Source organism: Dyella sp. SYSU CM1112 (assembly GCF_058216415.1).
This window is the reverse complement of the sequence record NZ_JBZEGI010000019.1, coordinates 1-57671: the sequence shown is the minus strand read 5'-3', so window position 1 is coordinate 57671 and position 57671 is coordinate 1. Positions and strand designations below refer to the sequence as shown.

Annotated in this window: 47 protein-coding genes (1 of these 47 running past the window's edge); 27 read left to right on the top strand and 20 right to left on the bottom strand. The window is 59.1% G+C overall.

The features are described from left to right. From AC4HNJ_RS19785 to AC4HNJ_RS19765, 5 genes are all read left to right on the top strand, one after another. Nucleotides 1-180, top strand: the 3' end of a protein-coding gene (locus tag AC4HNJ_RS19785) for a polysaccharide biosynthesis protein (protein ID WP_490481333.1). The gene continues 1716 nt to the left of window position 1, outside the view; the window shows 180 of its 1896 coding nt (coding positions 1717-1896); its start codon lies beyond the left edge, outside the window; the stop codon is at nt 178-180. Further along, nucleotides 181-1053, top strand: coding sequence for a UTP--glucose-1-phosphate uridylyltransferase GalU (galU, locus tag AC4HNJ_RS19780; protein WP_490481332.1), 873 nt, complete (start codon nt 181-183; stop codon nt 1051-1053). Nucleotides 1054-1172: 119 nt separating this feature from the next. After that, nucleotides 1173-2462 carry an NAD(P)/FAD-dependent oxidoreductase gene (locus AC4HNJ_RS19775; protein WP_490481331.1) on the top strand — a complete coding sequence of 430 codons (1290 nt, stop codon included), beginning with the start codon at nt 1173-1175 and terminating at the stop codon, nt 2460-2462. Then, nucleotides 2459-2812: a tRNA-binding protein gene (locus AC4HNJ_RS19770; RefSeq protein WP_490481330.1), complete on the top strand. Its 354-nt coding sequence runs from the start codon at nt 2459-2461 to the stop codon at nt 2810-2812. Before AC4HNJ_RS19775 ends, AC4HNJ_RS19770 begins: the two co-directional genes overlap by 4 nt. A 13-nt stretch (nt 2813-2825) precedes the next feature. Continuing rightward, nucleotides 2826-3266, top strand: coding sequence for a GNAT family N-acetyltransferase (locus AC4HNJ_RS19765; RefSeq protein ID WP_490481329.1), 441 nt, complete (start codon nt 2826-2828; stop codon nt 3264-3266). Here the strand turns inward: AC4HNJ_RS19765 and AC4HNJ_RS19760 are convergent. After that, the gene (locus AC4HNJ_RS19760) at nt 3263-4192 is read right to left on the bottom strand and encodes an MBL fold metallo-hydrolase (RefSeq protein ID WP_490481328.1); all 930 of its coding nucleotides are present in this window, start codon (nt 4190-4192) and stop codon (nt 3263-3265) included. The two genes, AC4HNJ_RS19765 and AC4HNJ_RS19760, sit on opposite strands and share 4 nt — an antisense overlap. Before the next feature lie 265 nt (nt 4193-4457). On the opposite strand from AC4HNJ_RS19760, the gene AC4HNJ_RS19755 reads away from it, so the two are divergent. From AC4HNJ_RS19755 to AC4HNJ_RS19730, 6 genes are all read left to right on the top strand, one after another. Further along, a complete protein-coding gene (locus tag AC4HNJ_RS19755; protein ID WP_490481327.1) occupies nt 4458-4814 on the top strand; it encodes a hypothetical protein in 357 nt (118 codons plus the stop codon). A 519-nt stretch (nt 4815-5333) separates the two neighbouring features. Continuing rightward, on the top strand, nt 5334-7067 hold the full coding sequence (locus tag AC4HNJ_RS19750; protein ID WP_490481326.1) for a copper resistance system multicopper oxidase: 1734 nt from the start codon (nt 5334-5336) through the stop codon (nt 7065-7067). Between the two features lie 62 nt (nt 7068-7129). Then, a complete protein-coding gene (locus AC4HNJ_RS19745; protein ID WP_490481325.1) occupies nt 7130-7834 on the top strand; it encodes a copper resistance protein B in 705 nt (234 codons plus the stop codon). Between the two features lie 15 nt (nt 7835-7849). Then, nucleotides 7850-8377 carry a c-type cytochrome gene (locus tag AC4HNJ_RS19740; RefSeq protein WP_490481324.1) on the top strand — a complete coding sequence of 176 codons (528 nt, stop codon included), beginning with the start codon at nt 7850-7852 and terminating at the stop codon, nt 8375-8377. Between the two features lie 424 nt (nt 8378-8801). After that, nucleotides 8802-9572, top strand: coding sequence for a sulfite exporter TauE/SafE family protein (locus AC4HNJ_RS19735; RefSeq protein WP_490481323.1), 771 nt, complete (start codon nt 8802-8804; stop codon nt 9570-9572). A gap of 141 nt (nt 9573-9713) precedes the next feature. Then, nucleotides 9714-10085, top strand: a complete 372-nt coding sequence (locus AC4HNJ_RS19730) for an HU family DNA-binding protein (protein WP_490481322.1) — start codon at nt 9714-9716, stop codon at nt 10083-10085. A 99-nt stretch (nt 10086-10184) separates the two neighbouring features. Here the strand turns inward: AC4HNJ_RS19730 and AC4HNJ_RS19725 are convergent, their stop codons facing one another. Further along, a complete protein-coding gene (locus AC4HNJ_RS19725; RefSeq protein ID WP_490481321.1) occupies nt 10185-10856 on the bottom strand; it encodes a class I SAM-dependent methyltransferase in 672 nt (223 codons plus the stop codon). Between the two features lie 246 nt (nt 10857-11102). On the opposite strand from AC4HNJ_RS19725, the gene aqpZ reads away from it, so the two are divergent. The 13 genes from aqpZ to AC4HNJ_RS19660 all read left to right on the top strand — a co-directional run bounded on the left by aqpZ (nt 11103) and on the right by AC4HNJ_RS19660 (nt 34402). After that, on the top strand, nt 11103-11843 hold the full coding sequence (gene aqpZ, locus AC4HNJ_RS19720; RefSeq protein ID WP_490481320.1) for an aquaporin Z: 741 nt from the start codon (nt 11103-11105) through the stop codon (nt 11841-11843). A gap of 130 nt (nt 11844-11973) precedes the next feature. After that, on the top strand, nt 11974-12966 hold the full coding sequence (locus AC4HNJ_RS19715) for a DedA family protein/thiosulfate sulfurtransferase GlpE (protein WP_490481319.1): 993 nt from the start codon (nt 11974-11976) through the stop codon (nt 12964-12966). Nucleotides 12967-13065: 99 nt separating this feature from the next. Next, a complete protein-coding gene (locus AC4HNJ_RS19710; RefSeq protein WP_490481318.1) occupies nt 13066-15150 on the top strand; it encodes a S46 family peptidase in 2085 nt (694 codons plus the stop codon). A 323-nt stretch (nt 15151-15473) separates the two neighbouring features. Then, the gene (locus tag AC4HNJ_RS19705) at nt 15474-24089 is read left to right on the top strand and encodes a glycoside hydrolase family 94 protein (RefSeq protein ID WP_490481317.1); all 8616 of its coding nucleotides are present in this window, start codon (nt 15474-15476) and stop codon (nt 24087-24089) included. Further along, on the top strand, nt 24086-24772 hold the full coding sequence (locus AC4HNJ_RS19700) for an HAD family hydrolase (protein WP_490481316.1): 687 nt from the start codon (nt 24086-24088) through the stop codon (nt 24770-24772). The genes AC4HNJ_RS19705 and AC4HNJ_RS19700 overlap by 4 nt, the downstream gene beginning before the upstream one ends. 142 nt (nt 24773-24914) lie before the next feature. After that, nucleotides 24915-26564: a phosphoglucomutase (alpha-D-glucose-1,6-bisphosphate-dependent) gene (gene pgm / locus AC4HNJ_RS19695; protein ID WP_490481315.1), complete on the top strand. Its 1650-nt coding sequence runs from the start codon at nt 24915-24917 to the stop codon at nt 26562-26564. Nucleotides 26565-26745: 181 nt separating this feature from the next. Continuing rightward, the gene (locus AC4HNJ_RS19690; protein WP_490481314.1) at nt 26746-27768 is read left to right on the top strand and encodes a cupin-like domain-containing protein; all 1023 of its coding nucleotides are present in this window, start codon (nt 26746-26748) and stop codon (nt 27766-27768) included. 176 nt (nt 27769-27944) lie between these two features. Beyond that, nucleotides 27945-28943, top strand: coding sequence for an LLM class flavin-dependent oxidoreductase (locus AC4HNJ_RS19685; RefSeq protein WP_490481313.1), 999 nt, complete (start codon nt 27945-27947; stop codon nt 28941-28943). 113 nt (nt 28944-29056) lie between these two features. Then, a complete protein-coding gene (locus AC4HNJ_RS19680) occupies nt 29057-29548 on the top strand; it encodes a MarR family transcriptional regulator (RefSeq protein ID WP_490481312.1) in 492 nt (163 codons plus the stop codon). A gap of 13 nt (nt 29549-29561) precedes the next feature. Next, nucleotides 29562-31685 (top strand): FUSC family protein, encoded by a 2124-nt coding sequence (locus tag AC4HNJ_RS19675; RefSeq protein ID WP_490481311.1) that lies wholly within the window; start codon nt 29562-29564, stop codon nt 31683-31685. Further along, complete coding sequence (locus AC4HNJ_RS19670) at nt 31675-31872, top strand: DUF1656 domain-containing protein (RefSeq protein ID WP_490481310.1); 198 nt, start codon at nt 31675-31677, stop codon at nt 31870-31872. The genes AC4HNJ_RS19675 and AC4HNJ_RS19670 overlap by 11 nt, the downstream gene beginning before the upstream one ends. A 30-nt stretch (nt 31873-31902) precedes the next feature. Beyond that, nucleotides 31903-32922 (top strand): HlyD family secretion protein, encoded by a 1020-nt coding sequence (locus tag AC4HNJ_RS19665; RefSeq protein WP_490481309.1) that lies wholly within the window; start codon nt 31903-31905, stop codon nt 32920-32922. Between the two features lie 7 nt (nt 32923-32929). After that, nucleotides 32930-34402: an efflux transporter outer membrane subunit gene (locus tag AC4HNJ_RS19660; protein ID WP_490481308.1), complete on the top strand. Its 1473-nt coding sequence runs from the start codon at nt 32930-32932 to the stop codon at nt 34400-34402. Nucleotides 34403-34538: 136 nt separating this feature from the next. On the opposite strand, the gene AC4HNJ_RS19655 is transcribed toward AC4HNJ_RS19660, so the two are convergent. From AC4HNJ_RS19655 to AC4HNJ_RS19575, 17 genes are all read right to left on the bottom strand, one after another. Continuing rightward, the gene (locus AC4HNJ_RS19655) at nt 34539-35975 is read right to left on the bottom strand and encodes a hypothetical protein (RefSeq protein ID WP_490481307.1); all 1437 of its coding nucleotides are present in this window, start codon (nt 35973-35975) and stop codon (nt 34539-34541) included. 51 nt (nt 35976-36026) lie between these two features. Then, complete coding sequence (locus tag AC4HNJ_RS19650) at nt 36027-36608, bottom strand: acetate uptake transporter (RefSeq protein WP_490481306.1); 582 nt, start codon at nt 36606-36608, stop codon at nt 36027-36029. Between the two features lie 524 nt (nt 36609-37132). Then, the gene (locus AC4HNJ_RS19645; RefSeq protein ID WP_490481305.1) at nt 37133-37843 is read right to left on the bottom strand and encodes a DUF2968 domain-containing protein; all 711 of its coding nucleotides are present in this window, start codon (nt 37841-37843) and stop codon (nt 37133-37135) included. Nucleotides 37844-37872: 29 nt separating this feature from the next. Further along, nucleotides 37873-39927: a TadG family pilus assembly protein gene (locus AC4HNJ_RS19640; protein WP_490481304.1), complete on the bottom strand. Its 2055-nt coding sequence runs from the start codon at nt 39925-39927 to the stop codon at nt 37873-37875. Nucleotides 39928-39996: 69 nt separating this feature from the next. Further along, on the bottom strand, nt 39997-40320 hold the full coding sequence (locus tag AC4HNJ_RS19635) for a DUF3613 domain-containing protein (RefSeq protein WP_490481303.1): 324 nt from the start codon (nt 40318-40320) through the stop codon (nt 39997-39999). After that, entirely contained in the window at nt 40317-41138 is an 822-nt protein-coding gene (locus AC4HNJ_RS19630; protein WP_490481302.1) for a tetratricopeptide repeat protein, read from the bottom strand. The genes AC4HNJ_RS19635 and AC4HNJ_RS19630 overlap by 4 nt, the downstream gene beginning before the upstream one ends. A 2-nt stretch (nt 41139-41140) precedes the next feature. Continuing rightward, on the bottom strand, nt 41141-42094 hold the full coding sequence (locus AC4HNJ_RS19625) for a type II secretion system F family protein (protein WP_490481301.1): 954 nt from the start codon (nt 42092-42094) through the stop codon (nt 41141-41143). Next, nucleotides 42091-43017, bottom strand: a complete 927-nt coding sequence (locus AC4HNJ_RS19620) for a type II secretion system F family protein (RefSeq protein ID WP_490481300.1) — start codon at nt 43015-43017, stop codon at nt 42091-42093. Before AC4HNJ_RS19620 ends, AC4HNJ_RS19625 begins: the two co-directional genes overlap by 4 nt. Continuing rightward, a complete protein-coding gene (locus tag AC4HNJ_RS19615) occupies nt 43014-44360 on the bottom strand; it encodes a TadA family conjugal transfer-associated ATPase (RefSeq protein ID WP_490481299.1) in 1347 nt (448 codons plus the stop codon). Before AC4HNJ_RS19615 ends, AC4HNJ_RS19620 begins: the two co-directional genes overlap by 4 nt. Then, the gene (locus tag AC4HNJ_RS19610; RefSeq protein WP_490481298.1) at nt 44345-45619 is read right to left on the bottom strand and encodes a P-loop NTPase family protein; all 1275 of its coding nucleotides are present in this window, start codon (nt 45617-45619) and stop codon (nt 44345-44347) included. The genes AC4HNJ_RS19615 and AC4HNJ_RS19610 overlap by 16 nt, the downstream gene beginning before the upstream one ends. 10 nt (nt 45620-45629) lie before the next feature. Beyond that, the gene (locus tag AC4HNJ_RS19605; RefSeq protein WP_490481297.1) at nt 45630-46997 is read right to left on the bottom strand and encodes a type II and III secretion system protein family protein; all 1368 of its coding nucleotides are present in this window, start codon (nt 46995-46997) and stop codon (nt 45630-45632) included. Continuing rightward, nucleotides 46994-48010, bottom strand: a complete 1017-nt coding sequence (cpaB, locus tag AC4HNJ_RS19600; protein WP_490481296.1) for a Flp pilus assembly protein CpaB — start codon at nt 48008-48010, stop codon at nt 46994-46996. Before cpaB ends, AC4HNJ_RS19605 begins: the two co-directional genes overlap by 4 nt. A gap of 34 nt (nt 48011-48044) precedes the next feature. Continuing rightward, nucleotides 48045-48566 (bottom strand): TadE/TadG family type IV pilus assembly protein, encoded by a 522-nt coding sequence (locus AC4HNJ_RS19595; RefSeq protein ID WP_490481295.1) that lies wholly within the window; start codon nt 48564-48566, stop codon nt 48045-48047. A gap of 10 nt (nt 48567-48576) precedes the next feature. After that, a complete protein-coding gene (locus tag AC4HNJ_RS19590; protein WP_490481294.1) occupies nt 48577-49086 on the bottom strand; it encodes an A24 family peptidase in 510 nt (169 codons plus the stop codon). A 149-nt stretch (nt 49087-49235) separates the two neighbouring features. Further along, nucleotides 49236-49421 carry a Flp family type IVb pilin gene (locus tag AC4HNJ_RS19585; RefSeq protein WP_490481293.1) on the bottom strand — a complete coding sequence of 62 codons (186 nt, stop codon included), beginning with the start codon at nt 49419-49421 and terminating at the stop codon, nt 49236-49238. Nucleotides 49422-49831: 410 nt separating this feature from the next. Beyond that, nucleotides 49832-50458 (bottom strand): nucleotidyltransferase family protein, encoded by a 627-nt coding sequence (locus AC4HNJ_RS19580; RefSeq protein WP_490481292.1) that lies wholly within the window; start codon nt 50456-50458, stop codon nt 49832-49834. A 3-nt stretch (nt 50459-50461) separates the two neighbouring features. Next, nucleotides 50462-51556 (bottom strand): XdhC family protein, encoded by a 1095-nt coding sequence (locus AC4HNJ_RS19575; RefSeq protein WP_490481291.1) that lies wholly within the window; start codon nt 51554-51556, stop codon nt 50462-50464. Between the two features lie 277 nt (nt 51557-51833). Here AC4HNJ_RS19575 and AC4HNJ_RS19570 point away from each other — a divergent pair, with 277 nt between their 5' ends. Genes AC4HNJ_RS19570 through AC4HNJ_RS19560 form a run of 3 tightly spaced genes read left to right on the top strand, consistent with a single transcriptional unit; the run spans nt 51834 to nt 55923 of the window. Then, nucleotides 51834-52337 (top strand): (2Fe-2S)-binding protein, encoded by a 504-nt coding sequence (locus AC4HNJ_RS19570; protein WP_490481290.1) that lies wholly within the window; start codon nt 51834-51836, stop codon nt 52335-52337. After that, the gene (locus AC4HNJ_RS19565) at nt 52334-54622 is read left to right on the top strand and encodes a xanthine dehydrogenase family protein molybdopterin-binding subunit (RefSeq protein ID WP_490481289.1); all 2289 of its coding nucleotides are present in this window, start codon (nt 52334-52336) and stop codon (nt 54620-54622) included. Before AC4HNJ_RS19570 ends, AC4HNJ_RS19565 begins: the two co-directional genes overlap by 4 nt. Beyond that, nucleotides 54619-55923 carry a c-type cytochrome gene (locus AC4HNJ_RS19560; RefSeq protein WP_490481288.1) on the top strand — a complete coding sequence of 435 codons (1305 nt, stop codon included), beginning with the start codon at nt 54619-54621 and terminating at the stop codon, nt 55921-55923. The genes AC4HNJ_RS19565 and AC4HNJ_RS19560 overlap by 4 nt, the downstream gene beginning before the upstream one ends. Before the next feature lie 462 nt (nt 55924-56385). Here AC4HNJ_RS19560 and AC4HNJ_RS19555 read toward each other — a convergent pair whose 3' ends face one another. Continuing rightward, complete coding sequence (locus AC4HNJ_RS19555; RefSeq protein ID WP_490481287.1) at nt 56386-57372, bottom strand: YncE family protein; 987 nt, start codon at nt 57370-57372, stop codon at nt 56386-56388. Nucleotides 57373-57671: the final 299 nt, after the last annotated feature.

The window sequence follows — 57671 nt, the reverse complement described above, 5'->3', positions numbered from 1 at the left end:
CCGGTTTCCTGGGATCTGCTGCAGGCGCAGATGGCTAGGGCCGCCGACGCCGTACGGCAGTACGACGAGGAAGAACTGCGGCAGTGCGTGTCAAACCTGCTTCCGTCATTCTCCTGGAACGATGTTGCCCAACCAAACAATGTCGTACCGCTCCGCCGTAACGAAATTGGAGAGAAGTGAGTGAGTAAACCATTGCGCAAGGTGGTGTTTCCCGTAGCAGGCCTTGGAACGCGCTTCCTTCCGGCGACCAAGGTTGTTGCCAAGGAAATGCTTCCTGTTCTGGACAGGCCCCTGATTCAGTACGCAGTCGATGAAGCTGTCGACGCGGGGGCCGATACGCTGGTGTTCGTCACCAATCGCTACAAGCACGCGATCGCTGACTATTTCGACAAAGCCTATGAGCTGGAAGCCAAGCTTCAGGAAAAGGGCAAGGACGAGCTGTTGGCGCTGGTGCAAGGTACGCTTCCCCGCAATGTACGCGCCATCTTCGTGACCCAGCCCGAAGCGCTGGGACTGGGGCATGCCGTGTTGTGTGCCAAACCCGTCGTGGGCGACGAACCGTTTGGCGTGATTCTTCCGGACGACCTGATCTGGAACCGCGGCAAAGGTGCTTTGCGCCAGATGGCCGAGTTGTCCGAGGAAGAGCGAGCCGGTGTCATCGCGGTCGAAGAAGTGCCTCATGATCAAACGGACAAGTACGGCATTGTCGACGCCGAACCGATCAACGAACGTAGCGCCCGCATTCGCTTCATGGTCGAAAAACCCAAGCCGGCCGATGCACCTTCGAATCTGGCCGTCGTCGGCCGTTATGTACTGCCAGGACGCATCTTTCAATTGCTTGAGCAGACCAAACCCGGGGCAGGCGGAGAAATCCAGTTGACTGACGCAATCGAAGCCTTGCTGACCGAACAGGGCAAGGTGCTTGCCTATCGGTTTGAGGGTACCCGTTTCGATTGCGGCAACAAGGCAGGTCTGGTGCGTGCGACCATCCACATGGCCATGCAGGATCCGGCGTTGGCCCAAACCGTTCGCGACATCGCGAGCAAGCTTTGATGATGTAACCCTCGCGCCGGTCGAAGACGGTGTGAGGGCGTCGCCTCAAGACACCCAAGCGCCTGCGTCCCGTACGCGCTATGCTCGGCCGTCCGCCCTGCAACTTGCGCATCACAGGCATGAAGCAATCCCAGGTTCCTTCCTATTACCGCGCCACGGCAACTCCGTACGAGCGTTACGCGCCGTTGCAGGGGAGCCAGGAAACTCGCGTTGCGATCATCGGCGGCGGATTTGCGGGACTGAATACGGCCCTCGGGCTTGCGGAACGCGGAATGCGCGACGTCATCGTGCTGGAGCGGCAGCAGGTCGGTTTTGGTGCGTCTGGACGCAATGGAGGGTTTGTATTCGGCGGCTATTCGCTGGGTGAAGAGGCCTTGCTTCGTCAGTTGGGGCCACAGCGGGCGAAGCAGTTATTCGATCTCACTACCAGCGGCGTGCAGCGCATACGCGAACGTGTCACGCGCTATGCGATTGACTGCTGCATGATCGACAAGGGTGTGATATGGGCTAATTGGTTTCGTGATCCCGCTGTGCTGCGCAAACGGCAGCGCTTGCTCGCCGAGTATTACGGCGTGCATTGGGATTGGCTGCCGCAGGAAGAATTGCGTGAACGTGTGCACACCGAACGGTATTTCGACGGTCTATACGAACGCAATGCGCTGCATCTTCACCCATTGAATTACGCTATTGGATTAGCCGCTGCCGCCACAGAGCAGGGGGTACGCATCCATGAAGACAGCGACGTGTGGCGTCTGCGGCGTGAAGGGGCTCACTGGCGAATCAGCACACCGCAAGGTGAGTTGCAGGCCGAACAGGTTGTACTCGCCTGCGGAGGCTATCTGGCTGGGCTGCATAAGCAGATCGACCGCGCCGTATTGCCGATAGCCACGTATGTCATGGTGACCGAGCCGCTTGGCGAACGTCTCGATGCATGCCTGCAGACCCAGGCCGCCATTTACGACACACGATTTGCTTTCGATTATTACCGGCCCTTACCCGATAAACGTTTGTTGTGGGGCGGGCGTATTTCGATTCGTGACCGCTCCACATTAGCTGTGCGCAACGTATTGCTGCGCGATTTGCTGAGAGTCTTCCCGATGCTAAAGGGTGTGCGCATCGATTATGCATGGTCAGGTTTGATGAGCTATGCGCGCCACCAAATGCCGCAAATCGGTACCGATGGTGACGGATTATGGTGGGCTCAAGCATTCGGAGGTCATGGTCTTGCTCCGACTTGCGCCGCCGGCGAGCTTCTTGCCACCGCAATTGCGGAGGGAAACGAGACATGGAAGCAATTTGCCGATTACGGTCTTGCCAGTGCCTACAAACCCTTTGGATTTCTGGCAGCACAGGCAAGCTATTGGTGGCAGGAATTCAATGACTGGTTCAAGACGAGTCTGGAAGGATGAGCGAGCAAGCAACGGTTTCAGCGGAAATTACCTGGACCGATTTCGAAAAGGTCGTGATGGTGGCGGGCACGATAACGCGGGTCGAAACCTTTCCCGAGGCGCGTAAGCCCGCATGGAAAATCTGGGCGGATTTTGGTCCTTACGGCGAGCGTAAAACCAGCGCTCAGATTACCGCGCTATACACGCCGGAATCGTTGGTGGGGCGACAAATTGTCGGAGTCATCAATTTTCCCGAAAAGCAGGTCGGGCCTTTCCGATCCCAATTTTTGCTTACGGGCTTTCATACCGATCGGGGAGTAGTCATCACCACGGTGGAACGCCCGGTGCCGAACGGCGCAAGACTGGCTTGAGCGTTTGTTCGTGATGAGCGATGAACGCCAATTACGCCTGGCACGCGTCGACGACGCGTCCGAGATAGCACGGCTCGCTGGAGAGCTGGGTTATGCGGCTTCCGCTGAAACCGTGCGCCAACGACTGTTTATACTGTTGCCGCATCCCGATCATCGTATGGCTGTCGTTGCGGGACACGGTGGTTTACACGGGTGTATCGCCGTCGAACGACGCCATACTCTCGAATCAGGCGAGCGTATCGAGATCGTCGGTCTAGTGGTGGACTCACGTTCTCGCGGCGGCGGAGTAGGGCGTTTGCTTGTGTCAGAAGCGGAGCAATGGGCGCAGCAACGTGGTTTTCATACAGTGTCAGTACGCTCCAATATCGTCCGCGAGGCTTCGCATCCCTTCTATGAACAGTTGGGCTATGTACGGCGCAAGACACAGCATTTTTATGCTAAGGATTTGCCCTAGCGCCGGTCCCGGTCCAGCCAGTCGCCAAGGCCTTGTGCATTGAGTTCGATATCCGTCCCCAGCCAATGCAAGAGCGCTTCCCGGTCGCCACGCCATCCATGTGCAGCGGTACGAGCCGCATAGAGTGCGGTGAGCGCGTTCACCAATCGCTGGTGCCGATCCTCCGAGCCAACCATTTCTTGTGCAATGGCCACCATGTCGTCGATCAGCGCATGTAGCTTGACGGCGAGTTGCTGCACGCCATCAACGCGTCCGTAATGGGTGAGATACATCGCAGCCGGCTTCAACCCCACCAGATGATCAATCGAGGCATGCAGCGCTTGTGGATCAAACTGCACCGGCGTGGTGGTCGGAAGGATAAAAGGGCCTTGTTCAGTGTCGAACTCGCGGTAAGAGAGACCAAACGTGTCGCCGGTAAAACATACATTGGCATGCGCGTCGTAGACGGCCAGATGATGTCGCGCATGGCCGGGTGTATCGATGCAGCGTAACAACCGTCCCTGCAGGTCAACCACGTGACCGTCCGGCGCCTCCACAACACGTTCGGCAGGAACCGGTCGAAGGCGGCCATAGGACTGTTCCATCACCGTTTCGCCATATACGGCGGTCGCACCGGCCCAGAGCTGCGACGGATCGATCATATGCTTGGCGCCGCGCGGATGTACGACCAGGCGCGCATTGGGTAATCGCGCCATCAATTCACCGGCACCGCCTGCATGATCAAGATGAACATGCGTGAGTATCAGCCATTCGATCTGTGACGTATCCATGCCGGCATCGGCAAGTGCGGCCAGCAGGCGAGGCACCGAATGGTTGGTACCGCAATCAATGAACGCACCGCGTCCACCGTGTACAACCAGATAGGCTGCATCGAACTGCGGTCGTACAAAACCGGTGTCAATGGTATGGATGCCGTGAGAGTTCATATTGATCATTGCAGAAGAGTTGCGAACAAGATTTTTGCGATGAGGCGTACGATTTCGGGGCTTTTCGTGAGCACCGACGGTGGGGCCATTTTCACCTCTGCTTGAGCACAAAGCGAGGGCAGGCAGTGTGTTTCGCGATAACGCTTCATGGTTCGCCCATGTGCCCGAGTCATGAGCCATGCTCGCCGTTTTATAGTCATTTTCAGATCGCGTGAACGTTGCGGCTTCCATACTTTTGCGACAACGCAGGGTGAGGGAGCAAATCATGCGCGTCGTTTTTGCAAGTTCTGCATTGGTTTTGCTGGCAGCCTTGATGGCAAGTTCGACCAGCGTTGGCGCTTTCGCACAGGATGAAGCCCCACCAGGGATGATGCCGAAAGCGGTCGGTCAGACACCTGGTATGCAGCACAGTTCCACATCCCAAGCCATGGCCAACATGCATGGCATGCACACAATGCCTGCGACCGTGACGCAGGCAGACCCCAAGACCGGCATCGTGGATGTGATGGCAGAGGGCATGGCACTGAGAGTGCATTTTCCACCTTCCTCCATGGTAAACCTGAAGACTGGCGACAAAATTGGGCTGTATATGGCTTACAGCCAGGCCAACGTGGTGAAGTGATGCCTGAAGCGGTTGAGGATGCAGCGCAGTGATAATAAGCTTGCCTCCTCATGTTCTTCTCGTCCTCCCTCAAGCGTTCTGCTGTGCAGCCTTATACGTGCATGTTTGCCATGCTCGCCTGGTTGCTGATGGCGGTGACCATGCCTATCGCTTCGGTAGGTATGGCGTTGCATGGTGGCGGCATGGCGAAAACAGTCGCTGTGGAGATGTCGCAACATCCTATGACCGTCGCGCCTCACGCTCATGCAAGTCACTGCTGCGGCAAGGTCTCGTGCGGAGCTTGTCATTGCGATGCGATGTGCGGCGGTATGATGCTTCCCTCAGTGCCCGCTTTATTCGCGCTCGCATGGGGGCCTGAGCATTACGTCCCCATGCGGAGCATGGATACGCCTGGTCTTGATCCTATTCCTCCGTTGCGGCCGCCGGCGGCCTGATCGCTCCACTACTCACCTTGCTTGACTTGCCGCGCGCTTTTTAAGCACGCGATGCGAGCTATTCCGCTTTGCATGGAGTGATCTCATGAATACGTTTTATTCGCCGTACGCGACAGATCTGTCGCGGCGACGATTCATCCAGGGCGTCGCTCTGGGCGGCGCAGCCGCTGCGCTGGGTGTATGGCGTCCGGCCAACGCGTCTAACGCGATAAGCCACCGGGCGCCTGCCTTGTTATCCGGTACGGACTTTGCGCTTGAAATCGGTCAGACGCCGGTCAATTACACCGGTGTGTCCGGCATCGCCACCACTGTCAACGGCAGCTTGCCTGGGCCTATTTTGCGTTGGAAGGAAGGGACGGAAGTGCGGCTCAGCGTCACCAATAGACTACGCGCTCCCACATCCATCCATTGGCACGGCATCATCGTGCCGTTTCGCATGGATGGGGTGCCGGGTGTCAGTTTTGACGGCATAGCTCCCGGCGACACGTTTGTCTATCGATTCAAGGTGAGGCAATCAGGAACCTATTGGTACCACTCGCATTCGGCTTTCCAGGAACAAACCGGTGTCTATGGCGCATTGATCATCGATCCAGCCAACGCGCCACGCGTGGTCGCCGACCGCGATTATGTGGTCATGCTCAATGATTGGACGGATGACAACCCGGCAAGCATCTTTGCGCGCCTGAAAAAGCAAAGCGACTACTACAACACCGCCATGCCGACCGTGACGGACTTCATCCGGGATGCGCAAAAGGAGGGGCTGCGCGAAGCATTTGCCAAGCGGAAGATGTGGAATGCCATGCGCATGAATCCCACCGATTTCAGCGATGTCTCTGCATATACCTACACCTATCTGTTCAATGGCCATGCTCCGGCGTCGAACTGGACAGGCCTGTTTCATCCTGGTGAAAAGATCCGGCTACGCATCATCAATGGCTCGTCGATGACTATCTTCGATGTGCGTATACCCGGCTTGAAGATGACCGTGGTGAGCGCTGATGGCCAGGACGTAGAACCTGTTTCTGTCGATGAGTTCCGCATTGCGGTTGCGGAAACCTATGACGTGATCGTGGAACCCCAGGAAGATCGCGCGTATACGGTATTCGCACAGTCGATTGACCGCGGCGGTTTTGCACGCGGCACGCTCGCCCCTCGTTATGGAATGGAAGCCGAGATACCCGCTATGGATCCGCGTGTGTGGCTTGGTATGCAGGACATGATGGGCGCCATGTCGGATCACGGCATGACGCATACACCAGACATGCCAAACATGGCCGGCATGTCGATGCAGGCGGAAAATCATACAGCTGTCCCTCCACTCAAAACGGGGCCGGGCGTGGATATGCACGTCGCACATCCACGCACGAATCTGGACGATCCCGGAGCAGGTTTACGAAACAATGGGCGTCGCGTATTGACCTATGCTGATCTGCATACTGTCGGCGGTTCCATCGATCACCGCGCGCCGGGCAGAGACATCACTCTGCATCTCACCGGCAACATGGAGCGTTACATCTGGTCATTCAACGGTGTGAAATTCTCCCAGTCCGAACCGCTCCGCTTCCACAACGGAGAACGTTTGCGCATCGTGTTGATCAACGACACCATGATGAATCACCCGATTCACCTGCACGGCATGTGGAGCGAACTGGAAAGCACGGATGGCAGGTTCCTGGTTCGCAAACACACCATCAACGTACAACCGGCGCAACGCATCAGCTACGCCGTAACCGTGAATAATCCGGGGCGTTGGGCTTATCACTGCCACATGCTTTATCACATGGAGGCGGGCATGTTCCGCGAGGTGGTCGTGGCATGAGCGGATATTTGTGCATATCCGGCAACGGGTGCCGCAGTGTGCTGGCATGTTTGATTGGATTCATGCCTGCCTTGGGCGTGGCGCAGACTCAGGCCGTGGCTGATGGGCAGCCTATGCTAAACGTGGGCATGAACGACAATGCTTCGCATGCGATGTTGCTGATCGATCAGTTGGAATTTTTCAACGGCTATGATGGCCATGGCGGTGCCTGGGAGGCGGAGGCTTGGTACGGTAATGACGACAACAAACTATGGCTGCGCAGTGAGGGTGAAAGCAGCCGCGGCCACATTGAAGACGGCGATGTGGAGGCGCTTTGGAATCATCCTGTTTCGGCCTTCTGGAATACGCAACTCGGCGTGCGGCACGATCTCGGCATAGGACCACACCGCGATTGGGCCGCATTCGGCATCGAGGGTCTTGCTCCCTATTGGCTTGAGCTGGAGGCGACCGCCTACGTGGGCCATTCAGGCCGGTTGGCTGCACGCGGGCGCGTCGAATACACCCTGCGCTTTACCCAGCGCCTCATGTTGCAGCCGGAATTTGAGGTCAATCTCTACGGTAAGCGCGATCCGGCGCAAGGTGTCGGAAGCGGCCTATCGGACGCGAATCTTGGTCTGAGACTTCGCTATGAGGTCACACGTCAATGGGCACCCTACGTAGGCTTGGCATGGGTACGTCGCTTTGGCGCAACGGCAGGGTTTGCGCGTGATGAACGTCAGCCTGTGTTCGATCGTCAGATTGTTGTCGGCATCCGCTTTTGGATGTAATCGAGGATTTAAATGATGAAACGTTGCAAGGGTCTTGTGGGTTTTCTGGCAGCAGCGGTGTTGTTGGTTGTCTTTGTTTATGGCTTCGCTTGGTCGGGTCTCTACAACGTTGGTGCGGATTCGCCGCACTGGCCGCTGACCTATCGCTTCCTGTCACTGGTTCGAAACCGGTCAGTGCAGCGGCATGCTGCTGCGATAAAAGTTCCCAACCTGGACGATCCGGCGTTGATTCTGAAGGGCGCCGGGCAATACGCCGCCATGTGTACGGCGTGCCATCTTGCGCCGGGCATGCGCAAATCTGAACTGCGCGCAGGTCTTTATCCGCAACCTCCGGATCTGGCAAAGGAGCGGATCGATCCGGACAAGGCATTCTGGATCATCAAACATGGCATCAAGATGAGCGCTATGCCGGCCTGGGGCGTCACCCACGACGACAATACGCTTTGGAGCATCGTCGCATTTGTGCATAGCCTTCCCGGCATGACACCGGCGCAATACAAAGACATCGTCGCCAAAGCGCCGCCTGACGACGATATGAAGTAAGACAGCAATGCGATGCCCTGGGGAATGCATAAGACTAACTGGCCTCACGAACAGCGCCTGCGCCGCAGGCGTTCGCGACGACGCACGAAGCACCAGAACACAGCAATCATGGCTGCTGGCGCCAAGACAAGCACCATTAACTCAGCGATCCATACTTGACGCGGCGTGCGCTGCCCAGATCAACTTGTGTATCGCCGTTGATCAAGCGGCCGGCCATGAGAAAGTCGTCAGAAAAGAAAAGGAGCAGGCCTGTACGGTGATCGTCATAGGCAAGACGCGAAGACCGGTGCCTGGATGCAGGTAATACACCGATAGTGCGGTTTCGTCGCCCTTTCATCGACGATCTCGGCGATGGCGCTAGGATGCAGAGTCCGGCCGGGCTCGGTTTAATGCTCATGCTCCCTGATGCTACAGAGGTACGAGCTTGATTCCCTCGCACGATCTCCTTGCTGTCCTGTGCGGATCGCTCGTCGGTTTTTCGCTTTCTTTGATCGGCGGAGGCGGGTCGATTCTGGCGATGCCTTTGCTTCTCTATATCGTGGGCCTGCATGACCCGCACAGGGCGATCGGGACCAGTGCGTTGGCCGTGGCCGTGAATGCCTTCGCCAACCTGATACCGCACGCCAGGATGCGGCATGTGCGCTGGCGCGCTGCTTTCATGTTTGCTGCGACCGGCGTGTTGGGCGCCTATCTCGGGTCGAGCCTGGGCAAGGTGATCGATGGGCGCCGCCTGCTGATCTTGTTTGCATTGCTCATGTTGGTCATTGCAGCGCTGATGTTGCGTGGTAAACGCGCGCATGACGGCACGGGTTATCCTCATGCACATGCCTTTCCGCGGCTTGCCGTAGTAGGACTCGGGGCCGGTAGCCTTGCCGGCTTCTTCGGCATCGGTGGTGGTTTTTTGATCGTGCCGGGCCTGGTATTTGCCAGCGGCATGGCCATGATCGAAGCGATCGGCACATCGCTATTTTGCGTGGGAGCCTTCGGTTTGACGGCGGCGCTCAATTACGCCGTGTCCGGTCTGGTCGTGTGGCCATTCGCGTGCGAGTTCGTTGTCGGTGGCATTGCAGGCGGCTGGTGCGGCATGTTGGCAGCACAAAAATTGTCCCATACACGTGGTGCGCTTACGGTCCTTTTTGCCGTCGTGATCGTGGCGGTGGCCCTGTTCATGCTGGCAAAAAGCTTGCTTCATTAGGGCTGCGGGGGCGGTTTGAACCTTTTTTACGCATCTTTTGGGCTTTTTTTTGCATTTGCCAGTTGGCGAAACCGCAAATTTCCCCTACATTTCTGCTCGCCGAAAGGCATTTCAACAATCCAAATAACGATGGGGTAGTCCATGGCAAAGACGAAGGCAGCAAAAGGCAAAACGGCTTCTAAAGCCGCCGCAGCTCCCAAGCCGATCAAGGAAGCACTGAGCAAGTCCGGTCTGGTTGCACACCTGGCCGAAACGACGGGTCTCGCATCCAAGGATGTGCGTAGCGTACTTTCCGCGCTGGAAGGCGTTGCGCATGCCTCGATCCATAAAAAGGGCGCCGGCATGTTCACCCTGCCTGGCCTGCTGAAGATCACAGCCGTCAATGTGCCTGCCAAGCCGAAGCGCAAGGGCATCAACCCCTTCACGAAGGAAGAGCAGTGGTTCGCCGCCAAGCCTGCCACCGTGAAGGTGAAGATCCGTCCGCTCAAGAAGCTCAAGGACGCAGCACTCTGATCTTCGCTTCGAGCCGGTTTTTGACCGGTTCGGGGACAACCACGGGATGCGTTGCCGATGGCGACGCATCCCGTTTTCATGCGGCGTTGAAGGTCTTGCTCAAGCTCGCTTGGCGATGAAAATAATCGAAGCCGGTCGACCTGTGGCGGGATGAAGTGGTTCACGTATCTCGCAGAGGTTCCATCCCGATGCGTGAAGCAACGCGATCCAGCTAGCCAGCGTTCTGAAGTACCAAGGGGAGGGCGCGGGAAAGGCGGTGCCGAATCCCGACCAGTGCTCCTCTCTCCAGCCGTCAGCATACGCCTGCTCGCCGCACCCTATGACGGGATGCACGGTTTGCACGATCAGCCAGCCGTTTTGAGGCATCTGCATCGCAAGCGACGCGATAAGGCGCTGGACCGAGTGCTCGCCTAGCAGCGAAAAATTGCAGACTACGGCATCGTTGTGGCAGACGATTTGCCCGGTACCGATGTCTTCGTACGAAGCAACGCGAAACGTTCCACCTGCTTCGCGTGCATGCGTCACCAGTTCCGGCACGGCATCCACGCCTTCTGCTTCCACACCCTGCGCAGACAGCGCGCGAACCAGCCAGCCTTCACCGCATCCCACATCAAGCACTGATCGCGGACGAACTTCCAGCACCGCCTGGATAATCGCCTGATCCGTCACCATGCGCCGGCTTTCGATCAGACCGTCGCGTACTGCGCGCGTCCAAGCGCCGGCATTGTCGTACCAGCTGTGCACGATGTCGGTATCGCAGTGCTTTTGCATAAAGCTTCTGGAGGACACTTGCAGTGGCTAAAGCCATAACGTGCCACAGATGATCTGCCGTGCATATCGTTGCTCATCAGGCCCTGGCAATGGGCCATGCCCCCTTCCGGTTCTTCGAAAGCCGTGTTATTACCGTCCGGCCATTCATGGTCGGGAAAGCCATGGTGGTGCCAGGGGGACGTAAGACGTCGCACGAACGACATACACAGCGATTCGCTCATCATTTCGTTGATTGGAGAGACGATTATGTTCAAACGACTCTGTGCTGAATTTTTTGGGACCTTCTGGTTGGTGCTTGGTGGTTGCGGTAGCGCTGTGCTGGCCGCCGCTTTTCCGGCATTGGGGATCGGTTTTCTCGGCGTGGCGCTGGCTTTCGGCCTTACCGTGGTCACCATGGCCTATGCGTGCGTCGGCATATCCGGTGCACACTTCAATCCCGCTGTGACGGTCGGTCTTTACGCCGGTGGACGGTTCAGTGGAAAAGACGTTATTCCCTACATCGTGTCGCAAGTGGTGGGTGCCATCGTGGCAGCGGCCGTGATCTATGTGATAGCCAGCGGCAAGCCGGGCTTCGATGCAACGGCCAGCGGATTTGCATCGAACGGTTATGGCGCACACTCGCCCGGAGGCTATTCGTTGCAGGCGTGCATGATGTCGGAGTTCGTTCTCACTGCGATGTTCGTGATCGTCATTCATGGCGCAACAGATCATCGTGCACCGGCCGGTTTCGGCCCGCTAGCCATCGGCCTTACGCTGACGGTGATCCACCTGATCAGCATTCCGGTCACTAACACTTCGGTGAACCCGGCCCGCAGTACCGGTGTTGCCTTGTTCCAGGGAACCTGGGCGCTTCAACAGCTGTGGATGTTCTGGCTGGTGCCGCTGGTTGGCGGTGCGGTAGGCGGCCTGATCTTCCGGCACCTGCTTGATGCGGATACCAAGCCGAGCGTCACCACTGCCGTTGAGCCGGAGCTAGGGCGCGCCTGAAAGCCTTTTGGCCGTACTTGGACCCATCAGACCGGGGATAGCGGATTTCATCTGGCATGTCCCCGGTCTGCCGCTTGCAATAGACTATGGCTACCCCAACGATGCAGACGTTCTGATCGAGGGTCATCCAGTGACGCACGCGATCGTCGCTTTGATTGCCGAATACGGTTTGGTGCTGGTCTTCATCAATGTTCTGGTGGAGCAGGCGGGCATGCCGTTGCCTGCTGTGCCGACGCTGGTCGTCGCGGGTGCGCTGTCTTCCGTCGGCAAGCTGCCGCTGGGGGCGGTGATCCTGGTGGCACTGGTGGCTTGCCTGATCAGCGATCTGGCCTGGTATTGGGCGGGGCGTCGTTTCGGGGCGACCGTAATGCGTACCTTGTGCCGTATTTCGCTATCGCCGGACTCCTGCGTAAAACAGTCCGAATTGCGATTCCAGCGTTGGCGCGGGCAGATCTTGCTGATCGCCAAATTCGTGCCCGGCCTTTCCACCATCGCGCCGCCGCTGATGGGGGCGATGAAGCTCAGGCCGCAGATTTTCTTGCTGTTCGACGCCCTCGGCTCGTTGATCTGGATCGGGCTGGTCGTGGGGCTGGGCTATGCATTCTCCCAACAAATCGACCATGTGTTGTTTGTGCTGGCCAGCGCAGGCACGGTGGCGATCGAATTCCTGCTGGCGTTGCTGCTGGCCTATGTATTGGTGAAATGGTGGCAGCGCAAACGCTTGCTGCTTTCGCTGCGTCTTGCGCGCATCACCGTCGACGAGTTGCATGACCTGATCGAGGACGGCAAGGCCCCGGTTGTGGTGGATGTGCGTTCCCAGGCTACGCGTCTCGTCGATAACCGCATCATTCCCGGCGCTGTCATGGTGGATTTGCGAGGGATCGAACGCGATCTCGATCACGTATCCATCGATCAGGAAGTGATCATCTATTGCAGCTGCCCAAATGAGGTATCCGCGGCAAAAGCGGCAAAAGGGCTGGTGCTGCAGGGCTACCGGAAAGTGCGTCCGCTGCTGGGAGGGCTCGACGCATGGGCTGACGCAGGTTACGACATCGACCGGCTTGTCGTGCCTCAGCCACAACCCATGGATGGTGCGGCCATGGCGTCAGGGCACGCCCGCTAGGTTCGGCAGGCTCCACGACCCTGTGCCAAGGGTCACGTTGTTATGTTGTAACGTTCCTCTCATACTGGTTGTATCGTGCACTGCAGAGGGGATATCGCTATGAGGCAGGTGTTCGGTTTTGTATTGGCTGGCATGCTTGTCGTCGCAGCAGGAACCGCGATGGCCGATGAAGGCATGTGGACCTTGGACCATCTGCCGATCAAGCAGATGCAGCAGCGCTACGGTTTCACCCCCAGTCCGCAGTGGATCGATCTGGTCCAGCATGCGGCACTGCGTCTGGCTGAAGGCTGTTCGGGCTCTTTCGTATCCGCCAATGGCCTGGTGATGACCAACCACCATTGTGCCAACTCCTGTCTTTCGCAGCTTTCGAAAGGCCATGAGGATTACATGTCCAACGGTTACGTCGCGCTCAAGCAGGAGGACGAACCGAAATGCCCTGACGTCGAACTCAACCAACTGGAGTCGATCACCGATGTCACTGCGCAAGTCAATGCAGCTATCACCGGTAAAGTGGGTGCAGAACGTGTAAAAGCGGAGCGCGAAATCGATAGCAAGCTGGAACAATCCTGCGTGCACGGCGACGCCAAGACCTGGCGATGCGACGTGATCACGCTCTACAACGGCGGACGCTATGCCCTATACAAGTACCGTCGTTATCAGGACGTACGACTGGTGTTTGCGCCTGAGCAGAGCATTGCGTTCTTTGGCGGCGATCCAGACAACTTCAATTTTCCGCGCTATGACCTGGACGTAACGTTCTTCCGCGCTTACGTCAATGGCAAGCCGGCAAACACCCCGCAATTCTTCAAGTTCGATACCCAGGGGCCCAAGGCCAACGAAATGACCTTCGTGGTGGGTAATCCCGGTTCGACACAACGCGGCATCCCGTGGATCCAGTTGGCCGGCATGCGCGATTACCGGCTCGTGCCGTTCTACGGTTTGTTGTCGGAGTTGCGTGGCGTGTTGTGGCAGTACGGCCGGTTCGGTAGCGAACAGGCCAAGGAAGCGCAGGAAGTGCGTTTCCTGGTGGAGAATTCCATCAAGGTGTTCAATGGCTGGCTGCAGACGCTGGCCGACGAAAATTTCATCGAGCACAAGCAGCAACAGGATGCCTCGTTGCGCGCGTGGATGGCTGCGACACCGGAACGTCGCGCTAAATACGGCGACCCCTGGGCCAACCTTGCGCGCGCGCAGCAGCGCAGCAAGGAGCTGGAGGCACGTTATGACATGATCGAGCGCGGCATGGGTTTCGGTAGCCGTTTTGCGCAACTGTTCGATGACGCGCGAACCTTGGTGCGGGCCGCTGCCGAACGCAGCAAGCCGGATGGTGAACGGTTACCCGAATTCCGTGAAGCCAATCTCCCGGCCGTGCAGCAAGCGCTGGAGTCGGATGTCCCCGTCTATCCGCAATATGAGCAGACCATGCTTTCCTGGTCGTTGGAAAAACTGCGCCAGGTACTAGGGGCGGACGATCCTCTTGTGCATCAAGTGCTCGGCAAGCAATCACCTGACGAGCTTGCACAGCGTCTGGTCAGTGGCACGCATTTGGGCAATGTCGCCGCGCGCAAGCAATTGTGGGAGGGCGGCGAAAAGGCCATCGAAGCATCCAGCGATCCGATGATCGTGCTGGCACGCCAGATCGACCCAGAGGCACGCAAGATCCGCAAAGCCTACGAAGATGAAGTCAAGGCGCCCACCGACAAGGCCGATGAAACCATCGCCAAGGCGCGTTTCGACCGTGACGGCACCTCAAGTTATCCGGATGCCACCTTCACGCTGCGTCTTTCCTACGGCAAGGTCGTGGGCTGGAATGAAAACGGTACGCCGGTGCCGCCCTTCACTTATTTCAGCGGCTTGTATAAGCGCGCTACCGGTGCCGATCCGTTCAAGTTGCCGGAGAGTTGGGTAAAAGCGCAGGGCCAGCTTGATATGAATACGCCGATGGACTTCGTGACCGACAACGACATCATCGGCGGTAACTCCGGCAGTCCGGTGATCGATCGTGAGGGACATGCCGTCGGTCTGATCTTCGACGGCAATATCCATTCGCTCGGCGGTGATTTCGTTTACGACGGAAGCAATAACCGCGCCGTAGCGGTGGATACGGCTGCATTGGTCGAAGCCGTGCGCAAGGTCTACAACCTGCCGCGGCTGGCTGATGAGCTCACGCAGGGACATCTATAAAAAATCACCTCATTGCATCGCGTAAGGCGTATCATCGGGTTGCTATCTTCAGCAACCCGATGATGCGTCTCCACCCGAGATGCCGAAAATAGAATAGTCTGCTGGCGACCCTTCTGGTCGATAGCACTCCGCTCTCCTCAGTAGAAAAGAAGCTTTGTGCGCCGACGGTTTGACGGTGCAATGCCTGCACGTACGTCAATTTCACGCTTCGACAGCTATTTTTTTTACATTACAGCGCACCGTGACGCATACCTTGTGGCATGCGAAGAACGTTGGAGCCCCGAGGCTCTGGCGGAAGGTGGTATGACGGCCGGATCGGAGCGATGCTGAGGATCGACAAATCAGTGCTTCTGCAAGCAGCCCTGCACACTCGTGCGGCGGCGGACTCGGCGGGCGGCGAGGGATCGATGGAGCCGGCACTGCGCGCCGAGCTGTTCAGTGCCGAGCAGATGGAGCAGCACGGCATCGCCTTGGCGAAACGGCACCAGCTCAGCCCGCGATCCTCTTCGGACCGCTTGCTCAAGCGCCTGGACGACAACGCAACGCTCTTGTTGCAAGCCTGCGAAGCGCTGACCGCCGCTGCCAAGAACAATCGACGCATTTCCCCGGCAGGTGAGTGGTTGCTGGACAATTACTACCTGATCGAAGAGCAGGTTCGTATTGCACGCAAGCATTTGCCCAGGCAGTACAACCGCGAATTGCCGCGTTTGGCAGAAGGCGAGTCCGACGGCTTTCCACGCGTGTACGTCCTTGCACTTGAGACGATTTCGCATGGCGATGGCCGGGTCGACGATGAAAGCCTGAGCCGCTTCATTTCCGCCTATCAGACGGTGCAGCCGTTGACCTTGGGCGAACTCTGGGCCGTGCCGATCATGCTGCGTCTAGCCTTGATCGAGAACCTGCGCCGTGCCGCCATGCGCGTGCTGTCGGATTGGCGTTATCGCGATCAGGCGAGCGAGTGGGCTGATCTCCTTACTCAGATTGCCGAGCAAGACCCGAAGAGCGTGGTGATCGGCGTGGCCGATATGGCACGTTCGGATCCGCCCGTGACCAGCGCATTCGTCGCCGAATTGGCCCGTCGCCTGCAGGGGCAAAGCCCTGTGCTTGCGATGCCTTTGACCTGGGTCGAGCAACGGCTGGCTGAGACCGGCTCAAGCATCGAACACCAACTGCAACTCGAAGCGCAAGAACAGGCAGCCAATCAGGTATCGGTCGGTAACAGCATCGGAAGCCTGCGTCATCTTTCGGCGATTGACTGGCATGCCTTCGTGGAGCGGCACAGCATTGTCGAACAAACCCTGCGCGAAGATCCGGCGGGTGTTTACGCCACGATGGAATTCGCTACGCGTGATCATTACCGCCACGTCGTGGAACGGATGGCGCGTTTCAGTATGCAATCCGAAGGCGATGTGGCCCAGGCTGCGATTGAACTTGCACGTCATTGCGCCGCCGATCATCCGGTATCGGGCATCGGGGCGCACGTGGGGTACTACCTGGTCGACCAAGGCCTGGCCGAGCTCGAACATGCCGTCAGCTATCGCTATCGCCGCTGGACGGGCTTGCGGCGCCGGCTGGCACGCAGCTCGTTGCTTGGGTACCTCGGCATGGTCATCTTGCTTACCGCGTTGTTGGCCGAGCCGATCGTACGTATGGCGAGCATTGGCGGTTATCCGGCGTGGGTCATCGCCTGTGTAGCGATACCCGCCTTGCTTGCCGCCAGCCAGTTCGCGCTGGGTTTGGTGAACTGGATCGTTACTGTCACGATCTCGCCCACGATGTTGCCGCGCCTGGATTTTTCACAGGGCGTGCCACCGGCTGCGCGTACCTTGGTGGTGGTGCCGGCGCTATTTGGAGATGTGCAGGATGTCGAAGACATGGTCGAGGCGCTCGAAGTGCATTTCCTGGCCAATCGCGACCAGAACATTCACTTCGCCCTGTTGAGTGATTACAAGGATGCTCCCGACGAGTGGATGGATCAGGACAACACGATCTTGAAGCTGGCGCGCCAGCATGTAGACGCCTTGAACGCCAAATATGCGCCAGGATCCGGCGATCGTTTCTATCTGTTTCATCGGCCGCGGCGCTTCAATCGCGCGGACAAAATCTGGATGGGATACGAGCGCAAGCGCGGCAAGCTCACTGATCTCAATACCCTCCTGCGCACCGGCGACATGCGCCCCTTCATGCAGGTAGTCGGTCCGATCGAAGTGCTTCGTAGCGTCAAGTACGTCATTACCCTCGATGCAGATACACAGTTGCCTCGTGATGCTGCGCAGACCCTTGCCGGCGTGATGGCGCATCCGCTCAATCATCCGGTGTATGACGCAGCCGAAGGGCGCATGCTGCGCGGCCATGGCATTTTGCAGCCCAGGCTCGGCATCAGCCTGCCCAGCACCGGCCGCTCACGTTACGCCATGTTGTTCGGAAGCGAAGTCGGCATCGATCCGTATACACGCATGGTATCGGATGTCTATCAGGATCTTTTCGGTGAGGGTTCGTTCATCGGCAAAGGCATTTATGACGTCGATGCCATCGCCCAGACCCTGGATGATCGCTTTCCGGAAAACACCGTTCTCAGCCATGACCTGATCGAGGGCTGCTATGCGCGCTCGGGCTTGCTTAGCGATGTGCCGTTATACGAAGAATATCCGTCCAGTTACCTCAACGACTATCAGCGTCGGCATCGCTGGATCCGCGGCGATTGGCAACTGTTGCCGTGGATACTTCCGCGAGTATCGGATGCGCAAGGAAAACGGGCCAGAAACACTCTCGACGGTCTTTCGCGCTGGAAACTGTTCGACAACCTTCGCCGCAGCCTGGTAGCGCCCTCGTTCGTGGCGCTGTTCCTGCTTGCATGGCTTTGCTTTGCACAGCCGATTGTGTGGACGGTCGCCATCCTGGCGCTTCTGTTCACGTTGCCGCTGCTCTCGGCGCTGCTGGCAATCGTGCAGAAACCTGAAGAAATGACCATGCGCTCGCATCTGAGAACGGCGGTAATGCCGGCCGTTCAACATATTGCGCGCTCTCTTTTCAGCTTGACGACCTTGCCGCACGAAGCGTGCTACAGCCTGGATGCCATTGCGCGCACGCTGTGGCGGATGGTCGTCAGTCGGCGCAATCTGCTGCAGTGGCGGACGTCTCGCGATGTCGAGCAAGAAGGCCGGCGCGCCACCACGCGTACCTATCGCGTGATGTGGAGCAATCCCGTGCTTGCAGTGGGCGCGGGAATCGCGGTCTGGCGGCATCAGCCCGAAACCTTGGCGCCGGCGCTGCCTATCCTGTTGCTGTGGCTGGTCGGACCTGCCCTGGTGCAGTGGTCCAGTCAGCGGCGCAAGGAAATCGTTTTCGCACCCAATAGCCGGCAGCTGCAGTTCTTGCGTGGCGTAGCTCGACGCATCTGGGCTTTCTTCGAGACCTATGTCGGACCGGAGGACCACTGGCTACCACCCGATAACGTGCAGGAAGTTCCCACTGCCGTGGTCGCGCATCGAACCTCGCCAACCAATATCGGCCTGGGCATGCTTTCCTGTCTGGCCGCCTACGATTTTGGATACATCACCACCGGGCGTTTGCTTGACCGGCTGGGTAAGACGGTGCAAACGCTACAAACCATGTCCCGTTATCGCGGGCATCTCTATAACTGGTATGACACGCTCACACTGGAGCCGTTGACACCGAATTATGTCTCGTCGGTAGATAGCGGCAATTTCGCTGCACACTTGCTGACGCTTCGTCCGGGGCTGCTGGCGTTGCTGGACGAGCCGCTATTCCATGTGCGTCTTTTCGAAGGGCTGCACGATACACTGACGCTCTTGCGCGATGCGTTGCCGGATGGCCGCTCCGATGCCGCCATAGCCAGCTTGCAGCGATTTCTGGAGGACGCTGCGCAACAGCCGCCTTCATCGCTGGATCAAGTAGCAGTCCAGGTAGTGGACCTGCACGTGAAAATCGATGCACTGGATGCCTCCGTATCCGCGGATGCCCCTTCGGACGTCGCCTTCTGGTGCGCACGGCTGTGCGAACAGATCATGGATATCCATGATGAAGTGGAGCGGGTGATGGTGTGGGCCGAGCATCTGCCGAAGCATGAAAGTATTCCCACGCTGCGACACGTTTTGCCCATCAGCGGTAGCACCGGGGAGAGTGAATCGGCGAGTCCCAGAGGGCGTCGTGATGAGGTGCTTCGTCTAGCCGCGGCGATCTCCGATCTGGCATCCATGGACTTTCGCTTTCTCTATGACGCGCGCAAGAAGCTGCTTTCGATCGGTTACAACGTTGACGATCGCCGCCTGGACGCCAGCTGCTACGACTTGTTGGCCTCAGAAGCCCGATTGGCCAGCTACGTGGCGATCGCGCAGGGACAGTTGCCGCAAGACAGCTGGTTTGCGCTCGGCCGTTTGCTGACCACTGCAGGCGGCAAGCCGGTCTTGCTGTCCTGGTCCGGCTCGATGTTCGAATACCTGATGCCGATGCTGGTGATGCCGAGCTACCAGGGCACGCTGCTGGATGAAACTTGTCATGCAGCGGTCGCGCGGCAGATCGAATACGGTCAGCAGGCCGGTGTGCCGTGGGGTGTGTCGGAGTCCGGCTATAACACGGTCGACGTGCATTTGAACTATCAATACCGCGCGTTTGGCGTGCCCGGCCTGGGGCTCAAACGCGGCTTGGGCGAAGACGTGGTGATCGCGCCGTATGCCAGCGTGATGGCCTTGATGGTGGCGCCGGTCGAAGCCTACGCCAACCTGGAGCGATTGACCTCCGAAGGGCGACAAGGGCGTTTTGGCTTCTATGAAGCGATCGATTACACGCCTGCCCGCATACCTCACGGACAGACGGCCGCGGTCGTTACTTCATTTATGGCGCATCACCAGGGCATGAGCCTGCTGTCGCTGGCCTATCTGTTGCGCGACCAGCCGATGCAAAAGCGTTTCGACACCGACCCGCAGTTCCGTGCCGTGGCCTTACTGTTGCAGGAGCGCGTGCCACGCAATGCAACCGAATACCTGCACGCCATCGACCTGCAAACCTTGCAGACGGGTAATCCGACCGCCGATGCCGCCTTGCGTGTATTTGTGGATCCCAACATGCCGCGGCCAGCAGTGCAGTTGCTGTCGAACGGCCATTATCACGTGATGATGAGCAGTTCCGGCGCCGGTTACAGCCGCTGCCGCGATCTGGCTATTCATCGCTGGCATGAGGACATCACCAGTGATAACTGGGGGCAATTCTGTTATCTGCGCGATGTCGAGACAGGCGAGTTCTGGTCGACGACTTATCAGCCCACGCTGGTCAAGCCCGATCACTACGAAGCCATCTTTTCCGATGCGCGTGCTGAGTTCCGGTTACGCAAGCATCATTACGATGCGCATACCGAAATCGTCGTGTCGCCGGAAGACGACACAGAGCTGCGGCGTGTGCGGCTGACCAATCGCGGGCGCCACCCACGTACGATCGAATTGACCACTTTTGCAGAATTGGTGATCGCACCGCCGATGGCAGATGCCTCACACCCAGCCTTCAGCAATCTGTTTGTCCAAATCGAATGGGTGGCTTCCGCCCAAGCGCTGATCGGCACGCGCCGTCCGCGCGCCAACGGCGAGCAGGTGCCATGGATGTGCCATGTGGTAGCGGTGCACGATGCAGTAGTGGAGGAGGTTTCCTATGAAACGGATCGCGCCAAATTCGTGGGTCGCGGTCGCAGCATCGCTCGTCCGTTGGCCTTGAGCCGGCTGGAATCGCATGCACAGCTTTCGAATTCGGTCGGCTCCGTGCTCGATCCCGTCGTCGCCATCCGCGTGCGCATGACCTTGCCGCCGGAGCAGTCGGCCACTGTCGACATCGCCACCGGCATGACCGATAGCAGGGAAACCTGTTTGCATCTGGTGGAAAAATACCGCGACCGCCACCTTGCCGATCGTGTGTTCGAATTGTCCTGGACGCATAGCCAGGTCTTGCTGCAACAGCTGAATGCCACGCATGCCAATGCCAGGCTGTACGAGCGGATGGCGGCTTCCATTTTGTACGCCAACACATTGATGCGCGCCGAGGCGGGTGTGCTGCAGGCCAATCGACGCGGTCAATCCGGACTGTGGGGACAGGGCATCTCGGGCGATGTACCGATTGTGCTATTGCGTATCAGTGATATCGCCAATATCGAGCTAGTGCGGCAGCTCGTTCAGGCACATGCGTATTGGCGCCTGAAGGGTCTGACAGTAGACCTGGTGATCTGGAACGAGGACCTGGCGGGCTATCGGCAAGAATTGCAGGATTTGATCATCGGCTTGATTACATCGAGCGCCGAGGCGAGCCTGATCGATCGTCCGGGCGGTATCTTCGTCCGTCCTTCGCAGCAATTGTCGGTAGAAGATCGCATTCTGGTGCAATCGGTCGCGCGTATTGTGCTGTACGACAATCGCGGCACACTGGCCGAACAAGTGGAGCGTCGCCGCGTGGAAGCGCAGCTTCCACCGCTCAACGTCAGCAAGACGACTACGCCGCAAGCATCCGACGCATCGGAAGAACTCGCTCAGCGCGCATTCGATACCTTGCAGCTCACCAACCGTTATGGCGGATTCTCGCCCGATCTCAACGAGTACGTGATCGTGCAACGTTCCGGCCGCCATACGCCTGCGCCCTGGGCCAACGTGCTGGCGAATCCCGAGTTCGGTTGCGTCGTATCCGAAGCGGGAAGCGCTTATACCTGGAGCGAGAATTCACACGAATTTCGATTGACGCCATGGCACAACGATCCGGTCAGCGACAGCTGTGGCGAAGCGATATACCTGCGTGACGAGGAGAGCGGCCGCTATTGGTCGCCTTCGCCGTGGCCGCATCGGGGCAAGGGCACCTACGTCACGCGGCACGGCTTCGGTTACTCCGTGTTCGAGCATATCGAGGACGGTATTCATTCCGAACTCTGGGTCTACGTGGCATCGCATGCGGCAGTGAAATTCATGGTGTTGCGCGTGCACAATCGCTCGGCGCGCGCCAGGCGTCTCTCTGCGACCGGCTATGTGGAATGGGTGCTTGGCGATATGCGCAACAAGTATGCGATGCATATCGTTTCCGAATCCGATCCGGTGACGGGGGCGTTGCTGGCACGTAACGCCTACAACACAGAGTTCCCCGAACGGGTGGCTTTTTTCGACGCCGATGCCACGACGCGCAGTGTGACCTGTGATCGCATGGAATTTCTGGGCCGCAACGGTAACCTCCGTACACCTGCCGCGATGGAGCGCAGCGGATTGTCCGGCCGCCTCGGGCCAGGGCTCGACCCTTGCGCAGCGATCCAGGTGCCGATTGAACTCGGCAAAGATGAAGCACGAGAAGTGGTGTTCCGCCTCGGCGCCGCACGCGACGCCAAGGGAGCCAGCGATCTTGCACAGCGTTATCGTGGTGCAAAGGCGGCCGCCTCGGCGCTGGATGAAGCACGCATGCATTGGCGCTGGACCTTAGGCAAGGTGCAGGTGAAAACGCCTGACGCAGCGATCAATGCGCTGGCGAATGGATGGTTGATGTACCAAGTGATCGCCGCCCGCTTCTGGGGGCGCAGCGGTTACTACCAATCGGGAGGGGCATTCGGCTTCCGCGATCAATTGCAGGACTCGATGGCCATGGTACACGCCAGCCCCTACAGCGCGCGGCAGCACTTGCTGCTATGCGCGGCGCATCAGTTCGTGGACGGCGATGTACAACACTGGTGGCATCCGCCTTCCGATCGCGGCGTGCGCACGCATTGTTCCGACGATTATCTCTGGCTGCCGTTGGCCTTGAGCCGCTACGTGCATACCACGCACGATACGGGTGTGATGGATGAGCGCGTCGGCTTCATAGAAGGACGGCCAGTCAAGCACGATGAGGAGTCCTACTACGATCTGCCGGTGCGCTCGTCGCAACAGGCGACGTTGTACGAGCATTGCGTCCGCGCCATCGAGCGGAGCATGGCACGTGGCCCTCATGGTTTACCGCTGATCGGCACGGGTGATTGGAACGACGGCATGAACAAGGTGGGTGAGCAAGGCACGGGCGAGAGTGTCTGGCTTGGCTTCTTTCTTTACGACGTGCTGATATCGTTTGCTGGAACGGCACGACGCCATGATGACGAGACCTTCGCCAAACATTGCGAGGATGAGGCCGCCAAGCTTGCTGCCAATCTCGAAGAGCACGCCTGGGATGGCGAATGGTATCGGCGCGCCTACTTCGACGATGGCACGCCGCTTGGGTCACAGCAAAACGAAGAGTGCCGTATCGATTCGATTGCGCAAAGTTGGGCCGTGCTGTCGAAGGCAGCGCCAGCGGAACGCCGTCGCCAGGCGATGGCATCGCTGGACAAGCATTTGGTGAAACGCGAGGCGGGCATCATCCAGTTGTTGGATCCGCCGTTCGATCGCAGCGCGATGGATCCCGGCTACATCAAGGGCTACGTGCCCGGCGTGCGTGAGAACGGCGGGCAATATACCCATGCAGCAGTATGGGCCACGATGGCGTTTGCCGCGTTGGGCGATGCGCGGCGTGCGTGGGAATTGACGCACATGATCAGCCCCATCACGCACGGCAGCGGGGAGGGGCGTATCGACGTGTATAAGGTCGAACCATACGTCATTGCCGCCGATGTCTATTACGGCAGTGCTCATCAGGGACGCGGTGGCTGGACCTGGTACACCGGTTCGGCCGGCTGGATGTACCGCCTGATCATGGAGTCGTTGCTTGGTTTGCGCGTCGAAGGCGAAAGCCTGTACATCGACCCGGTTCTTCCGCCAGACTGGTCGGACTACGGCTTGAACTACCGGCACCGCGAGACCGACTACCAGATCACGGTGCATGCTTCCCGCGCCGAATCGGTATCGCGTCGCATTATGGTCAACGGCAGGCCGATCGAAGGTGACCGGCTGCCGCTCATCGATGATGGCGGCGAGCATCATGTGGACTTCTATTTGTGACTGACGCCAAGGCAACATCTTCCACGGTATTTCTGCTCGACGTCGACAATACCTTGCTCGACAACGACCGCTTCGGCGCTGACCTGCATGCGCAATTGATCCAGCAATTCGGGCAGGCGGAATGCGACCGCTATTGGGCCCTGTACGAACAATTGCGGCAGGGGGAGGGCTACGCTGATTATCTGGGTGCACTCCAGCGTTTCCGGCGTGAAAGCGATGCGCGATCTGGCCTCCTGGCCATGTCATCATGGCTGCTCGACTATCCGTTTGAGCAGCGGGTCTTTCCTGACGCACTGGCGGCGATCGAATATTTGAATACGTTGGGACGTGCGGTGGTCCTATCCGATGGCGATATCGTGTTCCAGCCCCGCAAGGTGGAACGTGCAGGTATCCATGCTGCGGTTCGCGGCGACGTGCTGATCTTCGTCCACAAGGAACTCGCGCTGGATGTCATGCAGCAGCGTTATCCGGCAGACCGCTATGTGATGGTGGATGACAAGCCGAACCTGCTGGCGACGATGAAGCTCAAACTCGGCGATCGGCTCACTACGGTGTTCGTGCGCCAAGGGCATTACGCGGCACAGGCAAGCATGGCGGAGATCCTGCCCGCGCCGGATTACAGCATCGATGCGATCGCCGACCTGCAGCACTTGGCGGCTGAATGGGCACGGGCACCAGCCTGAATGGACTGCGACCGATAAACCCCTGCACAGACGAAGGGTTGATATACGGTCGCCGATAATGGGCGATGCCCATCAAGGATCAAGTCCTTCTCTTGCCAGGCCAGGGAAGGGGAGATCTCACAGCCCAAGAGGAACCTTGCACGTGAGCCCCAAAGTCGATGCACGCGCAGGCAAGCCAGCGCCAGAAGACATGCTGGTGGACGTGACGACATTGCTGGATGCATACAGCCAGCTGCGTCCCGATCCCTCCGATCCCACGCAACGCGTAAGCTTCGGTACTTCCGGTCATCGCGGGTCTTCGTTCGACCGCAGTTTCAACGAGTGGCACGTGCTGGCCATCACCCAGGCCATATGCGATTACCGTCGCCAGAAAAGCATCAGTGGCCCGTTGTATATCGGTATCGATACGCACGCGCTGGCTCAGCCGGCGTTCGAGAGCGCGCTTGAAGTGCTGGTTGCCAATGACGTGGCGGTCGCCGTTTCCGCAGGCGGTGAATTCACGCCTACGCCGGCCGTGTCGCGGGCGATCATTGCGCATAACCGCATCCGGCTGGATGGTCTTGCAGACGGGATCGTCGTCACCCCCTCGCACAATCCGCCGAGCGATGGCGGTTTCAAGTACAACCCGCCCAACGGCGGGCCGGCGGAAACGGATGTCACCAGCTGGATCCAGCAGCGCGCCAATGCGCTGCTCGAAAGCCGCCTGGCCGGCGTCAAGCGCATGAGTTATCGGCAGGCCAGGCGTTCCAGCCTGGTGCAGGAATACGACTTCCTGACGCGCTACGTCGACGACCTCAAGAACATCATCGACTTCGACGTGATCAGGCAGGCGGGTGTGCATATGGCTGTCGATCCACTGGGTGGCGCTGGTGTGCATTACTGGCGGCCAATCGCTCAGCGCTATGGCATCGATCTGACTGTCATCAGTGAAACGGTGGATCCGACCTTCCGTTTCATGACAGTGGATTGGGACGGCAAGATCCGCATGGATCCTTCCTCGCCCTACGCCATGCAGCGCCTGATCGGGCTGAAGGATCAGTACGACGTGGCATTCGCCTGTGATACCGATCATGACCGTCACGGCATCGTGGCGCGCAGCAGTGGCCTGATGCCGCCCAATAACTATCTTTCCGTGATGGTGGACTACCTGTTCCAGCATCGCCCGCAATGGACGGCCGAGGCTCGCGTCGGCAAGACCGTGGTCAGCAGTTCGATGATCGACCGCGTTACCAGGCGCCTTGGCCGCGTACTCTATGAAGCGCCGGTCGGCTTCAAGTGGTTCGCCGACGGTTTGTTTGAGGGATCGCTAGGGTTCGGCTGCGAGGAAAGTGCCGGTGCCTCCATGCTGCGCCACAACGGTACCGTCTGGACCACCGACAAGGATGGCATCGTGCCGGGCCTGCTGGCGGCGGAAATGACGGCCCGTACCGGCAAGGATCCGGGCCAGCTCTACAGTGAACTCACCGAAGCGCTGGGCCGGCCTTATTCCAGTCGTGTCGATGCGGTCGCCACCGCCCAGCAGAAAGCACGTTTGTCCAAGCTTTCGCCGCGGCAGCTGCAGAGCGACGAACTCGCCGGGGAAAAAATCAGCCAAGTGCTGGATCGTGCGCCTGGCAACGACGCGCCGATCGGCGGTATCAAGGTCGTCACCGAACACGGCTGGTTCGCCGCACGACCCTCGGGCACCGAGGATATCTACAAAGTGTACGGTGAAAGTTTCAAGAGCGAAGCGCACTTGCAGGAAATCCTGCGCGAGGCCCAGGGCATTGTGGATGCCGCACTCGCAGAGTAGTGGGTGAAGCCATTCTGGGGACGGGCGTGTTCCGCCTGTTTGGCCGGAAGCCCAAAGCTTTTCCTGGCCGGACATGGATGCATGGTGGCCAGTCATTCTGGTGCCTCAGCCCCCTTTCTCCCGGCGCGAAACGCGCTAAGCTCGCCCCCAACGCCGGATGGCGTATGCGAGGGAGTGTGTTATGGCTCAGGTGGAGTTGAGGCCGGTTGTCCATGTCGACAACGAATGGCGACGCTGGATTGCGGAAAACCTGTTGCTGGATGGTCCGCCGCAGGGCATCTATGAGCAGATGATGCGTGCCGGCGTCCCGCCCGAAGAAGCCATGCAAGAACTGCAGCAGGCCATGGCAAGCCCTTATATCGTCGGCGCGCAGCGTTTGCGCAACCGCCTGGCCAAGCATGATTGGGTGCTCGAAACGCAGCGTCGCATGAATCGCCTGCGCAGTGCAGAAGTACCTCGACGCCACAAGCTGTCCCGCGATGAATTTTTCGATGCGTACTACACGGCCGGACGCCCCGTCATCATCACCGGCATGATGGAAGACTGGCCGGCGCTGGCGAAGTGGGGCCTGGATTATTTCAAGCAGCGTTGTGGCGATCGCGAAGTGGAAATCCAGTTCGGTCGCGATAGCGACGCCCAGTACGAAATACGCAAGACGGTCCATCGCAAGACCATGTTATTTGGCGACTTCATCGAGATGGTGCGCCAGGCGGGCCGCAGCAACGATTTCTATATGACGGCCTATAACGAGGGGAAAAATTGCACGGCGCTCTCCGAACTCTGGGAGGATGTCGTGCAGATTCCCGAATACCTCAACAGCAACGGGGGCTCTCGCGGCTTCCTCTGGCTCGGGCCGCCGGGAACGATCACACCGTTCCACCACGATCTCACCAACAACTTCATGGCGCAAGTGATCGGGAGCAAGCGCATTCTGCTGATGCCGCCTTGCGAGATTGCACACGTCTACAACCATGAACATTGCTTTACACCCGTTGACGCGCGACAGATTGATCTTCAGCGCTATCCACGCATGGCCGACGTACAAGTGCTTTCCTGTACTTTGAATCCGGGCGAGTTGCTGTTTCTACCCGTAGGTTGTTGGCATTTCGTGGAGGGACTGGAAATCTCCGCCACGCTGACGTTCACCAATTTTCTGTGGGATAACGATTTCACCGCCGAGTACCCGCCGCTGCAGTCGTTTTGACGGGATACTTGACTGAACGCTTCAAGCGAGTCTCTGTCCCGCGTGCAAGGGCAGGGTTGCCTGCAAGCGTCTGCGGGTGCAACTCGTGCCACGCGCGCAAAAGGCACACGCCACACCGCTTGGCATCATCAGTAAACGTCCCCAGATGATGAGCTTCGTCCCCGAAGACTCCGCTCATGATCCCGTTTTCCGTCCTCGACCTTGCCCCCATCACGGAAGGCAGCACGCCCACCCAGGCCTTCGCTAATTCGCTGGATCTGGCTCGCCGGGCCGAGCAACTCGGTTACCAACGTTATTGGCTGGCCGAGCACCACAACATGCCTGGTATCGCCAGTGCGGCGACGGCGGTGCTGATCGGTTACGTGGCGGGTGGTACCTCGCGGATCAGGGTGGGGGCAGGCGGCATCATGCTGCCTAACCATGCGCCTTTGCAGGTAGCGGAACAGTTCGGCACCTTGGCTTCGCTCTATCCCGGGCGTATCGACTTGGGACTTGGGCGTGCGCCTGGGACGGACCAGCCGACAGCCAGGGCGCTTCGCCGCTATTTCGAGGGCGCAGATACCTTTCCCCAGGACGTGCAGGAACTGCTCGCGTTTTTCGAGCCTGCCGTTCCGGGCCAGGTTGTGCGTGCCGTGCCGGGTGCCGGCATCGATGTGCCGGTATGGTTGCTGGGTTCCAGTCTGTTCGGCGCCAGGCTCGCGGCGGCGCTTGGTTTGCCCTATGCGTTCGCTTCACACTTTGCGCCTGACGCGATGGACGAAGCGTTGATGATCTATCGCCGCGATTTCAAGCCTTCTGCGCGGCTTGCCAAACCCCATGCCATGCTGGGCGTCAATGTCGTGGCGGCCGAGAGCGATCGGGAAGCGCAGCGTCTCTTCACCACGCAGCAGCAGAGTTTCGTCAATTTGCGACGCGGCCGCCCGGGACTGATCCCGCCACCTATCGACGACATCGAACATTTTTGGACACCCGCCGAAAAGCACATGGTCGAACACGCTTTGTCATGCGCGATCATCGGCTCGCCCGCGACCGTGCGGGAAGGGCTGGCTGCCTTTATCGACCGTCATCGTCCGGACGAACTGATGGTGACGGCGAATGTCTTCGATCATACCCTGCGCAAGCGCTCTTTCGAGCTTGCCATGCAGGCGCGCGAGGAACTCGCGGCAAACGCCTGACCGCGATACGTTCTACCGTGCCATACGCTGTTTTATCCCAGGCTGCTTGTTTGCAAATAAATAGTACATTTATGTAATATATACATATAAAGTACTTGCCGGGAGAAGTAGCCGTGACCGATTTCGCTTCCACCGAACAGCGGCTGGCCGTCACCTGTCGTCGCTACCCCGATTTTCCGCGTCGTCCAGGTGTCTTGGTGCGCCTGATCAAGCACATCCACAAGCAGTTGCATGACGACGCGAACAATGTGCTGAAACCATACGGCATCAATCATCCCGAGTACAACTTGTTGATGATGTTGTATGGCACGGCCAGCGGTACGATGTCTCCATCGGAACTGGCGGATGCGGCAGGCGAGAAATCGGCCAATATCACCCGTCTGACCAACGAGCTGACGGAAAAGGGCCTGATCGCCCGCCACGCCAGCACGGATGATCGCCGCAAGATCGAATTGAGCTTGACGCCGAAGGGGCACGTGTTGATCGAGGGGCTGCTTCCGGATATATGCCAGTTGTTGGCACGGCAAGGACGGCACCTGACAGTTTCGGAACAGATTCAGCTCGAAAAGCTGTTGAAGAAGTTTCTAGGTGGGTTGGCAGACTGAGGAAGTCATGGTCATGTCCGTAACCGACGTGGATGCGGTGAAGGGTGGAAGGCGCGAAGCCTTAGTGCAAAGCTTTCGCGATGAAGCCGTCACCTGGCTTTTCGTAGGCAAGTCGCTGTTGGCCATCTACCTTACCGGCTGGTTGGCCATGCGTTTGGAACTGCCGCAGCCGGCAACAGCGATGCTGACTGCCGTCATTGTGGCCAACCGCCAGACCGGAATGGTGCTGGCCAAGAGTTTTTATCGTGCGATGGGAACATTGGTTGGTGCACTGGCGGGTTTTCTGATCGTCGCGCTTTTCCCTCAGCAACGCGTGTTGTTCCTGTCGGCTTTATCAGTGTGGGTCGGTGCATGCGCAGGTGGCGCAACGCTGTATCGCAATTTCAAGGCGTATTCGTTCGTGCTGGCGGGATATACCGCGGCCATCGTGGCGTTGCCGGTCATCAACAACCCGCTGGAAGTGTTCGACTCTGCCGTCTGGCGTCTCAGCGAGGTACTGCTGGCGCTGGCGGTATCGGCATTCGTCAGCGACATCTTCTTTCCCAGTCGCATCCGCGATGACCTGCGACGCACTGCACGCGCCCAGTTTGCCAATTTCATCGAATTCATACGGCGGGCCATGGCAGGGAAGGTCGCTCGCAGCGACCTGGAGAACGCGCATCTTCGGTTTGTGCGAGATGCGGTCACCCTGGAGGACCTTCGCAGTTCGGTCATTTTCGAAGATCCGGAAACGCGGGCACGCAGCGGACATATGCTGCTGTTCAATCAACGCTTCATGGCGGCCTCGACCAGCCTGCAAACACTGCACCACCTGATCAACCGCCTGAAACGCAGGCATCACGATGTGCCGGCGAATGCGCTGATCGAACTCTACCGCCCCCTTTGCGAAGCGCTCAATGCACCAATCCAAGCCGGTGCGGCGGCGCGCGTGCTGCTACCGCGGCTGGATAATGCCCGACAAGCCATGAATGATCGGAAAGGGCCCTTGCGCCTAAGCATGGTGTCTGACAATGACGTGCTCGATTTCGACACGGGACTTACGTTGATCGACCGCTTTGCCGATGAACTCTTCGCCTACGTGGACACGGCATCGGTACTGCAAGCTCCGAGACTTTCAGGGACGGCCGAACGGGTACGTTTCGAGCGCGGCAACGATTTTCTGGGTGCGGGCCTGGCGATGCTGCGCACCACCGCCACCATGCTGGCATTGAGTGTCTTCTGGATAAGTTCGGCGTGGCCCTACGGATCGTCCATGATGTTGCTGGCGACCGTATTCGCCGGCTTGTTTGCATCGGCCCCCAATCCCACGCAGGCGGTGAAGGGGACCTTTGTCGGCTACCTGATCGGCGTGTCGGCGGCCTTCATCTGCAAGTTCTTCGTGTTGACCCAGATGGACGGCTACATGCTGCTCATCGCCGGCTCTGCTCCGTTTCTGATGGTGGGTCTGATCATGATGATGTGGCCGAAGACCGCCCCCATGAGCCTCGGATACTGCCTGGGCTTTATCAATCTGCTGGCGGTAAGCAATCCGATGAATTTCGACGCAGTGCGTTTTATGAATGATGCACTTGCTCAGCTTGCCGCCGTCGCTGCGGCAGGTGCCGCTTTCGTATTCGTTCCGCCCGCCATTGGCAGCGTATGGTTCATTCGCCGCCAGCTCGAGCGCCTGCGTCGCCAGGTCGGCCTGGCCGCGACTGGGCCATTGCCCGGCTTGCGTAGCCGCTTCGAGAGCGTCAATCACGATTTGTTCGGCCAGGTCGTCGCGCAGACCGAGCGCGGCAGCCAGGCCTCGCGCAGTCTGCTGGCGTGGGCGTTGTCCGTGCATGAAGTCGGGCGGACCTTGATCGAACTGCGCAACGACATGGCCCAGCGCCGATTGCCCGAAGACATCCGCGAATCCATCGATCGCGCCGTTTACGCCATCGCCCAACTTTACGAACAACCTGACACGGCGGCGTACCAGCTTGCGCGGGATGCGGTGAGCGCTGCAACAGTCATGACCGATGGCGACGAAGCCACGCGGCGCTTGCTGGATCATTTGCATTTGTTGCGCCTCGCGCTGCTAGACGAAAAATCCGTGCTGGCTCCTTACATGCCAGCGCCACCTATGGCCGAAGGAGTTGCCCATGCCACGTGAAATAGCCCTCGGCGGAGTGCTTGTTCCCGGATTGCTGGTGTGGTTCGTACTGTCGATCGCGCTGCTTCTACTGTTTGATTGGATCGTAGGGCGCTATGGGCTTTATCGCTTCGTATGGCATCCCGCATTGTTCCGCCTGGCGTTCTTTGTTTGCGTCTTCGGCGGCATTGCGCTGCTCGTCTACTGATCGACGGGAAAGTCTTTTCAACACACTCTTATGAAAAACACCTTCTACATCCGTATCGCCATCACTACTGTCATCGTGCTGCTTGCCGTGCTTATCGGATACAGCCTTTGGCGCCATTACATGTATTCACCGTGGACGCGCGACGGACGTATACGCGCCTATGTGGTCCGTATCGCGCCGGATGTGCCCGGCCTGGTCACGGCGGTCAATGTGGTCGACAACCAGGCCGTGAAAAAAGGGGACGTATTGTTCGTGATCGATCGCGCGCGTTATGCCGATGCATTGGCGCAGGCCAAGGCCAATCTCGCCGCGGCGCAGGCGGCTGTGGCAGCGGCAGGTGCGAATGTTGACGCGGCGAAAGCCAGCACGGCGCAAGGCCAGGCCAATTTTTCCATGTATGCGGAGCAGTCCAGGCGGCGCCAGAATTTGAAGGACGTGGTATCCAGCGAAGACATCGCCAATGCGCGCGCCACGGCGGACGCCGCGCGGGCAACCCTGGACCGGGCGCGTGCCGGTGTTGAGCAGGCGGTTGCCGCGCAGCAGCAGGCATTGGCCGCGGTGAAACAAGCGCAGGCAGCACTCGCTACTGCGGTACTCAATCTTCAGCGCACGGAAGTGCGCGCACCCGTGGACGGTTATGTGACCAACCTGCTGGTGCGCGTCGGTGACTATGCCAGCGCCGGTGCACCGCGACTCGCCTTGATCGATCGTCATTCGTTCTGGGTGGACGGCTATTTCGAGGAAACCAAGCTGCCGCATCTTCGCATTGGCGATCCGGTCGACATCCGCCTGATGAGCGGTGGCGTGCATCTGCACGGCACCGTAGAGGGTATTGCGCGTGGCATTGCAGGTGCTGTCGATCCCACCAGCAACGATTTGCTGGCCAACATCAATCCCACGTTCAACTGGGTGCGTCTGGCGCAGCGCGTGCCGGTGCGGGTCCGCATCGATACCGATCATATGCCGCCGAATACGGTGCTGGTCGCAGGCGAAACCGCAACCTTGATCGTGCATCCTGGCGCACAGCACGACGCTGCGGCATCACGGTGAACGCGCCATGCACAGAATCATGAATCTCTCGTTGCGCACATCGTCTATTGCTCTGCTATGGGCACTGGGTACCGTGCTGAGCGGTTGCGCTACACCCGGCGGCCGGCATGCCACCGGCAAGATGATGGATCCGAACAACCTCAAGAGCGAGCAGAGTTTTCGTGGCGTACCGCTCAGTCCCACAGCATGGCCATCGCATGATTGGTGGATCGGCTTCGGCGACCCCCAACTGACCGCACTGATCGACGAAGCCCTGAAAAACAGCCCCACTCTTGCTGAAGCGGAAGCACGCGCACGACAGGCACAAGCGGTGGCGGACAGCATCAACGCCACGCGCTTGCCGCAAGCCGAACTGGATGCCAGCGCCATCGGTGCACGTCTTTCCAGCAAAGATCCGGTTTATCCCAGTTATGCCCTGGGTACGTTCGCCTGGAGCAAATCCGTCACAGCCGGTTTTTCTTGGGACCTGGATCTCTGGGGCGGTAAACGTGCCGCGTGGGAAGCTGCGTTAGGTCGAAGCCGGGCCGCGGAAATCGAGACTCGCGCGGCACGTATCCAGCTATCCGTCAATGTAGCGCGCGCATACGTGAATCTTGGTTATGCCTTCGCGCAGAAAGATGTTGCCGAAGGCGAGCTGCAGCGCACCAGTCAGACCTTGAGCTTGACACGTCGTCTGGTTGCCGGCGGTCTCGGCACACCACAGCAAGAGGCATTTGCTGATTCGCAAGTGGCGAGCGCCGAACAACAGAAAGCACAGGCGGAACGGGCCATCGACGCAGCGCGCAGCAGTCTTTCCGTCTTGTTGGGTGAGGGGCCTGATCGCGGATTGAGCATCACGCGTCCGCACATACTCGATGCGGGTCTTGTGGCTGTACCGGACAAACTGAGTGTGGACTTGCTTGGGCGTCGCGCTGATCTGGTCGCGGCACGCTGGCAGGTCGAGGCTGCTTCCAAGGACATCAAAGCTGCCAGGACGCAATTTCTGCCCAATATCAGCTTGACTGCCATGGCCGGTTTTATCGCCGTCGGCGGCAGCACCAACGTGTTCCAATTGCCGGCACGTACGTATGACGTCGCTCCCGCCCTGACACTTCCCATCTTCGACGGTGGACGCCTGCGCGCCAATCTGACCGGCGCCGATGCCCGTTACGACGAAGCCGTCGCGCATTACAACAGCTTACTGATCGGTGCATTGAACGAAGTGTCCGATCTGGTTTCGGCGCTTTCTTCGGTGCGCGATCAGATCACCCTGGAAAAGCGGGCCAAGCAAGATGCGGAAAAGAGCTGGCACGATGCATTGTCCGCATACAAGGGAGGTGTCAGCGGCCCATTGACGCCGCTGGCAAGCCGTCAACAGCTATTGCTTGCCGATCAGCGGCTGGCTGCTTTGGAAAGCCAGCAGGCCGATCTTTCGGTTCGCTTGATCGATGCGTTGGGCGGCGGTTACGGCGCCTTGGAAACGGCGCAGGCGCAGCGGTAGTTTCTGCTTCTTGCTTTGACTAGGGCCTGTTTGCCCTGTTGGCGTGGCTGGCGCTGGGAGCTGTTTGGGCCAATAGGGTAACAGGCTCTGGATAAGCCTCCCCTCGCCGAGCAAGGGGAGGCCGTTGCTGCACATATCAGAATTTGTACATGGCGCTGAGGTTGACCTGATTGCCGCTGGTCGTGGTGCGATTCTCGCCATTTGTCGTGCTGTTGAGAATGGCGTGGATCCATTCCAGCGCGAACGCGAAGTCACCCACGGTGTATTGCACGTTCGCCGCCATCTGGCGGTTCTTCAGCAGGCCGGTTGAGCCATGGTCAAGCCACAAAATCACATCGTTGGAATTCGGCTTGCTCATGGAATAGAACACGTTGGCGCTCCAGTTCGGCGTGAACTTGTAGCCGCCCGAAACGTAACCACCTTTATCCCGGATGTCCGCGAATTGCGAAAGGCCGCCGAAGATCTGCGGAATGCCCCGGCCGGTATAAAGCACGCTCTTGAAAACCCACGGCCCTGGTGTCCATTGTCCGCCGACTTCATAGGCGTCGCTGGCGAACTGACGCTTGATCGGTGTCGGCTCCGTGCCGCCTACGCCGCTCAGGTTGATCTGGCTGTAGTGGGCGGCCGCGAACAGCATCCATTGCTTGGGCATTTCGATATGCAGCTTTGCTTCCAGCTGTGGACGGAATCCGGCATTCCCTGCGCTGACGTAATTGATCGGGCTGCCGGGACCGTTCCAGGTTCCCTCGAAAGCACCTAGATCAAGACGCCACTGCGGGCCGCTGGAACCGTGATTGAGATCCTGCGAATACACGATGCCGGGGAAACGCCAGCCGATGATGCCCGTGCCGTAGCCCAGCGGGAAGGCGATGTGACTGAGTGAATCGGGCAAATCGTCAAGCGGGAAAATCAGGTCCCATTGCTGGCCGATCTTGATCGTGCTGCCTGTCACCGGATTGTCCAGCACCATGTAGGCCTGACGCAGGCGAGGCAGTGGCTGCTCTTGTGAATAGCCGCCGGTACCGTTGTTGCCGCCGAAGAAATCCATTTCCAGATGTGCGCCGCCGGTCCAGTTACCTGCGATCTTCGCGCCGGTCAGGTCGAACCAGAAGCGTGTATTGCGTACATCCACGCCGCTGAGGTTGCCGGTGCTTCCTGGAATGGGATATTCGGCGTTCTGGCCATTGCCGAAGGTGAAGCTCCTGTTCTGGCTGAAAGCAGTGGCATCGATGAAGCCGTGGAACGCGACCGAAAGCCCCGGTGCACTGCTGAAAACCGGCTTGGCCGGCGCCGCAGCCACCACGCTCTGCACTTGGTTCTGTACTTGCGCCTGGGCTTGTTGGGTTTGCTGGATCTGCGCTTGCTGCGCCGTCTGCTGATTCTCCAGTTGCGAGAGGGCGGCATGTAGCTGCTGCAGGTCTTGCTGTTGTTGATTGAGCTGCTGTTGCTGCTTCTCGACCAGCGTCTTCAATGCTTTGATTTGCGCATCGCGGCTGTCGGATTGCGCGAAAGCGGGAGCAGTCATGGTAAGGCCCAATGCTGTCAGGGCCAGGAAAAGGGCATGTCGTTTCATGGAATGGTCCCTTCTTTGTGGAGTTGTTGTCGTCACGTGGGATGTACGCATTCACCTTGCGGGATTCGGCGCCCCGACGGGCAAGACGATCCGCTTGTGCGCTTCATTGATGACTTCTGCCGCCGACAGATAGAACGCGAACAGCGCGGTGATGAGGCCGGTATAACCGCCTGCCATATGCAAGCTGCCCATCCCGGTCCATTCGCCTGCCGCCAGCAGAAAGAAGGTGATCCACAAAGCGAGGAAAATAAGCTGCAGCGCGCGTGCCGCCCGCAATGTGCCGACCCACATGTAGAACGTAAAGACTCCCCACATGAACAGGTACCAGCCGACGAATGCACCCGGCACCTTGTCATGCAGAAACAACACAAACAGTGCAAACGACCACCAGAAAGCACCGTAGCTTACGAAGGCCGTTGCGCCGAACGTATTCCCCCGCGGCAACTCCATGATCCCGGCGATGATTTGCGCCGTTCCGCCATACGCCATGGCAACGGCAAGCACCATGTTCATGGCGTCGCCGTTAAACCAGCCTGCATTGATCATGCTGAGCAACCACGTCGTTAATGCAAAACCCGCCAATCCCAGCGGCGCGGGATTGGAAAAGCGGGCAATCGCCTGTTCATCACTCATTGCAGTAACTCCCCTAAAAAGAAATGGACGGAGTGCGTACTCCGAGTTGTCTGCAGCGTGTAGCACCCTGATATGCATTCGATGCGCGATAGCGCACCTGTTTATCGCCTTGCGGTTGCCAGCCGCGGGTGGCGGGGTCGTGAGAGAAAGTGCTGGTGTGTTAGAGCCCGGCGAGAGCGAAAGACGGCGGGGGAACATCCTCTCGGCCATAACGCAGGCCTACCGTCGTCAAAGCTCTTTCCCAGTTCGGCATGAATCCCTCCCTTTTAGAAGCCCGAGATAGTCAAGCTGCTTTAGCCAACCCATGGCTTGATCTGCATCAGCTACGCGATGTACCACCGTGCATTGCGTGTTGCGATGCCGCAATGCTGCCTGTGGTCAGAGCGGCGCTAACAGGCGAACTTTACTCAAATATGACAGAAATAATAGCTATGGCAGCGACAAATCGACAAAACCCCTACATTCAGGCATGAAGACACCGATAACCATTGCGGATGAGCGTCTTCCACGAATAGGCAAAATGCTCAATTGGCAGGCGCTGCCGCCGTAGCAGTAGAGGTCGCCGGGGCAGGGGACTCTGAGTTTTGCACCGAAGATGGCATGACCAAGTCCGGATTGGAGGCTTGCTGTTCCAGTGCATGAATCCGTTCCTTCACCGCATCCAGCTCACTGTTGGATGCGTGAAGTTGCGACTCCAGCGATGAGCTTTGCTGCTCGGCTTGCTGCTGTTGTGCCGCAACCTGCTGGCTTTGCTGCCGTTGATATTCGGCATCCCGCTCCAAGTTCTGCAGGTGCTGCTGATTCGCGGCCACCAAACGGTCCGTGTACTGCTTGGTTGCCTGCAAGCGCAGCGTGTCGATGTCCACCTTTGCCAATTGCTCGGTTTGCGTCACGAACGTGTGGTAGATGTTCTCGGCATCGTCGTAAGAGTCACTGCGGATCACTCGCCAGAAATCCTTGCCGTGGAACAGGGCGACGTAATAAGAAAGCTTGTCGGGCTGGAACAGGAGGCTTGCACCGTAGCTGCTGTTATACGTGGTGCGCAGCTCCGTGAGTTGATGGCTTTGGATCAGCTCATGAAAGTCATCCATCGCGCTGCCGGGTAGTTGAACCGGCTGCGCATTCGGTACCGGCGGTGGGGTATCCGTAGCGGATGCCAGCGCGCACGTGAACATCGTCGCCATCATCGTGAGCAGGCAGCGGTACCGGCGGCTGCAGCGATTGGTTGCACTCATGCATGTTGTTCCTGATAGTGACTAAGGGATCAATACACCAGTTGCACGCGGTGGCATTGCAGCGACTGCATATTGACCGTGTTCTCGCCCAGTTCCAATCCGAGCGTATGGGTCAGCACCGGGCTGAGTACGTTCGAGCCGATATCGTCCAGCGGTTGCTGAAGCGCTTGCAGCAGGAAACTCATCAAGCCGACGAATGCGCCAGAACTGGCTCCATTACCGCTCGGCAAGGCACTGCTGATGACGCTTATGCATGCGTTTGAACTTCCCGCCGCGCACCCAACGTCGCCGAGCAATTGGGATAGGTCGCCTGTGACACTGTTAAGCAGGCTGCTCACGCTGCTAAGCAACCCTGGCACATTCAACTGGACCGTATTGCCAAGCAGATCCAGCATGTCCGTCGTGACGTTGCCGAGCACGCCCTGGAAGCCCTGTGATGCGGTCTGGATCTGATCCAAGGCTTGCTGCGTACGTTGCAGGTAGGTACTGCTGGGGTTGGTGGCGTTCCACAGATCGGTAGCGATCTGCGTGGCTGTTTGCGATGAATTGGCTGGCGGCTGGGTGGCGGCATTGGCAAACAGTGCCGTCGTCAGCGCACTCACCAGATTGTTGACGCTGGTGCCGATGTCCAACGGATTGCCGCCGGCCGGGATGACTGCGCTTTCTCCGGCAGCCAGGGTGCCACTACCGCTGGCAGGCAGCGCATTTGTCACGATCGACGTATTGAGGCTCGCCAGATCAACGTTGCCGAGAGACAACTCAAACAATTGCTGCGGTGTGCTGGCGCCCGGAATCTTGTCGCAGCCCAGTGCAGTGGAAAACGCTCCCGCCTGCGTGATGTTTCCCACGCACATTTTCAACACGGAAGCGTTTACGGCGATCGTCGCTTCGGGCTGGCCGTTGCTGTCGGTGGTGTTGCAAAGATCGGTTAGCGTGGCCTGTGCGTTGACCAGGTCGATGGCAATCGGCAGATTGAGAGAGAGCGTGATCAGGCCGCCGAGTAGCGAGACGGGGCCGTTTGGCGTCGTGATATCGATAAAGGTGCGGATCTGCGCCGTATAAGCGGTGGTGCCTATCCCGCCGACACCGATCGACGGCGGTTCGATCACGCTGGTTGACGCGTTGACCGTAATGCCGAGCGGCGTGCTTAACGTGATGGGCGATCCATAAATGGCATGCCCCGTGGTCGCCACGCCGATCGCCGCATTCAGAAGCTGGAGCGCATTGACCTGCGTATTCAGTGCGGCTTGCGCGGCAGCATCCGGTCCCACGATCTGGGCGAACAGGCCGCTGGGATTGCTCGTGGCCGAACCCAGCGTCACGTTCAAGGGCATATTACCCACGGCAGCAGTGATGGCGTTGACCAGTGTGAGATTGGCGCTGGTCAACTGTTGCTGGCCGCCCACCGTCACGATGGCGTTGAGCACATTGATCAAGGGTTGGACCTGCGCCTGCGCCGCGAGCAGGGTATTGAGATCGCCCACGGAGATATTTGCAGGAACATCCACTCCCAATTGTTTCAACAGACCTGAGGGCGTAATCGTCACATTGGCCAGCCCTTGGTAGCCGACCAGGGAGGTGCCATTGAGATTGAGCCCGATGCTTTGCAGGAACTGCGGCAGCGTGGCTGCGCCATTGACGTTCAACAAGGTCGTGCCGATCGAAAACGCCGCCACGGGCGATGCCTGGGTGGCAACCGCCTCCGTCGATACATTGGGCAGCGAACCGGCCAGGCCGAGAAACGGCGTAACCGGACGCGATGCGATGACCTTGACGGCATTCGGAGCCGTGCCCGCCGCAGTGGTGGAAAAATGATCCACTGTGCCGCCATTGGCAGTCGGATCCCAGGTGCCGCATGAAATGGCAAGCGTGCCCTGAAAGCGATTTTCGGTCGTCGCATTGCCACGCGCTGCCGAATTGTCGGCATTGTCTGCACTGCAATCCTGGAGCTGTTGCGCGCCAGCGAGCGATGCCAGGTCGGCAGTCTTTTGCGTATCGCGCTTGGCCCAATACAGATAGCCGATCTCCACCAGTCCCAGCATGCCGATCAGCGCGATCAACACCAGCATCATGTTGACTGCCATGGAACCGCTCTGGCGTAGCTTTGAACGGCGATAGCTTGGTTGTCGGCGGAATAGGGCGTGCATGGCTGTCTACCGTCCGCTGTTGTCCATCTTGTCGACGGGCGTTTCGTAAAATTCGGGAATGGGATGTTCGAAACTTTTCAGGTATCGGCGATAGCTTGCGCTTGCTTCGTCGCCCAGCATGGGCAATGACGTTCCCGCTGCGTGGCCGCTTGCCTGCAGCTGCAGCAAATAGCGCGTGGTATCGCCTATCTGTCTGGTCTGATCCGGCGGTTGCGTAACGGAGGCTGGTTCAGCGGGTGGCGGCAAAGCGCGCGATGTTTGTTGCGCCATAGCCGTTCCCGTCACGATCATGCATAAAACAACGATGCCGATAGCAATGCGCGGAGTCATGGATGAGCCTCACTGGAGGAAGAGCTGCTCAGGCGACCGAGCAAGGGAGAGGGAATACCGGATGAAGGGACAGTCGGTGTCGGTTCGATGCCGGACGATGATGCCGTCGCCTGATCGCCAGCCTTCGACTGCATGCGCAGATTCAGTGCAAGGCGGCGCACGGCATCGCGAGTTTCCTTTGGCAGGTTCGCGCGCTGCATGATGGCTTCCGACTCCGACGCGTTGCCATTCAATGAGGCCCACAGGGCGAGATTGGCGATGACCTTGGCGTTCGTCGGATCGAGTTCGGCCGCTTCGGCGAGCGGCTCGTGTGCAGCGGCGATGTGGCCTGCCACAAGCCGCGCGTAGCCCAGGTCACTTAAATAGGTCACATTGATCGGCTCCAGCTGAGTGGCTTTAAACAGATCCTTTTCGGCTTCTTCGTATTGTTTGTCGCTCGCAGCAATCAGGCCGAGTCCATGCCATGCAGGCGCTGCCTGTGGCCCACGCAGCATCGCTTGATAGATTTGTCTAGCCGCCGCCTTCTGGCCGGTTTCGCGCAGCGCGTCGGCCTGTAGGCGCTGCAGTTGCGGGGGATTGCCGTAATGCAAACGGAATGCATCGATATGTGCCAACGAAGCGTAGTAGGCACCTTGCTGTTGCATCTGGCGGATGAGATCCAGATACATCGCTTTGTTATCGGTAGCGGGTTTGGATGGGTCCGCCAGGCTTGGTATCTGGTTATGGCCTGGATAGCCGCTGCGTACCGCGCCGCACGCTTGCAGCAGTAGACTGCATGCCCACACGGCGCCCACGCCCACCCATGTGGCTCTAGGCATGGTCAATGTCCCCTCAGCCGGGCCATGGTGCCAATCAGGGAAATTACCGCCGGTCCAGCCAGCACTAGCATCAAGGCCGGAAGAAGGGTGAGCATCATGACCAGCGTCATTTTTACCGAGAGCTTGCCGGTCTTTTCTTTCATGCGCGCCTTGCGTTGCTCGCGCACTCGCTCGGCGAACTGGCGCAAGGGTTCTTGCACAGCACCACCGTGCTCATGAACCTGCACGATTATCTGCACTACGCTTTGCAGATCCTGGTTATCGAACGCTTCGGCCAGGCGATGCAATGACTGTGCGCGTGAACGGCCATGTGCATACACGATATTGGCGTCATGAATCTCGCGCCCGATGACCGGCAACACGGTGCGGAAACGTTCGTCGATGATCTGCAGGCTCTGATCCATGCTGATGCCCACGCCTTGCAATAGGCGCAACAAGTCGATCAGCAAGGGCAGTTCTTCATCCGCTTGCTTTCTCAGCCGGGCGGCCCAGGTGCTCAATACCAGCTTGGGCAGCAGCAATCCGGCTGCAAACACAGCCAGTGCATTGAGCAATAGCCGTGCGCCCGCGGAAGGTAGCCAGGGCAGAAAGACGATGGGCAGTGCGACCGCAAGCGCGAGCCGCAAGCCGATATATAAGGCGCGCCCGGTCGGCGTATTGCGATTGGCCTGGTCCAGCAGCAGTCGATCTTCGGAGGCAAGCAGCCATGTGCCCAGCCGGCCGTTTTCGAAGCGCTTGCCCAGTAATTCCAACGCATGCAACCCGCGTTGCCGCCAGTTGCGCCGCACCTTGGCATCCGCTGCGGTACCACGTTCTGCACTGGCTTTCTGCAAAGCACGATCAAGCACCTGCGATACCTGTTCGGCATGACGTGCTTGCTGCAAAACAGTCAAGCCAAAGAGCACGATGCCAAGGGCCAGCAAAATCGCGGCGATGACCAGCATTGGCGTGCTCATAGCGACCTCGCCAGCCGATACAGCAGAAAGGCGCCGCTCAGTTCGAGTCCGAGCGCCAGCAGCAGCACTTTATGACCCAGCGGCTGCGTGAACATGGGGTTGAAGAAAGCCGGATTAGCCAAGGTCATGAATGCCCCCACAGCCAGCGGTAGCAAACCGATCACCCACGCGGACAGGCGCGTTTCGGCGGTCACGGCTTTCAGTTCCTGGCGAGCCTGGCCGAGGTCGCGCATGAAATCGCTCATGCGTTGCAGGATCTGATCGGAGCGGCCGCCCATGCGCATGCCGATGCCCAGCACGACATGCAGCAATTCGAGTTCTTCTACGCGATAAGGATGCGACGCCGTCTGCAGCGCGCGATCGAGATCCATGCCGGCGCGTACCCCCTGCATGGCCTGCTCAAGCACACTGCGCAAAGGCGGTTGAACGGAGGGCAGGATGGCTTGAAACGCCATCGGCAAGCTGTTGCCGATGTGCGACATGCGAACCAGGCCATCGAGAAAATCGGGTAGCTGATGAGTGAGCTGTTTGCGCAGTCTTTCTATGCGCCCACGCAGCCACAGCCACACTGATGCCCCGTACAGCGCCAGCAGCACAGGCGTCACCCACAGGTTGCCGACGCGCCACCAGCCGATGAGCACGACGACGATGGCCCCCACCGATAGCGCTGCGAACATGCGCCAACCGGTGGGCAAGCCGGCGCGCAGAAAAAAGACATCGGACGGCAACTCGTCATGGGCCGTCGAGGGTGTCGACGCCATGGATAAAGCGGGGCGGCCAGTGTCCGTGGTCGCGGAGAGACTCTGCTCGATATGGGCCAGACTGCGGCGCGATTGCCTGCGCGCATCGGCGCCCCACCACAGTTCGACTGCGCCGGCCAGCATCAGCAGGGCGAGGCTTATCAGTGCAAGCGCCTGGATCATGGACCACCGCCTGCTTCGCGCAAGAATTGTCGGTACGGCTCCAGCTTGGATGTGTGCGGATGGAAGCCCAATCCACGCCAGACATCGCGCTCGACACCCCGTGCATCGACCGATGTTTCGTGCCGATACATTTCCTGGGTCGTCACCACTTCTTCGCCGGTGCCGATCACTTCGGTAACCGAGCTGATGACGCGCCGGCCATTACCGAGCCGTGCGATCTGGATGATGAAGTCGATGGCGCTGGCAATCTGTCGACGCAAGCTGCCCTGATTGCCTTGAAAGCCCGCAAAGCCGCATAGCATTTCCAATCGATACAGGGCATCGCGTGGCGAGTTGGCGTGGATAGTGGACATCGAGCCATCGTGGCCGGTGTTCATGGCCTGCAGCATTTCCAACACTTCCGCGCCGCGGACTTCGCCTACCACGATGCGGTCGGGTCGCATGCGCAGGCTGTTGCGCACCAGGTCGCGTATGCTCACGGCGCCTTCGCCGTCGAAGCCGCCCATGCGGCTTTCCAGCCGCACCACGTGGGGATGGTTGAGTGACAGTTCGGCCGTGTCTTCCACCGTGATCACCCGCTCGGTGAGCGGGATGAAACTGGCCAATGCATTCAAGAGCGATGTCTTGCCGGAACTGGTGCCACCTGATATCACGATGTTGCATCGGCCCATGACCGCTGCCTGCAGCAGGGCACGGATGGGACCATCGAACATGTTCCGCGCCAGCAGATCGTCCGGCGTAAACGGATCCTTGCGGAATTTCCGGATGGAAACGCAGGGGCCGCATACCGACAGCGGTTCAATGATCGCATTCAAGCGACCGCCATCGGGCAATCGGGCGTCGACCATGGGATTGGACTCGTCGAGCCTGCGTCCGAGCGGCACCAGAAAACGGCGCACGATGCGCAGCAGATGACGATTGTCGGTAAAGCGTGCCTTGTCATGCTCCAGCACACCTCGACGTGACACGTAGACATCTTTGTAGCCGTTGATCAGGATGTCTTCCACGTCTGCATCTTGCAAAAGATCATCGATGGGGCCGAAGCCCGTCAGCTCCTTCACCAGTGCCGACGAGACCTTGTGCATTTCGGTTTCGTTGATAGGAATCCGCCATTCGTGGATGAATGTGGCGGTTTCGATTTCGGTGTATTTGCTGATCGTGTCCAGCGACCAGGTGGTGATGTCCAGATGCTGTTCTTCGATCCTGTTGAGCAGGAATTCATGCGCACCCGAGAGGATGTCGTGGAATTGCTGGGTTTGCTCGAAGGGCGTGTTGCCTCGTTCGTCGGATGCGGCCAGCCGCATCGTGAGAAGATCGATGTCTGGCTTCATGATGTCGTCCATGGATGGCCCCCCTTGCCGTGCAACCAGCGGCGCCATCGAGGCATGTCGGAGGTACCTTTGATGTCGCTACGCCATTTCCCTAGCAGGGGCGCCAGGGCGCGTACATAGGCATCCCGCGGTGCCGATTCATGCAGCAATAATCCCTGGTTGGCGCTACTGCGCAAACTGCGTCCGCGGTCTGGTAGTACCGCCAGCAAAGGCAGGCTGAAACGCGCCGCCATGTGCTCGGCGGTAATACCGCATGCTTCGTCGTAACGATTGATGATCAGCGACAGCCTTCCGTCGCGTAGGCGGCGCTGCCCGAGATGCCGCAGGCATGCGTCCAGCGACACCATCGACGCGATGCCTTGTTCGGCCACCAGCCAGATTTCATCGGCAAGTTCCAACAGGCTCGTAGGAATGTGTTGAGGCGATACCCCGCCAACGTCGCACAAAACCAGTTCGAACCAGCCGCGCATGCGTTCAATCAGCGGTCTCGCATCGGCGATGTCGAGCGGCAGATCCTGAGCTTGCGAAAGGACGGTGAGCCCGCTGGCGTGATGCGGAAATGCCGAACGTATCAGCGTGCCGTCGATGCGTGCTGCATGGCGCAGGGCATCCTGGACATGGAAATCGCTCTTGGCGCCGAGATAGAGCGAGGCATCGCCGCTCGGCATACCCATGTCCAGCAGCAGCGTATGAGCGTTTGCGTCACCCGATGCATTCGCCGCTTGGCGTGGCATCGACAGCGCACCGAGATGCGCTGCCAATGTGCTGGTGCCGACACCTGCCCGCACACCGAGCAGCAACACGAGCTGGGCTGCCTTTCGTGTGACGCTCGCGGGAGCGGGGTGCGAGGATTCCGTCTGCTTCAGGGCCTGATCGAGCGAGTGACGAATATCCTCGTCCGTCGCATCCATATCGATAAAACCGCGTACACCGGCGCGCCATGCGGCGAGCACACTTGCCGCACGATCGGTGGTGGTGGAGCCCACGCCGAGCAACGGCAGATCTGGCGCGAGCGCGCCTAACTGATGAGCCAGGGCGGTGGAGGCATCGGCGGTGTCACCGGCATAGTCCAGCAATACCAGTTGATAATCGTTCTGCCGTTGCCCCCATCGTTCCGGTGAGAATCGGCCGCTGTCTTCCCATTGCACGCTTGCAAGATGACGCAGCCGCGCGGAAAGGCGATGTGCCCGCTGCTCGTCCGGTGAGTAGAACAGCAACTTCACATTGAGCTCCAGCTTGCCAAAGGGGAGGATCGAAGCGACTGCCTGCATAGCGCGCCCCTTAACGAGAAAAGCCCGGCAACGGATCGCTGCCTGCCGGGTTGAGCAGAAAAGCACCCCACACGGGCGTGGCTTTTTCCTGTTCCCGTTCGCCGGGAAGCGGCAATTTCACGCCGCGCGCAAGAGCATGCACGAGGTGTGGGGTCACCATGATCACCAGCTCTTTGTCCTGTCTGCTGTACTGCATGTCGCGAAAAAACGCGCCTATGATGGGGATGTCGCCAAGCAGGGGCATTTTGTTGATCTGACTGGTGATGTCCTGGCTGACCAGCCCGCCAATGACAAAGGTCTCGCCGTCGGCAAGTTCCACGGTGGTATCGGCGCGCCGGGTGGTAATCGCGGGCACCGAGATACCGCTGATGACAATCTGGTTGGTGTAATCCAGTTCACTCGCTTCCGGCGCCACTTTCAGTGCTATGCGATCGGGCGCCAACACGGTGGGTGTGAGGGTCAGGCCGACACCGTACGGCTTGTATACGATGGCCACCGTGCCCAAGCCCTGCGGTTCGGGTATCGGCAATTCGCCGCCGGCAAGAAAGCTCGCGCTTTGGCCGGAAAGCGCTACCAGGGTCGGCTCAGCCAGCACACGCGCCAGACCGTCGCTCTGCAACATGCTCAGATCACTGAACAAGTTGTGCGTGGCGGAATTGAAGATTAGGTTGAAAGCCGAAGAAATCGGCTGCGTGGCATTGAACGTAACACCGCCGATTTGCGAACTTGCGCTGCTGTTACTGGTTGCCTGCGTACCGACCTCCACCGAATTCAGCGCAGTAGGCGCGAAGGTGCCGAACGTAAAGCTGTGGTTGTTGTTGCTCTTGACCAGATTGAGTCCCAGCTCGCTCATCGCCGTTTTGTCGAATTCCACGACCTTGACATCGACTTGCACGACGGCGCCGCTATCGATCTTCGACAGGTCGGTGATCGATGTTTTAGCGTCCGCGACCGATACCCCTTGCAGCACCTGCTGGTGGTCGAGAAGGCTTGGCGTGTGGCCACGGAGCAGAACGGTGTCGTCTTGCTGCTCGGCCTGCATGCCGGTGCCGCTTTCGAGTTGCGACTGCAGGGCGCTGCGCACGGTTATCGTTATACGTAGAGGTTGTGAGCGACCGCGTTGCCATAGCAGCAGTACCGTTTGTCCGACTTGCTTGCCTACCAATAACGCTTGGTGGTTTTGCTTGAGCGTGATGATGTCCGCCACGTGAGGATCAGCAATCGCAATGCGTTCCGCGTCCGGTGGAATCGTCCACGGCAGCTGTTCGTGTGTCTGCAGCGTCAGGGCCTGGGTGGCGGTGGCCATGACTGCACTTGCCGTGCTCACGGACAGAGCAGCCAGCAACAACGTGGCGAAACAGGCGGAGCGCATATTCATGGAGAGCGAATCCCGGTGGTCTGCAAGCCGGTGCTGACCTGCGTGCCGCGAATGATTTCCAGCGTGGGCGATGGCTCGGCGCGGTGCGGTTCGTGACGCGGTGTTTCGATATCGCCGGCAAGGCCTGCACCGTCGACGCCGGCATAGGCAGCGTTATCCGGTGAGGCAAGCGATTGGCGCTGCGCTGGTGAAAGCGAGGCCACGGCCGACAACACGCTTGGGGGCCGTGGAAAGAGGTGTTGATCCGGCGTGCTTGTATCGGCCGGATGACGAAGCGCGAGCGTAAGCTTGCCGTTTTGTATGCCAAGCAGCAGACGATCCACGTCGCTCACCGGTACCGCCAACACGGCCGTACGTGCTGGCTGGTCTTCGGTAGTGGGGCGGGAGCTTTTTTGTTCGGCATCGGCTGAGCTGGCCTGACTTGATGGAGTCATGGGAATGGGAAGATTCCGGTCGCCATATGCCAGGACGCGCAGGCGCGAAAGCAACAGGCGGGTCTGGCTGCGGTCACGGTGGATCCCAGGTTCGGCAACCTGCGGGTTTTTCAGGCTGAGAAACACATCGACGTAGTCACCCGGCAGCACGCGATTGCCGACACCGGCAACCTCATCGACAGGTATGGCGACGGCCCGCTCTCCCGCTTTCAGCCGCACCGACATGCCATGCGCGAGCAAGGAGCGTGTGATCGCCGTTCCGGTGGGAATGCCTACCAGCGCCATTTGATCAGCCACCGCATCGATGCTGGTGAAACTTCCCTTCGGCGGTTGCGCTTGGTGGATGAGGCGCAGGGATGAGGAGGGGATGGGTTGGTCGGCTGGCAGCGTCTGTGCGGCGACCACTACCGCCGTTTCGGAGGCGGTGTCCGCATGCGGCGTTACGGTTGCGTGCGGTGCCGCTGGCGAGGAGGCTTGCTGCGGCGTGACATGACGGCGCGCGAGCCCGAACGCCGCAAGCGCAAGCAGAAACGCCAGCACGACGAGTGCAATTGCCAGAATTCGCGTGAGCTTCTGCATCGACGGCATCTCCATGGCGCGACGTGGATTCTTCTTAGTCACCCGTCAGGTCGAGTTGCACCGTGGCGGAACTGCTCATGATCGTTCCCAGCAGCCAGCCGTACACAGTGGTGGTGCCAGGGATAAAGGGATGGGCGTCGTAGTTGTAAGACGCAACGACAGTGACGCAACTCATGGCTGGCGTGCTCGGGCACGAAGCCGGAGCAGAGACGGCAATGGGTGAATACGACGAAGCACCCGGCGCAGGCGGGTTGGCGCAATCCGGCGTATCACCCGAAAACCGCAATAACCATTGCATCGACTCCTGCGCTGCATTGCAGGCATCAGTGGCGCGTTGCGCAGTGCTGCCGTAATGCAGCGAAGCGCGTGCACCTTCCGCCGCGGCCAAGGTTAGTGTTTGTTGGGCGGCGAAAATCAGCACGCCGGAAAAGGTCAGCAACATCAATGGCAGGAAGCCGAACAGAAACACCAGGGCAAACTCAATAGCTACCACGCCGCGTTGATGACGCGAGTTGAATCGACGGCATCGCGGGCCAAAAAAATAGCGCTTATGCATCGCCTTCACCTCACCATCGAGCCAGTTGCGGATCGAACAGCACGGCCAGCGCACCGGCTGCCAGGCAGGCGGCGTAGGGCGTGCCGCGCTTTGTCCCGGGTACGTCGAAGACGCCTCGCGCTTTACCTGGATCGCCAGCGGGCGCAACACGACGCATACGCCAGCGGTGCAGCAAAACGCTCATTGCATGCATGCCGGCGAGCATGCTGCCAATGATCCATATCGGCAATAACGCCTTGGCGCCGAGCAGAAAACCCAGCACTGCAAAAAACTTCACATCACCGGCACCCATCCAATGGATGGCATAGAAAGGCAACAAGGAGGTAAGGCCGATCGTCAGGCCTAATAGCGACTGCCAGGGTGGAGCTATCTCGCCCGTTACCCATAGCAAACCAAGCAGTACTGTTCCTGCCAAGAGAGCGCTCAGCAGCCATGTGTTCGGAACGCGGTGAGCGCGCAAGTCGCTAACCGCTATGCATACACAAAGTAGTGTAGTTAATATAAGTAATAGGGCTGGCATTGCCGAGTCCTTCGATCGACCATTTATTCCCGTGGATACATAAGAAATCAAATGCGCCAAGGATTGCGCGCAAAAATTGGCTCATAACAACTAACGAGAACGCTGTGTAGCGCTCATCCATCAAAACCAGTTATCTCGATAGAGCAATATTAAGTTTGCCCCGCCGCGTTAGTAACCGCAGTCGTCAACTGGGTCATAAGCGTTCCGTAAAGCAGTTTCAGTTGAGGATAAAAAGCTGCGACCAAGGCAGCTGCGACAAGACAGGCCAAAATGCCGTATTCCAACGCTGTAATGCCTTCTTCGTCAACCAGAAACTGGCGAATTGCTGCGTTCATGGAGACCCCCTGGGCGCTATGCCCTTGCGTTACTCATCACTTGGACAAGACACTCGAATCACATACGCACTGACCGCAGGTCCGCGAAACGCTTTGCGCGGACTGGCCCTTGCCAGGCCCTTGGCAAATCCGGTGAGCCGGCTTCGCCAATTTACGGATATTGGAAGTTATTTAATGAAATTCCCCGCAATTTGATGCTAGTCACGCCTTTGTATAAGTCACGTGAAGATTGAATGGGCAGCGCCAAGCATTTGCTTAATCATTATTTAGAACCCGCTTGCGGGACTTTCGCAAGGTTTAAAGCCTGGCGCTTCCGCGATTCGGCCGAGGTTTTTAGCGCACCGGCATGACGATAATCATAGGGTTTCGCGGCGAAGCGGCTGCGCATGCGGCGCATGTCTTCGGGCGATTTATGGTTGCCCGATGTCCGTCGAACGCGATCGCAGCATCAGCTGCACGCGCTGCAGATCGTCCTGCGTATCGACATCGATCGCTTCGGGCGAAGCGAACCATTCCACGCGGGAATGGTGCTGTTTCAGCAGGGTTCGTGCGCCTTGCGGGCCAGAAAGCGCCATCAGCGATTTGAAGCTATCACAGGGAAATAGCGTGGGTGGTCCGGTGATCTCACCTTGGCGTGTCGACAGAATGCGATCCGGCGCCTGGATGTGGCGATCCAGCATCGCACGAAACGTCGCGGTTTCCAGCAACGGCTGGTCCGCCAGGCATACCAGCGCAGCGGAAGCGTGTGGAAACATGCGTGCCAGTTCGCGCACGCCGGTTGCCAGCGACTCACCCATGCCAAGCTGCCACGTGTCGCAACGAACGATGCTCAATGGCAGATCGTCCAATGCTGCTTCCACCTCGTCGGCATAAGCACCTGTTACCACGATAACCGGCATATCCAGTTCGAGCAGCGTATGTGCGACGCGGCGAACCATCGGCTCTCCTGCCAGTTCCACCAGCTGCTTGGCGCCGCCGAAACGACGACCTTCGCCGGCTGCGAGCAATACGATGACGGGTGAACTGCGCGGTTCCATGGTCTAGGAATGAATCGCGCCGTCGTTATCGCGAAGGTGGCCACCGTTGCGTCGATTGATCACGGCCATGATTTCGGCGGCAATCGCCAGTGCGATTTCTTCGGGGGTTTCCGAGCCGATGTCCAAGCCTGCCGGCGCATGCACGTGCAGGCCGTCCAGCGAGGGATCGTGCCGCATGCGTGCCACGCGTTCGCGTGACCCCAGCGCGCCGATGTAGGCAACCGGCGCATCTTTCAATGCGCCGAGGTAAGCGATGTCCTGTTCCAGATTGTGCGTCATGACCACCACTGAGCTGTGCGCGTCCAAGACCAGTGCTTCGCGCAAATGCCCTGGCTCGGCACAGACCGTCAACAATCCAGCCGGCAGGTCCGCGGCGCGAAGACGCGCAGGGTCATGATCGACCAAGGTAGTGCGCCATCCCAGTGCGCTGGCCAGTGGCAATAGGGCGCGTGCGGCCGCACTGCTACCGATCACCGTGAGTGCATGCGGAGGTGCGACGGTTTCCACCAATACATCTGCCACGCCTTTCACCGTTGGCAGGCCCAAGGTATGCACTCGGCGCAGGGATACCTTCGGAATGCCGGAAACGATGGCTTGTACCAGTGATGCATCGCCTATGGCGTCATACAGCATGTCGCCACCGTTCCACACCACGCGGCGCGGCATCATAGGGATATCGTTGACGGCGAACAGGGTGGCCATGTGGATGGTGCGCCGCGTGTCGAGACAATGCGATAGCGTGTCAATGAAATCGGTGTCGTGCACGGCGAGCAGCGGCTCGATCAGCACCTCCAGTTCGCCACCGCATCCCATTTCCATCAGCACGTCCAGGCCGGACTCGGCGTTATAGCGAACCAGGCGCGGCTCGCCGCTGGTCATCACTTCCAGCGCGCGCATCACGATGTCGCGCTGCGGGCAGCCACCGGAAAGTTCGCATACGACCTGGCCGTCAGCCAACACCAACATGCGCGTGCCGGGGCGCCGGAAGGTGGAGCCGCGCGTGCGCGTAAGCGTGGCGAGCGCGGCCTTGGGCGAGGCCTCGTGGTGCAAACCGCGGAGTGCCGCGATCAGGGTACTTAGCTCGTGTGCTGAATTCATGCTGCGATATGAGAGAAGAAGGGAAACGTCATCGGATGGACGTGATGGTGTCAGGTATATATCGCTCAATGCCAGAATGCGATGATGCTAAATGCGCGGCTCGGTCTATCGTGCAAGCTTGCCGGTGGATCGTGCCAGATGCGCAAGCGTCGTTATACGGGTTTTTTACGGGTCATTTGTTGTGATAACCGCTTAGGCCTGCGTGCATGAATGCGCGAGCCGGCAAAGCCGGTATTCCAGGGGTGCACGCGTCTGGTGACGCAGTACGGAGGCTCTCATGTTGTCCTTGTCGGTGAACGGTCAGTCGTATCCGGTCGATGTGCCTGACGACATGCCGCTGTTGTGGGTGCTGCGCGACGTCATCGGGCTCACCGGTACCAAGTTCGGCTGCGGCATTGCGCAATGCGGTGCGTGCACCGTGCATCTGGACGGTCAGGCGGTGCGTTCCTGCGTGCTGCCGGTAGGCGCCATCGGCAATCGGGCTATCACCACTATCGAAGCCGTGGGCAACACGCCGAGCGGGCAGAAGATCCAGCAAGCCTGGCTGGATGTGGATGTCGTGCAGTGTGGTTATTGCCAGTCCGGCCAGATCATGTCGGCGACGGCGCTGTTGCAGCGCACGCCCAATCCCTCCGATGCGGATATCGATGCGGCGATGGCCGGCAATATCTGCCGTTGCGGCACCTATGTGCGGATTCGTGCGGCCATCAAGCAGGCCGCCACCGGCAAGGCGGAGATCCTGCAGACCCTCGTCAACACACCGGAGGGCACGGCGACATGAGCAGCTTGTTCGAGCATCCGCAAAAGGCATCGGAACCGGTCGAGGACGAGAGCGTCGATCTTCACCGCCGGCGTGCACTGCAAACAGGTGGATTGGCCATTGCCTTCCTGTGGCTGGGCGGCACCGGCGCGGCATCCGCGATGATCAATGCCCGCCGGCAAGCAGGCGATGCGGCGGCCGCCCTGGCCGACGGCAACCCGCCATTCGCGCCGAACGCTTTTATCCGCATCGACACCAAGGGGCCGGTGCGGCTGGTGATGCCGACCGTGGAGATGGGACAGGGCATCTACACCGGCTGCAGCATGCTGCTGGCAGAAGAACTCGGCGTCGGCCTGGACCAGATCGTGGTGGAGCACTCGCCACCCAGCGATGAGCTTTACGGCATTCCGGCCCTGGGCGGGCAGATTACCGGTGGCTCCACCAGCACGCGCGCCACGTGGCAGGTCTTGCGCGAAGCCGGTGCGGTGGCACGCAGCATGCTGGTCAGCGCAGCGGCGACACGCTGGCACGTGGATCCTTCCACCTGTACGGTGGATCGCGGCGTGGTCCATCACGCTGCCTCCGGTCGCAGCCTGCCATTTGGCGAACTGGCTGTCGCTGCGGGCAAATTGCCCATGCCCGACAAGGTGCAACTCACTGATCCGAAGGATTTCAAGCTGATCGGCAAGCCGATGCGGCGCGTCGACTCGCCTGACAAAATCAAGGGCGCCACCCAATTCGGTATTGATGCACGCGTCCCCGGCATGAAGATCGCTACCGTCATGGCGTGCCCCACGTTCAACGGCAAGCTCGCTGCGCTGGACGACAAAGCAGCTCGCGCGGTTCCCGGCGTGGTGGACGTGCTTCGCCTGGATAATGCCGTTGCCGTGGTGGGCGAACACTTCTGGGCAGCCAGGAAAGGTCTGGATGCTTTGAACATCACCTGGGATCGCGGCGAAAACGCGCATCTCACTACACAGCAGCTGCGTGATGCGCTGGCTGACAGTGCGCGTAATGGCAAATCCATCGTGGCGCGCGACGATGGCGAACGCCCGCAGGGCACCGTGGTGCAGTCCGAATATCAGTCGCCGATGCTGGCGCACGCGACCATGGAGCCGCTGAACTGTACGGTGCACGTGACCGGCGACGGCTGCGAAATATGGACCGGCACGCAGGTACCGATGCGGGCAGCGGAGCAGGCGGCCAAGATCACCGGCCTGCCCGAGGACAAGATCATCCTGCACAACCAATATCTCGGCGGCGGTTTCGGTCGGCGCCTGGAAACCGACTGGGTGGAGCAAGCCGTTGCCCTGGCCAAGCAGGTGCCTTATCCGCTGAAGGTGGTGTGGACGCGTGAAGAAGACATTCGTCACGACCGCGTGCGGCCGATGTACCACGACATCATTTCGGCGGTGCTCGATGCGAACGGAAGTCCGCTCTGGTACGGCTATCGCACCAGCGGCGGTTCCGTGCTGGCGCGCTTTGCGCCGGGTGCCATGGGCAAGGATGGCATGGACAGCGATGCGGTCGAATGCGTGGCTGAGCTGCCGTACGACATTCCCAAAGGCAAGGTGGAGTGGATTCGCCATAACATGCCGCCTGGCTTGGTGGTTGGCTGGTGGCGTGGCGTCGGTCCCACGCACAACCTGTTTGTGGTGGAAAGCTTCATGGATGAGCTGGCGCATCATGCCGGCAAGGATCCGGTCGAATACCGGCGTGCCTTGCTGCAGAAAAATCCGCGTGCGCTGGGCGTGCTGAACCTTGCCGCCGAGAAAATCGGCTGGGGCAATGAGCCATTGCCGGCACGCGTGGGGCGTGGCGTTGCTTTAGGCGAGCCTTTCGGCAGTCACGTATGCGCGATGATGGAAGTGGAAGTCACCCCGCAGGGCGAAGTGCGTCTGCGTCGCGCCGTGGTGGCGATCGATTGCGGCATTGCTGTCAACACCAGTTCCATCGAAGCACAGGTGCAGGGCGGCATGCTGTTCGGCCTGAGTGCCGCGATGTATAGCGGCATCACCATCAAGGACGGCGCGATCGAGCAGAGCAATTTCAACAATTACCGCAACCTGCGCATCAACGAAGTGCCCGTCGTCGAAGTTCACCGGGTGATCAATGCGGAACCGCCTGGTGGCCTGGGCGAAGTAGGCACTGCGATTGCTGCACCCGCCTTGGCCAATGCCATTTTCGCGGCGACCGGCGTGCGTCTGTATCAATTGCCGGTCGACCGTGACCGGCTGGTGCAAAGTCCGGACGCACTCAAGTCGGTGGTATCGGCTTCCATGGCTGCGAAGGGGGACATCGCATGATCCGCTTCCTGCTCGTCGTCGTGATCCTGCTATTGCTCGGTACGGGTGCGTATTTTTATTTGAATCGCGCCGACACCTCCGATGGCACGTCTCCTGCCGTCGTGGGCGCCCCGCCTTCGGCGGCTGTGCTTGCACGCGGTGAATACCTCACCAAGGCCGCCGATTGCACGGCTTGCCACACCGTACCCGGCTCCGGCAAAGCGTTTGCAGGCGGCGTACCGTTCCGTTTGCCGTTCGGCACCATCTACTCCTCCAACATTACGGCTGACGAAGCCACCGGTATCGGCAGCTGGAGCGACGATGATTTCGTGCGTGCCGTGCGCCAGGGCATTCGCAAGGATGGGAAACATCTCTATCCGGCGTTTCCCTATACCTCCTATACGCAACTGAGCCGTGGCGACGTGCTGGCAATCAAGGCTTATCTTTTCAGCCTGGCCAAGGTGTCGCAGCAGAACAAAGCGAACGCGCTTTCTTTCCCCTACAACCAGCGTTGGGCGGTGGGCTTCTGGAATGCTTTGTTCTTCAAGAGCCAACGTTTCCAGCCTGATTCATCGCAATCGCCACAATGGAACAGCGGCAAATACCTCGCCGTAGCGCTAGGCCACTGCGCTGAGTGCCACACACCGCGCAATGTTGCGTTCGGGTTGAAGCACGGCGACGAACTGGCAGGCCAGGAACTGCAAGGCTGGCGTGCCTACAACATCACCTCCGATCCGGTGCACGGTATCGGTGCATGGAGCGACAGCGATATCGCCAGTTATCTCTCTACTGGGCACGCTGACGGCCGCGGCTCCGCTGCCGGCCCCATGGCGGAAGCGGTGGAAGACAGCCTGCGTTTTCTCAACCCGGCTGACACCAACGCGCTCGTCACTTATCTACGCAGCGTGCCTGCGCGCACCGGTAATGACCCGATCACCATCGACGCTCATCCTGCGCCGGTGCTGGCTTCCAACGCCGCGGCACCGGGCGGCGATATGCACGCGGATCAACAAGGGTTGAAACTGTTCGAAGGCGCTTGCGCAAGTTGCCACCAATGGAACGGAAAAGGACAGCAGACGCCGTATGCATCCCTGCTCGGGACGCGTGGCGTGAACGATGTGCATGGCACGAATGTCACGCAGATTCTGCTGCATGGCTCCAGCCTGCGTTCCGCCGGAGACACCACGTTCATGCCCGGATTCGGCGATGCCTACTCCAATACCGAGATTGCTGAGCTGACCAACTACGTGATCGGCCACTTCGGCGACAAGCAGGGCACCGTAACGCCGGAGGATGTCGCAGAGCGGCGTAAGCAGCTTTGAGGATAGCGGTCCTGATTGATAGGCGCGTGCTCAGGTCATCGATACATCATGGCCTTGCGCGACAGCCGTCGCTCGATGATGAATGGTCGGAAGCTTGTTTGGTGTCCACGGTTGCCTTATCCCATGCTGCTTAACCAGCAGAGCGATTCGTGCTTTCAGGTATGGGAGTACACGCGATCCCAATGATCTCTAACTTTATGGATGCATGATGGGCTGATGGGATGAGGTGAGTCGACTGCGTAGAACGCAATACCGTTGAGCTGCTGCAAATCGTTGCCACGAATAATCCGGGGCAACCGACATTGCCAGTCACTTCGAAGCGGATGGTGGCGTGGCGCGCTGAAACGAGCCCCGCACTGCCGATGGGGCGCGTAGTGGATGAAGGGACTGATGGTTAACAGCCCCGTGCTTCATCGCCGATAACGCTAGGCGCGTTCTATTCGATACTTGTTTAAGCGGTTCTCAAGCCGACATAAGCTTGAAATGAGGGACGACAGTTACCCCTGTGGTCGTGACATAGGCATTGCCGAGGCGGTCGAAGGCGATGCAAGTGGGCAGGCCAGGCATCGGGATACTGTGAAGCAGTGTGTCATTAATGGTGTCTACGACTTGGATGAACTGTGCTGTCCCATCTGACGACGTGCCGGCAAAGCAAGCCCTTGGAGACACTTTGCTGCATGCCATCTGGGCGAATCGGCCGCTTTCCCTGATCGTTTTTATTTTTCTATTCTGGGCTATATCGACGATATCGATGCCATCGTCGTTACCGACAAAAAGCTTGGTGTTATCGAAACTAACGTCGAAGCTTGTGACACTGTCGAATAAGTCCTGAACCAAATCTTTTTCTTTGCCGGCGACCAAGTCGACACGTGACACATGGCTGTTGGGTACGGGAGATGCAAAAGGCAGGCCCCCGCAATACGCGTAGGCACCATCGTTGGTCACGGCGACCCACTCGGCGAATACACTCAACGGGATGGGCACGACCTTAGGGGTCGCTGATGTAGGCTGCTCGTCAATGACTAACAATTGGTTGCCATTTGGCACATAGCATTTTTTCCCATCGGGTGAGAATGCCATTTTCGATATGGTATTGAGAATAGGGAGATAGCTAACGGTAGAGGACTTATTGTCTTTTGTATCGACGGATTCCACGAAGTGAACATTGGCGTCGACCGTGACATACGCTTTGTGTTCCGTCGGGCTGCATGCCATAAACGATGAAAGCCACACGTCTTGTGCTGGAGGAATCAATGGGATATCTGACTGACGGGAATACCTAATGGTCCCATTCTTCAGATACTCCATCGCATACACCACCACCATTTTTCCGCTTGCTACGAATAATTTCGAATCGACTTTGCTAATAGCTACGCCGAACGGGTTGATGCCCGCTGGAAGCGTGGCGATCGTATTCGCTAGAACCACGCCGGACGGCTCATTAGGCATCACAACTCTCCTTTGTTGGACATGGAAATACATCGCGTCATTGATCTAGCTGATGTATTCACTGGGCAATGCAACGTTGGCAGTGCTATCCCGGCAAGGCGAATGTCATTGGATGGTGGATATGCACCAGGTTTGTGATCTTATAAGTTATAAGTACGCGTCCATAGGGCGCGTGCGGGGTATAGGTGGAAAATCGATGTTTAAGGAGCCTCTGAACAAATCGAAATGGACAGCCAAACATCTTTCGCCGCACTGAATCCGGGAAATCGAATGCGCTCTTGTGGGACAAGCTTCCCGAA

Excerpts from the sequence above, each read along its gene's own strand:
- AC4HNJ_RS19775 (WP_490481331.1), top strand. The coding sequence starts at position 1,173 with ATGAAGCAATCCCAGGTTCCTTCCTATTACCGCGCCACGGCAACTCCG.
- AC4HNJ_RS19770 (WP_490481330.1), top strand. The coding sequence starts at position 2,459 with ATGAGCGAGCAAGCAACGGTTTCAGCGGAAATTACCTGGACCGATTTC.
- AC4HNJ_RS19765 (WP_490481329.1), top strand. The coding sequence starts at position 2,826 with ATGAGCGATGAACGCCAATTACGCCTGGCACGCGTCGACGACGCGTCC.
- AC4HNJ_RS19760 (WP_490481328.1), bottom strand. The coding sequence starts at position 4,192 with ATGAACTCTCACGGCATCCATACCATTGACACCGGTTTTGTACGACCG.
- AC4HNJ_RS19755 (WP_490481327.1), top strand. The coding sequence starts at position 4,458 with ATGCGCGTCGTTTTTGCAAGTTCTGCATTGGTTTTGCTGGCAGCCTTG.
- AC4HNJ_RS19750 (WP_490481326.1), top strand. The coding sequence starts at position 5,334 with ATGAATACGTTTTATTCGCCGTACGCGACAGATCTGTCGCGGCGACGA.
- AC4HNJ_RS19745 (WP_490481325.1), top strand. The coding sequence starts at position 7,130 with ATGCCTGCCTTGGGCGTGGCGCAGACTCAGGCCGTGGCTGATGGGCAG.
- AC4HNJ_RS19740 (WP_490481324.1), top strand. The coding sequence starts at position 7,850 with ATGAAACGTTGCAAGGGTCTTGTGGGTTTTCTGGCAGCAGCGGTGTTG.
- AC4HNJ_RS19730 (WP_490481322.1), top strand. The coding sequence starts at position 9,714 with ATGGCAAAGACGAAGGCAGCAAAAGGCAAAACGGCTTCTAAAGCCGCC.
- AC4HNJ_RS19725 (WP_490481321.1), bottom strand. The coding sequence starts at position 10,856 with ATGCAAAAGCACTGCGATACCGACATCGTGCACAGCTGGTACGACAAT.
- aqpZ (WP_490481320.1), top strand. The coding sequence starts at position 11,103 with ATGTTCAAACGACTCTGTGCTGAATTTTTTGGGACCTTCTGGTTGGTG.
- AC4HNJ_RS19710 (WP_490481318.1), top strand. The coding sequence starts at position 13,066 with ATGAGGCAGGTGTTCGGTTTTGTATTGGCTGGCATGCTTGTCGTCGCA.
- AC4HNJ_RS19705 (WP_490481317.1), top strand. The coding sequence starts at position 15,474 with ATGCTGAGGATCGACAAATCAGTGCTTCTGCAAGCAGCCCTGCACACT.
- AC4HNJ_RS19690 (WP_490481314.1), top strand. The coding sequence starts at position 26,746 with ATGGCTCAGGTGGAGTTGAGGCCGGTTGTCCATGTCGACAACGAATGG.
- AC4HNJ_RS19685 (WP_490481313.1), top strand. The coding sequence starts at position 27,945 with ATGATCCCGTTTTCCGTCCTCGACCTTGCCCCCATCACGGAAGGCAGC.
- AC4HNJ_RS19675 (WP_490481311.1), top strand. The coding sequence starts at position 29,562 with ATGTCCGTAACCGACGTGGATGCGGTGAAGGGTGGAAGGCGCGAAGCC.
- AC4HNJ_RS19670 (WP_490481310.1), top strand. The coding sequence starts at position 31,675 with ATGCCACGTGAAATAGCCCTCGGCGGAGTGCTTGTTCCCGGATTGCTG.
- AC4HNJ_RS19665 (WP_490481309.1), top strand. The coding sequence starts at position 31,903 with ATGAAAAACACCTTCTACATCCGTATCGCCATCACTACTGTCATCGTG.
- AC4HNJ_RS19660 (WP_490481308.1), top strand. The coding sequence starts at position 32,930 with ATGCACAGAATCATGAATCTCTCGTTGCGCACATCGTCTATTGCTCTG.
- AC4HNJ_RS19655 (WP_490481307.1), bottom strand. The coding sequence starts at position 35,975 with ATGAAACGACATGCCCTTTTCCTGGCCCTGACAGCATTGGGCCTTACC.
- AC4HNJ_RS19650 (WP_490481306.1), bottom strand. The coding sequence starts at position 36,608 with ATGAGTGATGAACAGGCGATTGCCCGCTTTTCCAATCCCGCGCCGCTG.
- AC4HNJ_RS19645 (WP_490481305.1), bottom strand. The coding sequence starts at position 37,843 with ATGAGTGCAACCAATCGCTGCAGCCGCCGGTACCGCTGCCTGCTCACG.
- AC4HNJ_RS19640 (WP_490481304.1), bottom strand. The coding sequence starts at position 39,927 with ATGGCAGTCAACATGATGCTGGTGTTGATCGCGCTGATCGGCATGCTG.
- AC4HNJ_RS19635 (WP_490481303.1), bottom strand. The coding sequence starts at position 40,320 with ATGACTCCGCGCATTGCTATCGGCATCGTTGTTTTATGCATGATCGTG.
- AC4HNJ_RS19630 (WP_490481302.1), bottom strand. The coding sequence starts at position 41,138 with ATGCCTAGAGCCACATGGGTGGGCGTGGGCGCCGTGTGGGCATGCAGT.
- AC4HNJ_RS19625 (WP_490481301.1), bottom strand. The coding sequence starts at position 42,094 with ATGAGCACGCCAATGCTGGTCATCGCCGCGATTTTGCTGGCCCTTGGC.
- AC4HNJ_RS19620 (WP_490481300.1), bottom strand. The coding sequence starts at position 43,017 with ATGATCCAGGCGCTTGCACTGATAAGCCTCGCCCTGCTGATGCTGGCC.
- AC4HNJ_RS19615 (WP_490481299.1), bottom strand. The coding sequence starts at position 44,360 with ATGGACGACATCATGAAGCCAGACATCGATCTTCTCACGATGCGGCTG.
- AC4HNJ_RS19610 (WP_490481298.1), bottom strand. The coding sequence starts at position 45,619 with ATGCAGGCAGTCGCTTCGATCCTCCCCTTTGGCAAGCTGGAGCTCAAT.
- AC4HNJ_RS19605 (WP_490481297.1), bottom strand. The coding sequence starts at position 46,997 with ATGAATATGCGCTCCGCCTGTTTCGCCACGTTGTTGCTGGCTGCTCTG.
- cpaB (WP_490481296.1), bottom strand. The coding sequence starts at position 48,010 with ATGCAGAAGCTCACGCGAATTCTGGCAATTGCACTCGTCGTGCTGGCG.
- AC4HNJ_RS19595 (WP_490481295.1), bottom strand. The coding sequence starts at position 48,566 with ATGCATAAGCGCTATTTTTTTGGCCCGCGATGCCGTCGATTCAACTCG.
- AC4HNJ_RS19590 (WP_490481294.1), bottom strand. The coding sequence starts at position 49,086 with ATGCCAGCCCTATTACTTATATTAACTACACTACTTTGTGTATGCATA.
- AC4HNJ_RS19585 (WP_490481293.1), bottom strand. The coding sequence starts at position 49,421 with ATGAACGCAGCAATTCGCCAGTTTCTGGTTGACGAAGAAGGCATTACA.
- AC4HNJ_RS19580 (WP_490481292.1), bottom strand. The coding sequence starts at position 50,458 with ATGGAACCGCGCAGTTCACCCGTCATCGTATTGCTCGCAGCCGGCGAA.
- AC4HNJ_RS19575 (WP_490481291.1), bottom strand. The coding sequence starts at position 51,556 with ATGAATTCAGCACACGAGCTAAGTACCCTGATCGCGGCACTCCGCGGT.
- AC4HNJ_RS19570 (WP_490481290.1), top strand. The coding sequence starts at position 51,834 with ATGTTGTCCTTGTCGGTGAACGGTCAGTCGTATCCGGTCGATGTGCCT.
- AC4HNJ_RS19565 (WP_490481289.1), top strand. The coding sequence starts at position 52,334 with ATGAGCAGCTTGTTCGAGCATCCGCAAAAGGCATCGGAACCGGTCGAG.
- AC4HNJ_RS19560 (WP_490481288.1), top strand. The coding sequence starts at position 54,619 with ATGATCCGCTTCCTGCTCGTCGTCGTGATCCTGCTATTGCTCGGTACG.
- AC4HNJ_RS19555 (WP_490481287.1), bottom strand. The coding sequence starts at position 57,372 with ATGCCTAATGAGCCGTCCGGCGTGGTTCTAGCGAATACGATCGCCACG.